The organism is Pseudomonas sp. F01002 (assembly GCF_004402115.1).
Lineage (GTDB): Bacteria > Pseudomonadota > Gammaproteobacteria > Pseudomonadales > Pseudomonadaceae > Aquipseudomonas > Aquipseudomonas frigoris.
Map to the genome: position 1 here is coordinate 136,242 of NZ_SOPU01000011.1, position 42,360 is coordinate 178,601.

The 42,360-nt window shown below is 59.5% G+C and carries 39 protein-coding genes and 1 pseudogene; 18 read left to right on the forward strand and 22 right to left on the reverse strand.

What is annotated here, in order from left to right; genetic code table 11:
• Positions 1–107: 107 nt before the first annotated feature.
• Positions 108–753: pseudogene (locus E3W21_RS06165) on the reverse strand (glutathione S-transferase N-terminal domain-containing protein).
• 146 nt (positions 754–899) lie between these two features.
• Here E3W21_RS06165 and E3W21_RS06170 point away from each other — a divergent pair.
• On the forward strand, positions 900–1,451 hold the full coding sequence (locus tag E3W21_RS06170) for a cysteine hydrolase family protein (protein WP_134418795.1): 552 nt from the start codon (positions 900–902) through the stop codon (positions 1,449–1,451).
• Positions 1,452–1,601: 150 nt separating this feature from the next.
• Here E3W21_RS06170 and E3W21_RS06175 read toward each other — a convergent pair whose 3' ends face one another.
• From E3W21_RS06175 to E3W21_RS06190, 4 genes are all read right to left on the reverse strand, one after another.
• Positions 1,602–1,811: an SEC-C metal-binding domain-containing protein gene (locus E3W21_RS06175; RefSeq protein ID WP_007906737.1), complete on the reverse strand. Its 210-nt coding sequence runs from the start codon at positions 1,809–1,811 to the stop codon at positions 1,602–1,604.
• Positions 1,808–2,302 carry an LEA type 2 family protein gene (locus E3W21_RS06180; RefSeq protein WP_129441748.1) on the reverse strand — a complete coding sequence of 165 codons (495 nt, stop codon included), beginning with the start codon at positions 2,300–2,302 and terminating at the stop codon, positions 1,808–1,810. Before E3W21_RS06180 ends, E3W21_RS06175 begins: the two co-directional genes overlap by 4 nt.
• Before the next feature lie 149 nt (positions 2,303–2,451).
• Complete coding sequence (locus E3W21_RS06185; RefSeq protein ID WP_129441750.1) at positions 2,452–2,928, reverse strand: YchJ family protein; 477 nt, start codon at positions 2,926–2,928, stop codon at positions 2,452–2,454.
• Between the two features lie 4 nt (positions 2,929–2,932).
• Positions 2,933–3,430: a DUF6231 family protein gene (locus E3W21_RS06190; RefSeq protein ID WP_134418796.1), complete on the reverse strand. Its 498-nt coding sequence runs from the start codon at positions 3,428–3,430 to the stop codon at positions 2,933–2,935.
• 191 nt (positions 3,431–3,621) lie between these two features.
• Between E3W21_RS06190 and E3W21_RS06195 the strand changes: the two genes are divergently transcribed.
• The 4 genes from E3W21_RS06195 to E3W21_RS06210 all read left to right on the forward strand — a co-directional run bounded on the left by E3W21_RS06195 (position 3,622) and on the right by E3W21_RS06210 (position 6,309).
• The gene (locus E3W21_RS06195) at positions 3,622–4,317 is read left to right on the forward strand and encodes an OmpA family protein (RefSeq protein ID WP_129441754.1); all 696 of its coding nucleotides are present in this window, start codon (positions 3,622–3,624) and stop codon (positions 4,315–4,317) included.
• 90 nt (positions 4,318–4,407) lie between these two features.
• Positions 4,408–5,124 (forward strand): OmpA family protein, encoded by a 717-nt coding sequence (locus E3W21_RS06200; RefSeq protein ID WP_129441756.1) that lies wholly within the window; start codon positions 4,408–4,410, stop codon positions 5,122–5,124.
• A gap of 146 nt (positions 5,125–5,270) precedes the next feature.
• Positions 5,271–5,549, forward strand: a complete 279-nt coding sequence (locus E3W21_RS06205) for a DUF1145 domain-containing protein (RefSeq protein ID WP_134418797.1) — start codon at positions 5,271–5,273, stop codon at positions 5,547–5,549.
• A complete protein-coding gene (locus E3W21_RS06210) occupies positions 5,542–6,309 on the forward strand; it encodes a collagen-like protein (RefSeq protein WP_134418798.1) in 768 nt (255 codons plus the stop codon). The genes E3W21_RS06205 and E3W21_RS06210 overlap by 8 nt, the downstream gene beginning before the upstream one ends.
• A 158-nt stretch (positions 6,310–6,467) precedes the next feature.
• Here the strand turns inward: E3W21_RS06210 and E3W21_RS06215 are convergent, their stop codons facing one another.
• Positions 6,468–6,932, reverse strand: coding sequence for a CopD family protein (locus E3W21_RS06215; RefSeq protein ID WP_134418799.1), 465 nt, complete (start codon positions 6,930–6,932; stop codon positions 6,468–6,470).
• A gap of 99 nt (positions 6,933–7,031) precedes the next feature.
• On the opposite strand from E3W21_RS06215, the gene dinG reads away from it, so the two are divergent.
• From dinG to pdxH, 5 genes are all read left to right on the forward strand, one after another.
• Positions 7,032–9,176, forward strand: a complete 2,145-nt coding sequence (gene dinG, locus E3W21_RS06220) for an ATP-dependent DNA helicase DinG (protein WP_129441764.1) — start codon at positions 7,032–7,034, stop codon at positions 9,174–9,176.
• A gap of 95 nt (positions 9,177–9,271) precedes the next feature.
• A complete protein-coding gene (locus tag E3W21_RS06225) occupies positions 9,272–11,800 on the forward strand; it encodes a beta-galactosidase (RefSeq protein ID WP_134418800.1) in 2,529 nt (842 codons plus the stop codon).
• Positions 11,801–12,042: 242 nt separating this feature from the next.
• Complete coding sequence (locus E3W21_RS06230) at positions 12,043–13,188, forward strand: serine hydrolase domain-containing protein (protein WP_129441767.1); 1,146 nt, start codon at positions 12,043–12,045, stop codon at positions 13,186–13,188.
• Between the two features lie 113 nt (positions 13,189–13,301).
• On the forward strand, positions 13,302–14,417 hold the full coding sequence (locus E3W21_RS06235; RefSeq protein WP_134418801.1) for an OmpA family protein: 1,116 nt from the start codon (positions 13,302–13,304) through the stop codon (positions 14,415–14,417).
• Between the two features lie 24 nt (positions 14,418–14,441).
• Positions 14,442–15,089, forward strand: a complete 648-nt coding sequence (gene pdxH / locus E3W21_RS06240) for a pyridoxamine 5'-phosphate oxidase (RefSeq protein ID WP_129441771.1) — start codon at positions 14,442–14,444, stop codon at positions 15,087–15,089.
• 5 nt (positions 15,090–15,094) lie between these two features.
• On the opposite strand, the gene E3W21_RS06245 is transcribed toward pdxH, so the two are convergent.
• Entirely contained in the window at positions 15,095–15,331 is a 237-nt protein-coding gene (locus E3W21_RS06245; RefSeq protein ID WP_134418802.1) for a hypothetical protein, read from the reverse strand.
• A gap of 169 nt (positions 15,332–15,500) precedes the next feature.
• On the opposite strand from E3W21_RS06245, the gene E3W21_RS06250 reads away from it, so the two are divergent.
• Positions 15,501–15,965, forward strand: a complete 465-nt coding sequence (locus E3W21_RS06250) for a glycine zipper 2TM domain-containing protein (protein WP_134418803.1) — start codon at positions 15,501–15,503, stop codon at positions 15,963–15,965.
• A gap of 84 nt (positions 15,966–16,049) precedes the next feature.
• Here E3W21_RS06250 and E3W21_RS06255 read toward each other — a convergent pair whose 3' ends face one another.
• The 3 genes from E3W21_RS06255 to nhaA form a co-directional block, all read right to left on the reverse strand.
• Positions 16,050–16,280: a hypothetical protein gene (locus E3W21_RS06255; RefSeq protein ID WP_134418804.1), complete on the reverse strand. Its 231-nt coding sequence runs from the start codon at positions 16,278–16,280 to the stop codon at positions 16,050–16,052.
• Entirely contained in the window at positions 16,277–17,461 is a 1,185-nt protein-coding gene (locus tag E3W21_RS06260) for a colicin E3/pyocin S6 family cytotoxin (protein WP_134418805.1), read from the reverse strand. Before E3W21_RS06260 ends, E3W21_RS06255 begins: the two co-directional genes overlap by 4 nt.
• Before the next feature lie 121 nt (positions 17,462–17,582).
• Positions 17,583–18,770 (reverse strand): Na+/H+ antiporter NhaA, encoded by a 1,188-nt coding sequence (nhaA, locus tag E3W21_RS06265; RefSeq protein WP_134418806.1) that lies wholly within the window; start codon positions 18,768–18,770, stop codon positions 17,583–17,585.
• Between the two features lie 239 nt (positions 18,771–19,009).
• On the opposite strand from nhaA, the gene E3W21_RS06270 reads away from it, so the two are divergent.
• Entirely contained in the window at positions 19,010–20,104 is a 1,095-nt protein-coding gene (locus E3W21_RS06270; RefSeq protein ID WP_129441782.1) for a PLP-dependent cysteine synthase family protein, read from the forward strand.
• Positions 20,105–20,238: 134 nt separating this feature from the next.
• Here the strand turns inward: E3W21_RS06270 and E3W21_RS06275 are convergent, their stop codons facing one another.
• From E3W21_RS06275 to E3W21_RS06285, 3 genes are all read right to left on the reverse strand, one after another.
• The gene (locus tag E3W21_RS06275) at positions 20,239–21,852 is read right to left on the reverse strand and encodes an NAD(P)/FAD-dependent oxidoreductase (RefSeq protein WP_134418807.1); all 1,614 of its coding nucleotides are present in this window, start codon (positions 21,850–21,852) and stop codon (positions 20,239–20,241) included.
• A 94-nt stretch (positions 21,853–21,946) separates the two neighbouring features.
• The gene (locus E3W21_RS06280) at positions 21,947–22,600 is read right to left on the reverse strand and encodes a COG3650 family protein (RefSeq protein WP_129441784.1); all 654 of its coding nucleotides are present in this window, start codon (positions 22,598–22,600) and stop codon (positions 21,947–21,949) included.
• A 180-nt stretch (positions 22,601–22,780) separates the two neighbouring features.
• A complete protein-coding gene (locus E3W21_RS06285) occupies positions 22,781–23,380 on the reverse strand; it encodes a short chain dehydrogenase (protein ID WP_129441786.1) in 600 nt (199 codons plus the stop codon).
• 105 nt (positions 23,381–23,485) lie between these two features.
• Between E3W21_RS06285 and E3W21_RS06290 the strand changes: the two genes are divergently transcribed.
• On the forward strand, positions 23,486–24,406 hold the full coding sequence (locus E3W21_RS06290) for a LysR family transcriptional regulator (protein ID WP_134418808.1): 921 nt from the start codon (positions 23,486–23,488) through the stop codon (positions 24,404–24,406).
• A gap of 109 nt (positions 24,407–24,515) precedes the next feature.
• Here E3W21_RS06290 and E3W21_RS06295 read toward each other — a convergent pair whose 3' ends face one another.
• The 6 genes from E3W21_RS06295 to E3W21_RS06325 all read right to left on the reverse strand — a co-directional run bounded on the left by E3W21_RS06295 (position 24,516) and on the right by E3W21_RS06325 (position 30,314).
• A complete protein-coding gene (locus E3W21_RS06295; protein WP_134418809.1) occupies positions 24,516–24,767 on the reverse strand; it encodes a DUF6124 family protein in 252 nt (83 codons plus the stop codon).
• A 544-nt stretch (positions 24,768–25,311) separates the two neighbouring features.
• Positions 25,312–26,013, reverse strand: coding sequence for an ABC transporter ATP-binding protein (locus tag E3W21_RS06305; protein ID WP_008147292.1), 702 nt, complete (start codon positions 26,011–26,013; stop codon positions 25,312–25,314).
• Complete coding sequence (gene livG / locus E3W21_RS06310; protein WP_129441792.1) at positions 26,014–26,781, reverse strand: high-affinity branched-chain amino acid ABC transporter ATP-binding protein LivG; 768 nt, start codon at positions 26,779–26,781, stop codon at positions 26,014–26,016.
• Positions 26,778–28,034: a high-affinity branched-chain amino acid ABC transporter permease LivM gene (locus E3W21_RS06315; protein ID WP_134418811.1), complete on the reverse strand. Its 1,257-nt coding sequence runs from the start codon at positions 28,032–28,034 to the stop codon at positions 26,778–26,780. The genes livG and E3W21_RS06315 overlap by 4 nt, the downstream gene beginning before the upstream one ends.
• Entirely contained in the window at positions 28,031–28,954 is a 924-nt protein-coding gene (gene livH / locus E3W21_RS06320) for a high-affinity branched-chain amino acid ABC transporter permease LivH (protein WP_046046220.1), read from the reverse strand. Before livH ends, E3W21_RS06315 begins: the two co-directional genes overlap by 4 nt.
• A 232-nt stretch (positions 28,955–29,186) precedes the next feature.
• The gene (locus E3W21_RS06325; RefSeq protein WP_056739311.1) at positions 29,187–30,314 is read right to left on the reverse strand and encodes a branched-chain amino acid ABC transporter substrate-binding protein; all 1,128 of its coding nucleotides are present in this window, start codon (positions 30,312–30,314) and stop codon (positions 29,187–29,189) included.
• 338 nt (positions 30,315–30,652) lie between these two features.
• Between E3W21_RS06325 and E3W21_RS06330 the strand changes: the two genes are divergently transcribed.
• Positions 30,653–30,958: a DUF2288 domain-containing protein gene (locus E3W21_RS06330; RefSeq protein WP_129441798.1), complete on the forward strand. Its 306-nt coding sequence runs from the start codon at positions 30,653–30,655 to the stop codon at positions 30,956–30,958.
• Positions 30,959–31,294: 336 nt separating this feature from the next.
• Here the strand turns inward: E3W21_RS06330 and E3W21_RS06335 are convergent, their stop codons facing one another.
• Entirely contained in the window at positions 31,295–33,496 is a 2,202-nt protein-coding gene (locus tag E3W21_RS06335) for a hypothetical protein (protein WP_134418812.1), read from the reverse strand.
• Between the two features lie 197 nt (positions 33,497–33,693).
• Between E3W21_RS06335 and E3W21_RS06340 the strand changes: the two genes are divergently transcribed.
• The gene (locus E3W21_RS06340) at positions 33,694–34,590 is read left to right on the forward strand and encodes an NAD(P)-dependent oxidoreductase (protein ID WP_134418813.1); all 897 of its coding nucleotides are present in this window, start codon (positions 33,694–33,696) and stop codon (positions 34,588–34,590) included.
• Here the strand turns inward: E3W21_RS06340 and E3W21_RS06345 are convergent.
• The gene (locus E3W21_RS06345; protein WP_134418814.1) at positions 34,481–36,763 is read right to left on the reverse strand and encodes a bifunctional diguanylate cyclase/phosphodiesterase; all 2,283 of its coding nucleotides are present in this window, start codon (positions 36,761–36,763) and stop codon (positions 34,481–34,483) included. The two genes, E3W21_RS06340 and E3W21_RS06345, sit on opposite strands and share 110 nt — an antisense overlap.
• A 288-nt stretch (positions 36,764–37,051) precedes the next feature.
• Between E3W21_RS06345 and E3W21_RS06350 the strand changes: the two genes are divergently transcribed.
• Complete coding sequence (locus tag E3W21_RS06350; protein WP_129441804.1) at positions 37,052–38,401, forward strand: MFS transporter; 1,350 nt, start codon at positions 37,052–37,054, stop codon at positions 38,399–38,401.
• Between the two features lie 181 nt (positions 38,402–38,582).
• Here the strand turns inward: E3W21_RS06350 and rapA are convergent, their stop codons facing one another.
• Positions 38,583–41,429 carry an RNA polymerase-associated protein RapA gene (rapA, locus tag E3W21_RS06360; protein WP_134418816.1) on the reverse strand — a complete coding sequence of 949 codons (2,847 nt, stop codon included), beginning with the start codon at positions 41,427–41,429 and terminating at the stop codon, positions 38,583–38,585.
• Positions 41,430–41,681: 252 nt separating this feature from the next.
• Here rapA and E3W21_RS06365 point away from each other — a divergent pair, with 252 nt between their 5' ends.
• On the forward strand, positions 41,682–42,023 hold the full coding sequence (locus E3W21_RS06365; RefSeq protein ID WP_095128015.1) for an aspartate-semialdehyde dehydrogenase: 342 nt from the start codon (positions 41,682–41,684) through the stop codon (positions 42,021–42,023).
• A 100-nt stretch (positions 42,024–42,123) separates the two neighbouring features.
• Positions 42,124–42,285, forward strand: a complete 162-nt coding sequence (locus tag E3W21_RS31125) for a hypothetical protein (protein ID WP_095128014.1) — start codon at positions 42,124–42,126, stop codon at positions 42,283–42,285.
• Positions 42,286–42,360 lie beyond the last annotated feature (75 nt).

Here is a 42,360-nt window from a genome sequence, read left to right on the forward strand (position 1 = left end):
GAACGGAAAAAGATCGCAGCCTCGTTTCACTCGACAGCTCCTACACGGTTTTGCATTCCCTGTAGGAGCTGTCGAGTGAAACGAGGCTGCGATCTTTTGATCTTCCATCAGGATTTAGGCGGGTTGATCTTGGCCGCGAGGGCATACGCCTTCACCGTCGCCGGACGGCTCTGGATGTGGTTGAACCAGCGCAGCANCGTTGGGGAAGTCTTCCAGGTTCTGGCTCTGCCACTTGTGGGAAACGATCCACGGGTAGATCGCCATGTCGGCAATGCTGTATTCGCTGCCGGCGACGAAGTCTTTATCGGCCAGCTGCTTGTCGAGTACCCCATAGAGGCGGGCGGTTTCGTCGATGTAGCGCTTGATTGCGTAGGGGATCTTCTCCGGCGCGAACTGGCTGAAGTGATGATTCTGCCCCGCCATCGGGCCCAGGCCGCCCATCTGCCAGAACAACCATTGCAGCGCTTGTTGGCGACCGCGCAGGTCTTTGGGCAGGAACTTGCCGGTTTTCTCTGCCAGGTACAGCAAAATCGCCCCGGACTCGAACAGTGCCAACGGCTCACCGCCATCGGCCGGTTCGGGATCGACGATGGCCGGAATTTTGTTGTTCGGGGAGATTTTCAGGAATTCGGGTTTGAACTGGTCGTTCTGGCTGATGTTGATCGGGTGCACGTTGTAGGGCAGGCCGGCTTCTTCAAGGAATATCGAGATTTTGTGGCCGTTGGGGGTGGTCCAGTAATACAGGTCGATCATGGAGTACTCCAAATCTAGAGATGTCGTTACTTGCGGACAGCAAACGCCGGCATCAGGTCGTCCTGTTTGCGTTCGATAGCTTGCCTGTAGGAACAGGTGATGCTGAAGTGCGTGAAATTCAATGACCCCGCATGAGAAAAACCGGCATGGAGCTCAAAACAAACGCGGCACTGATCATCATCGATCAACAAAAAGGCATTCTGCATCCCAAACTCGGTCGCCGAAATAATCTTCAGGCAGAGCAGCGAATCCTCGATTTGCTAGGGCATTGGCGCCGAACCGGGCGACCGGTGATTCATGTGCAGCACTTGTCCCGGTCGCCGGAATCGGTGTTCTGGCCGCAGCAATCGGGTGTGGAATTTCAGGAGCGGTTTCAGCCACAGACCGGTGAGCAGCTTATTCAAAAGCAGGTGCCGGATGCGTTTTGTTCGACGGGGCTTGAGCGGACTTTGCGAGAGGCGGGGATCGATCAGTTGGTCATTGTTGGCGTAGCGACCAACAACTCGGTGGAATCCACGGCGCGAACGGCCGGGAATCTGGGGTTTGAAACGTGGGTCGTGGAGGATGCGTGTTTTACCTTCGACAAGGCTGACTACTTTGGGAAAACCCATACAGCCGAGGAAGTGCATGCGATGTCGCTGGGTAATCTACAGGGCGAATACGCGACGGTCGTGAGCGTTGCGCAGATCCTGAAGTGAGGGTGACTTTGAGGGCCTCTTCGCGGGCAAGCCCGCTCCCACAGGGGATTTGCAGTGGCCGCAAAAATTGGGCCTGGTGCAACTCAAATGTGGGAGCGGGCTTGCTCGCGAAGGCGATTCAACAGGCGAAGAAGTTCTTCGCCCGAAGCATCAAGCGCCGTGGCACTTCTTGAATTTCTTGCCGTTGCCGCATGGGCAAGGGTCGTTGCGGCCGACGTCTTTCAGGGCGTTGCGCACCGGTTCCTGGTGGGCGTGGCCGCAGTTCGGGCCGTGGACATGGCCATGGTCGTGATCATGGTGGTCGTGATGGTCATGATCGTGGTTGCAATCAGGGCCATGGACATGGGGTTGCTGGGTCATCGGTTTTGCTCCGGAATTAAATCGGCGGGGATTATCACGCCATTGCGCGCCAGGTGCACGTAGTGCGCGATGAATAAACCGGTTTCCAGTTCACCTTCCAGACGATAGGGAATGGGCTGCTTGGGTTTTTTCAGCAGTTTCACCAGATCCCGCACCTTGGGCCACAGGTTGGTGCGGATCGGCACTTTGAAGTAGGCACTGCGTTTGGGGCCGACTGTGAACCAGTGTTCGTGCTCACCTTCGGTCAGCAGCATGTCGCCCAAGTGAATGCGGTACTCGATGCCCCGCACTGTCAGGTCACTGTCGTTGGGGTTGTCGACGCGAAAGTGCAGCAGGAATTTTTGCTGCATCAGTTTGGCCTGGACCACTTCGACCTTGACCAGATGCACCTGCGGTTCCGGTTCATCATCGCCGAACCAGGACGCACAGCCGCCAAGCCCCAGAAACAGGAGCAGGGTGAACAGATAAAGTGCGGGTCGCCGGGTGATCATGGTCGGGTTTCTCCCTTGAGCACCAGTCTAGCCCTAAAAGATCGTCCGAACGCGGCCCGAGCCTTCGGCAGCTCTTACACTGGATCGGCGTACACCCGTAGGAGCTGCCGAAGGCTCGGGCCGCGTTCGGACGATCTTTTTACGTCACTTCAACTGGTGAAATAACCCGCACAACACTTTTTGAATTTCTGTCCGCTGGCGCAAGGGCACGCATCATTGCGTCCGGCCTTGAGTTGTACGGTGGGGTCGATGAAGTACCAGTGGCCGGCGTTCTGCACGAACGACGAGCGCTCGCGGTGGCTGTGTTCACCGCTGCCGTCGTGCCAGCGCGCGGTGAAGGTCACGAAGGCATGTTCCGGCTGACCGCCCAAGACCTCGGAGCTTTCCACTTCAAGGCCCAGCCAGGTGCTTTGGGCGCTCCAGTCGCTGATGGACTGTCGATCCAGGCCTGCCTGTTGTGCGGGCAGGGTGGTCGCCACCAGATAATCGATCAGCCCCAGTACGTAGGCGCTATAGCGCGAACGCATCAAGACTTCGGCACACGGCGCCGGATGACCGGCATGGTAATGGCCGCAGCAGGCATCAAGCAGGGTGCCGCTACCGCAGGGGCAAATGGATGTACTCATTGCGTTACCACCAATATTTCCCGAAGTTTTCCGGATTGGCCCAGAACCGTGAGTTGAGCCAGTCGGGGACTTGTTTGTAGTCAAGCAGATCATAGGTGAACAGGGTCAGCACTTGATCGTCGCGCTGGAAGCGTTCGCTGGCTTGCAGGGCCAGGGAGAAAAAGTCGGTCTCCTGCCAGCCGCTGGCCGGCAAGTCCGCCAGCACCGCGATGCGACTGGCGTTGAGGTTACGGATCCCGCCAAGCAGGTTCAGGCCATCGCGTTTGGGCAAATGTTCGAGGCAATCGACCACCAGTGCCAGGTCAAACCGGCGCGCCGCCAGTTCGGCAGGCAATGGTCCAGGTGTCGCATGGGCCACACGAGTGTCCGGGTGCGCCAGCTTGAAGGCCTCAAGCGCGGGGAACTCGCTGGCGCCAATCAGCAACAGGCGCGCGGGGGCATAACGATCAAGCAAAGCGGCCAACGCCTGCTGGGGCGTGCGCGAAGAAATACCTGCAATCATCGAAGATCCTCAATCAGAGCTGCCAAGACTAGCCTGCTCCAAGGACCGGGCCTAGAGCTGGTTCGTCCTAAAAGCGCCGATCTGCCGTGAACACGGGTTAAAACTGCAATGGCCTATTGCTGGCGGAGATTAAAACTCGGGTCTTTACTACCTGAATCGGTTCTCTGCCGATCCCCTCAGGAGAAAACTAGATGAGCATAGTTCGCACAGCATTACCCTTGGTTCTGCTAACCAGTGTGTTGACTGGTTGCGCAGGTTTGCAGAAAACCGACTGGCCGACCTGTGCGGCGGTCGGTGGTGTCGTGGGCGCAGGTCTCGGCGCGACCGAGAGCTCGGCATGGGCGGGGTATGGCGCGCTGCTCGTCGGCGGCACGGCTGCGGCCTATTGCTGGGTTCACGGTGATGGCGACGAAGACGGCGATGGCGTGCCGGATAGCCGCGACAAGTGCCCGGGAACACCTAGAGGCGTGCGGGTCGATGCCGACGGTTGCCCTCCACCGGTGCCTGCGCCAGTGGTCGAAGAAGCGGCCGTGGTTAAAGAAGAAGTCATCGTCATTCGCGATGTTCACTTCCAGTTTGACAAGGCCACACTGACCCCGGCCGACAAATTGGTACTCGATAAAATCGCCACTCGCTTGAAAGGGGAAGCGCCTAACGCCCAACTGACTGTAACCGGTCACACCGACAGCGTTGGCAGCGATACCTATAACCAGAAACTGTCGGACCGTCGAGCGCACTCGGTGGTCGAGTACCTGATTTCCCAAGGCGTACCCCGCAGCGAATTCGTGTCTGTTACCGGTGCCGGTGAAAGCCAGCCGGTTGCCGATAACAAAACCGCTGACGGCCGCTCGATGAACCGTCGCACGGAAATCAAAATCAACCGCTAACCCCCTCGTACTCCGCGGCTTGTGCAGTCGCGGATGCGGGTCTTTACTCCTGTGTGACCGGCATTGGCCGGTAACACAGGAGCTTTCACCATGAGTGTTCTCACACGGACCGTCTTGCCGGTTGTGCTGCTTGGCAGCCTGTTGACCGGTTGCGCTACTCACAGCGATGGCACCGCCCCCCTCAATCAACGAACCTGGCCAATCTGCAGCGTTATCGGCGGCCTGGTCGGTGGCGGCCTGGGCGCTCTCCAAAGTAGCGGTTGGGCGGCCGGTGGGGCGGCGCTTGGTATCTTGACCGGTGGCTTGATCTGTTACGCCCAGGATGGCGACGAAGACGATGATGGAGTCTTCGATCGACGCGATCGCTGCCCTGATACGCCGGCCAATACCCCCGTCGAACATCATGGTTGCCCATTGCCGCAGTACCCGGCCAGCGTGAAACCTGAACCTGCTCAATCGGAGGTCATCACCCTGAGCGACGCGGGCGACGTACTGTTTGCCTTCAACCAATCCGAACTGACCCCAGCCGCGCAGAGCAAGCTGGATTCGCTGATGCCCAAACTGCAAAGCGCCGATGTGGTGAGCATCAAGGTGATCGGTCATACCGACAGCATCGGTTCGGACACCTATAACCAGGCACTCTCGGAACGTCGCGCCAGTAGCGTGGCGGCCTACCTGTTGAGTCAGGGCGTGGCGCCGAACAAGCTCACCAGCGAGGGCAAGGGCCAAAGTCAGCCAGTGGCCGATAACGAAACGGAAGAAGGGCGGGCGAAAAACCGTCGGGTGGAGTTGCACATCAATCGCTGAGCCCCGTGATAGAGCCGTCGGACCACAATTGAAGTCAGTCCGACGGCCATTCGGCGGTCTTATGAAGAATTTTCCGCTGCCCTCTGGCTTATCCCGCGTGGAAGCCGGTACTGTGCGCGCAAAGAATAATTGTCAGCGGGGAGCGTATGAACGTGTTTTGGGGGCTTGGGAAGTTGTTGACCCTGCTGTTCTGGCTGGTGGTGCTGGTCAATCAGCTCATGCCGTTTGTCAATCCTCTGCACCTGCTGGTCGATCTGGCCGGCAGCCTGCTGGCCTGCCTTCATCTTCTTGAGGCGGTGTTCTGTTTTCGCAGCCTCAGAGGTCGCGCCCACCCTTGGCTTGATCGCCTGAAGATCCTCTTTTTCGGCGTTTTCCACCTGCAAACCATCCCGGCTCCGACCGCGCCTAAGGCTTCCCATGCGTAAACTCTGTCTGCTCGCTGCACTCATCAGCCCGTTGGCCTGCGCCCAGGTGGTGAGCGTCGAAACCAACTCGCTGATGCGTTTGCCCAACACCGCCAGCACCTTGCAGCTGGAACGCCTGGAAGTGGCCGACTACGGCACGTTGTTGATTCCCTCGAATGTGACCGAGGTATCCGTCGGTGAATTGCGTCTGGGTCGTGAAGCGCGGATCGCCATCGTACCCGGCGAACAGCCGCTTGAGCTGAAGGTCAGTCGTGCGCAGTTGTCGGAAGGCAGCCAGATCACGGCTCGCGGCGCGCCGGGGACTTACCTCAAGGCCGCCCGCTCCGGGCGTAACCTGAACATGCAGATCAAGGCACTGAGTGCGCCGCAATTGTTGGTGGACGCTCGCGGCGGCGCGGGCGCACCGGGTTTCGTCGGTCTCGATGGGGCCAACGGTCAGGCACCGGGTTGTACCTGGGGCCAGGCCGGCCGTGGTGCCGACGGCAGTGATGGAAGTGACGGTCAGCCGGGCGCGCCGGGTGCACTGGTTCGTCTGGAAGTGCCGCGTGATTACCCGGCGGAACTGATCAAGGTCCAGGTGGCCGGCGGTGACGGTGGTGTGGCCGGGCCTGGCGGTAAACCGGGCGCGGGTGGCAAGGCCAAGGGCTGTTTCGTTTACAAGGCCGATGGCGGCAAGAGCGGCCGCCCTGGGGTTGATGGTCAGCCGGGGTCTGCCGGTGCGGCGGGTTCGGTGACCTTGCAGCGGTGTAAGAATGACTGAGCTCCCCTGTGGCGAGGGGACTTGTCGGAATGCCGCATCACCCCGTTCGGCTGCGAAGCAGTCGTAAAACCTGTGTGTGCGGTGTATCTGTAGGAATGCAGTGGACCGCTGCGCGGTCCAACGGGGACAAGTCCCCTCGCCACAAAAGCTGTGAGGCTTTAGAACATCGGGCGAGCCGCAGCAATCGCCACCAGCACCAACCCGACAATCAGATTAATCCCCACCAACTTGCGAATTTTCCCAAGCGTAGCAGCCCCGGTCGGCCAATCCTGCGCCGCCACCGCCGTGCGCAACTCTGGCAACAACAACGCCTGAATCCGGATAAACAGCGCCGTCATCACCACGTACAACCCCATCATCACCTGCACATACCGCGGCGCCGCTTCAAAACCGCTGTACTGCAAATGAATCATGCCCACACCGCTGACCGGCAACAGCACCACCGCGACCCAGACCCAGCGGAAAAAACCTTGAAACACTTCTACCCACAGCTTCAAACGGGCAGGGCCTTCCAAAGCCTTCATCGCCGCGGGGCGCAAGACCATCCACGCGAAAAACATGCCGCCAACCCACACCAGGGCTGACAGTACATGCAGGGTATAAACAAGGCCAAAAGGTGTCATTGGGGTACTCCGTTCTGCGCGGGATTAATTAGCGGGGTATGATAGCGGCCGATCCGAACCACTGAAAATTTATCCAGCGTTTTTTGCGCCCGACAATCCATGATCAGCACTGAACTCAAAACCACGATCCAGGGCGCCTACTCGCGTTTTCTCGAAGCCAAGAGCCTCAAGCCGCGCTACGGCCAACGCCTGATGATCGCCGAAATTGCCAAGGTCCTCGGTGACATCGACACCGACGACGAAGGCCGGCGCAGTGGCGACCCCGCGATTGTCGCGGTGGAAGCCGGCACTGGTACCGGCAAAACCGTGGCCTACAGCCTGGCCGCCATTCCCACTGCCAAGGCCGCCGGCAAGCGCCTGGTGATTGCCACGGCCACCGTGGCCCTGCAAGAGCAGATCGTCTACAAGGATTTGCCCGACCTGATGCGCAACAGCGGGCTGAATTTCAGCTTTGCCCTGGCCAAGGGGCGCGGGCGCTACATGTGCCTGTCCAAGCTCGACATGTTGCTCCAGGAAGGTCACGCGCAAACCGCCACGGCGCAGCTGTTTGAAGAAGAAGGTTTCAAGATCGAGGTCGACGAGGCCAGTCAGAAGCTGTTCACCAGCATGATCGAGAAACTCGCCGGCAATAAGTGGGACGGCGACCGTGACAGTTGGTCCACCGCCCTGGAAGATGCCGACTGGGCGCGCCTAACCACCGATCACAGCCAATGCACCAACCGCCATTGTCCGAACTTCGGCCAGTGCGCCTTCTACAAGGCCCGCGAAGGCATGGGCAAGGTCGACGTGATCGTCACCAACCACGACATGGTCCTGGCCGACTTGGCGCTGGGCGGCGGCGCCGTGCTGCCGGACCCGCGTGACACCATCTACGTGTTCGACGAAGGCCACCACCTGCCGGACAAGGCCATCGGCCATTTCGCCCATTACACGCGTCTGCGTTCCACCGCCGACTGGCTGGAAACCACCGCCAAGAACCTCACCAAGTTGCTGGCCCAGCACCCGCTGCCGGGCGATCTGGGCAAGTTGATCGAACAAGTGCCGGAACTGGCACGGGAGATCAAAACCCAGCAGCAATTCATGTTCACCGCCTGCGAGCAGGTCGCCGATTTCAAACCCGGCGAAGACGTTGAAGGTCGCGAACGGCCGCGTCATCGCTTTGTCGGTGGGGTCGTTCCCGAGCACATGCGCGAAATGGGCATCGAGCTGAAGAAGGGCTTTGCCCGTCTGACCGATGTCTTTACCCGACTGACCGAACTGCTCAAGGAAGGCATGGACGGCGAGGTCAACATCGGCATCGCCAGCAACCAGGCTGAAGAGTGGTACCCGCTGTTCGGTAGCCTGTTGTCCCGCTCTTCGGGCAACTGGGAATTGTGGGGCGCTTTCACCGCTGAAGACCCGGAAGACAACCCGCCGATGGCCCGCTGGCTGACCCTGGCCGAAAGCGGTTCGCTGTTCGACATCGAGGTCAACGCCAGCCCGATCCTCGCGGCAGAAATGCTCCGTCGCAATTTGTGGAACGTGGCCTACGGCGCTCTGGTGACCTCCGCCACCCTGACCGCGCTCGGTACCTTCGACCGCTTCCGCATGCGCGCCGGCTTGCCGAAAAAAGCCGTGACCGCAGTGGTTCCAAGCCCGTTTCATCATGCTGATGCTGGCGTGCTGCGAGTGCCGGACCTGAAGGCCGATCCGCGTGATGCGCCGGCCCACACCGCGGCGATCATCCGTGACTTGCCAGCCTTGGTGGAAGGTTCGCGGGGCACCCTGGTGCTGTTCTCTTCGCGCAAACAGATGCAGGACGTGTTCGACGGCCTTGACCGCGACTGGCGCAAGCAAGTGTTCATTCAAGGCAACCTGTCGAAACAGGAAACCCTGAACAAGCACAAGGCGCGGGTCGATGGCGGCGATTCCAGCGTGTTGTTCGGCCTGGCGAGTTTTGCCGAAGGGGTCGACTTGCCCGGCGCGTATTGCGAGCACGTGGTGATCGCGAAGATTCCATTCTCGGTGCCCGATGATCCGGTCGAAGCGGCCCTGGCCGAGTGGATCGAGGCTCGGGGTGGCAATCCGTTCATGGAAATCTCCGTGCCGGATGCTTCGCTGAAGCTGGTCCAGGCCTGCGGTCGCTTGCTGCGCACCGAAGAAGACCGCGGCACCATCACCTTGCTCGATCGACGGCTCGTCACCCAGCGTTACGGCAAGGCAATCCTCAATGCGTTGCCACCCTTCCGTCGTGAAATTTCCTGATACACCGGTGGGCAAATTTGTCCACCGCGTTGTCTATCTCTCTGCCATCGCTTTTCCACTGGCCAATGTTGGTCGTTAGGGAGAATTTCGTTCTCATGATTCGCCGTTCGCTGCGCCGTTCGTTACCTGCCGTTTTCGCTCTGATGTTCGCAGCCCCTTTGCTGGCGGCCCCTGCCGGCCAACAGACGCTGTTCAACTTTGTGCGCCCCACCGATGTGGTCCAAGTGGCGACTCAGGACGCCAGCCTGCCGCAATCCAACGCCGAGCAAACGGCCGAAGGCGAAGTGCTGCGTCGGGTGACGTTCAATCCGGTGGCACAACCGACCTTGCGTCTGACCCCGCAGACGGGCGCCTGGGACTGGTCCCAGGCGGGCTTCATGAGTTTGCGGATTCAGAGCGCAATGAACTGGGCCGTGACCCTGTACGTGACAATCCAGAGCAACGACGGCAAGACACTGGTCAGCCGCGTCGACTTGCCGGCCGGCCCTGCGCAAACTTTATGGGTGCCGCTGCAGCCATTTACGCCATTGAACCTTGGCCTGAAAGCCGGCCCGCCGATGCCGATCACTTTTGAGGGGCAGCGCGTATTGCTGGCCAGCAGCGCCGGTGAGCTGGAGCGCAGCCAGGTGGTGTCGGTGACCTTGTCGATGGATCAGCCGAAAGTCGCGCAAAGCATTCTGCTTGAGCGCTTTGGCGTGCAAGACGGCGATGCGGTTACCCAAGCGGCTTTTGGCGGCCTTGTAGACGCTTACGGCCAGTCGACCCGGGCCAAATGGCCAGAGAAAGTCAGCAGCGACGAGCAACTGAAAAGCGCCGCCGCCAAGGAACATCAGCAACTGAAAACCTGGCTGGCCGAGCGCGAAAAGTCGTCCCTGGACAAGTTTGGTGGCTGGAACAAAGGCCCGGCATTCAAGGCCAGCGGGTTTTTCCGCACTGAGAAGCGCGACGGTCGCTGGTACCTGGTGACCCCGGAAGGCCATCCGTTCTATTCCCTCGGGGTCAACACCGTCACCCCGGACGTCGACCAGACCTACGTCGCGGGCCGCGAGTGGATGTTTGAATCCCTGCCCAAACCCGACGAGCCGCTGGCCAGCCACTATGGCGAAGGCGATAACCGTGGCGGCAACGGCGTCGATCAGGGCCGAGGCTACAATGCCGGTCGCTGGTACGACTTCTATGGCGCCAACTTGCAGCGTCTGTATGGTCCGCCGTGTGTGGTGACCAGCGACACTAAGGCCGGTGTCGCCGAAGCGGCCAAGGCTGACGCGGTTGCGGCAACGGCAACGGTAGAAAAGGCTGCTGAGCAACCTGTCGTTCCTTCTGCGGCCGAATCCGGTGTCGCCGAAGCCGCCAAGACCGGCGCCGTTGAAGCGACCGCCGCCATAGCAACTGAGCAAACACCTGCCGAACCCTGCAAAGCGGTGGTTGATGAACAGCGCTGGGCCAGTCACACCCTTGATCGCCTGCAAGCCTGGGGCTTCAACACCCTCGGCAACTGGAGCGCCCCGGCGCTGGCCAACGCTGATCGCGTGCCGTACACCTTGCCGCTGTCGATCGTCGGCGATTACGCCAGCATCAGCACCGGCACCGACTGGTGGGGCGGCATGCCCGACCCGTTCGACCCACGATTCGCCATGGCCACCGAACGTGCCGTGGCCATTGCCGCGCGCGATCATCGCGATGATCCATGGCTGATCGGTTACTTCGCCGATAACGAACTGGCCTGGGCCGGCCCCGGCGACGACCCGAAAGCCCGTTACGCCTTGGCCTACGGCACCTTGAAAATGACCACCGACGTACCGGCCAAGCGCGCATTCCTCAAGCAATTGCGGGACAAATACCGCAATCAGGCGGGCCTATCCAAAGCCTGGGGCATTGATTTGCCGGCCTGGGAATTGATGGAAGACCCGGGCTTCGTGCCGCCGCTGCCAAGCGCCGAACACCCGGAAATCGAAGCCGACTTCAAATACTTCCAGAAGGTTTTCGCCGACACGTACTTCAAGACCCTCTCCGATTCGCTCAAGTGGCACGCGCCGAATCAGCTGTTGCTGGGTGGCCGGTTTGCCATCAGCACACCGGAAGCGGTTGAATCCTGCGCCCAGTATTGCGACGTGCTGAGCTTCAACATGTACACCCTGCAACCGCAGGACGGTTATGACTTCGCCAAGCTGCGCAGCCTGGACAAACCGGTGCTGATCACCGAGTTCAACTTCGGCTCCGCGGATCGCGGTCCGTTCTGGGGCGGCGTGACGCAATTGGCGAAGGAAGAGGACCGTGGGTCGGCTTACGCCAATTTCCTCAAACAGGCGATGAGCGAACCGTCGATCGTCGGCGTGCACTGGTTCCAATACCTTGACCAACCGGTTACCGGTCGTCTGCTGGATGGCGAGAACGGGCACTTCGGGCTGGTGGGCATTACCGATCTGCCGTTCCAGGGGTTCGTCGACAGCGTTCGCAAGAGCAATTTGCAGACCGTCGATCAGCTCGGTAAAGAGGCCGAGAAGGCCAAGGCTGAGGCGGATAAAGCCGGTCAAACAGCGGAGGGCGGCAGAAAAGGCGAGGCTGGCAAAGGCGCAGGGCAGGGCGCTGGCCATGCGGGTGGGCATTCCGGCAATGGCCATTAAATAGCTGAAACCGTGTCATCGTTCTTCGCGAGCAAGCCCGCTCCCACATTCAATCGCATTCTTTCTGAAAGAACTCGGTCGAATGTGGAAGCGGGCTTGCTCGCGAAGGCGTCCGCCAAGGCACCCTAAAGATCTGATCCAATCCATAGGTGGGCGACCGCCCAGCTTGCCACAGTTCCCAAAACCCTCTAGGGCTGGAACAATGCGGCCACTTTGTAGAACATTATCCAGAGGAGTTGCGGGTGCAGATTCAGGGTTTTTACGAGCTGAAGTTCGAAGCGGTGCGTGAGGCTTTCGCGGCGCTGTTCGACGATCCTCAGGAACGTGGCGCAGCGTTGTGCATCCAGATTGGCGGTGAAACCGTGGTCGACCTTTGGGCCGGTAGCGCTGACAAGGATGGCACCGAAGCCTGGCACAGCGACACCATCGCCAACCTGTTCTCCTGCACCAAGACCTTCACCGCTGTCACCGCCCTGCAACTGGTGGCCGAAGGCAAGCTGCAACTGGATGCCCCGGTTGCCCGCTACTGGCCCGAGTTCGCCGCCGCCGGTAAAGAGTCCGTGACCCTGCGTCAATTGCTCTGCCATCAGGCCGGTCTGCCGGCGCTGCGTGAGCTGCTGGCCCCGGAAGCCCTTTACGACTGGCAAACCATGGTTGACGCCCTGGCCGCCGAAGAACCGTGGTGGACGCCGGGCGTCGGTCACGGTTACGCCGCGATCACCTACGGCTGGCTGGTCGGTGAGTTGCTGCGTCGTGCCGACGGTCGTGGGCCGGGTGAGTCCATCGTGGCGCGGGTCGCAAAGCCTTTGGGGCTGGATTTCCACGTCGGCTTGGCGGACCAGGAGTTTCATCGCGTGGCGCACATCGCCCGTGGCAAGGGCAATGTCGGCGACGCCGCCGCCCAGCGCTTGCTGCAAGTGACGATGCGCGAGCCGACGGCCATGACCACGAGGGCGTTCACTAACCCGCCGTCGATCATGACCAGCACCAACAAACCCGAGTGGCGGCGCATGCAGCAACCCGCCGCCAATGGCCATGGCAATGCCCGCAGCCTGGCCGGGTTCTATGCCGGTCTGCTCGATGGCAGCTTGCTGGAAAGCGAAATGCTTGACGAAATGACGCGCGAGCACAGCCTCGGCGAGGACAAGACTTTACTGACCCGGACCCGTTTCGGCCTTGGTTGCATGCTCGATCAACCGGACGTCCCCAACGCCACCTACGGCCTCGGCCCTCGTGCGTTCGGTCATCCGGGTGCGGGCGGTTCCACCGGTTTTGCCGATCCGGAACACGATGTGGCCTTCGGCTTTGTGACAAATACCCTTGGGCCGTACGTCTTGATGGATCCGCGCGCACAAAAACTTGTGCGAGCACTGGCCACTTGTCTGTAAAACGCGCTCAGGGGTTCCAGGGCCGGAACCCCAAGGCCTTTTTGATTTCCAAGCGTCTGTTTATCCGGGTCAATCCGGCCTGATAGTTCATTACTTCATTTTGTGGATATCCAATGTCTTCCAATAAAACCCTCGCTTTGGCCCTGTGCTTCGCTATTACCGGTTGCGCACAAACTCCACAAAATGACTCGGATGGCGGCAGCTGGTGGCCGTTCGGTTCCTCCGACAAAGTCGCTGCTAAAACCCCGGCCCCGGCACCCCTCAAGCCTGCCGCGACCGCTCCGGTGGCCAAGACTGAAAGCGCCAGCCATTGGTACTGGCCGTTCGGTTCCGATGACAGCGCCGACAAGACCCCGGCCAAGCCAGAAGTAAAACCAGAGGTAAAACCTGAAGCCAAACCTGCCGCTGTGGCCAAAGCTGAGGCCGATGCAGGTGGCAAATGGTGGTGGCCGTTCGGCGGCAAGGAGCAAAGCACTGCCAAAGCCGTTCCGATGCCTGATCCTAAAGTTACCCAAGCCTGGCTCGACGACTACGAACCGCGCCTGCGCGAAGCGATCAAGGGCAGCAACCTGCAACTCGAGCGCCGTGAAAACGTATTGGTGGTGACCGCGCCGGTAGAGGGCTCGTTCAACCCTGACCGTCCGGCCATGCTGCTGCCGGTGACCCTCGGCCCGTTCACTCGCGTCGCGAAAATCCTTGAAGTTGATCCGAAAACTGCCGTGCTGGTTCTCGGCCACAGTGATACGTCGGGCTCCGCACCGGCCAACGTGAAACTGAGCCAGGAGCGTGCCCAGGCCGTTGCCGCGATTTTCCGCCTCAGCGGTTTGCAGCGTGATCGCCTGATGCTGCGCGGTATGGGTGGCGAAGCCCCGCGTGCTGCCAACGACAGCAATGAAGGCCGTGCCTTGAACCGTCGCGTCGAACTGCTGGTGACCCCGCAAAACACCATGGTCGCGTTGCTGAGCAAGTACAACATGCCGGCGCCGGCGCCAGTGAGCCAGGTCGCTGCCAAGGACATCAAGCCAGTGGCCACGCCGGTCACCCCTGCGCCAGCCGCGAAAAAAGCGGCTGTACCCGCCGCGAAAAAGGCCCCGACCAAGAAAGCCGCCGCCAAGAAGTCGCCAGCTAAAACCGCGACTCCGGCGAAAAAGACTGCTCCGGCCAAAGCCGCTGCCGACTCGAAAAAAGTCACCGCCGCTGCCCCCGACGCCGACGCCACAAAGAAGTAATTCGTTAACTAAAAGGAATGCGCCATGACCCAGGGCCTGGCTGATATGCGTCGCGACTACACCCGTGATGGCCTGACCGAGGCGCAAGCCCCGGCCGAGCCATTCGCGCTGTTCCATCAGTGGTTCGCCGACGCGGTGAAAACCGAGCAGGCGCCGGTGGAAGCCAACGCCATGACCCTGGCCACCGTCGATCAGGACGGTCGGCCGCATTGCCGCATTCTGCTGCTCAAGGGGCTGGACGAGCAGGGTTTCACCTTCTTCACCAACTACGACAGCGCCAAGGGTCAGCATCTGGCCGCGAACCCGTTCGCGGCCATGACCTTTTTCTGGCCGGCCCTGGAGCGTCAGGTGCGCATCGAAGGGCGGGTGGTGAAGGTTACGCCTGAAGAGTCCGACGCCTACTTCCAGGTCCGGCCGCTGGGTAGTCGCCTCGGTGCCTGGGCTTCGCCCCAGAGCCGGGTGATCGCCGATCGTGCCGAGCTGGAAGCGCTGCTCAAGAACACCGAGCAACGTTTCAGCGACACGCAACCTCATTGCCCTGAGCATTGGGGCGGTTATCGTTTGTTACCGGAGCGCATCGAGTTCTGGCAGGGCCGTTCGAGCCGCCTGCACGATCGCCTCAACTATCGTTTGCAGGGCGCCGACTGGATTCTTGAACGTCTGGCACCTTAAGCCGTCTACCGATCGGAATAACCTGCCGCCGCGGCTTCAAGCCACTGCGGCAGGTCTCGGCGCTTGACCTTCTGCGCTTGAGCGTTCGCCAGTTGCTGGAGCATGAACGCCTTTTTCTGCTCGTCTTTACCCGCCAGCGCTAGCGCCAGATCGCGGTCCATCCAGCGTTTGATCCGCACGTATAACCACCCGTGGAAGTACAGACCGGCGACGGTGGTGATGACAATGATGAAGTAATCCATGAAAATCCTTGGTTCAGTGGCGCAGATTACGGAATTTGCCGCTACTGTGTGTCAAGTTCGTGGCAGCGCCCTGTACCGGGCCTGAATCAAACCAATTTTATCCGGGCAGGGCCGTGACAGGCGTCAAGCTGCGGAGTTTAATGAATACCTGTCCTTTGGAGTTGATGCTATGCGTAAGTCTGTTCTGCTGGTTGCTTCTTTTTCCACGATGGCGATGTTGCTCACTGGTTGCCAATCCAGTCTGACCGGTGACTCCTACTCCCGTGACGAAGCGCGTCGCGTGCAGACCGTTCGTATGGGCACTATCGAGTCCCTGCGACCGGTCAAAATCGAAGGCACCAAAACCCCGATCGGCGGCCTTGCCGGTGCGGCGGTGGGCGGTGTTGGCGGCAGCGCTATCGGTGGCGGTCGTGGCAGCATCGTTGCTGCGGTTATCGGCGCCGTCGCTGGCGGCCTGATCGGCTCGGCCACTGAAGAAGGTCTGACCCGCGCCCAAGGCGTCGAAATCACCGTTCGCGAAGACGACGGCAGCATGCGCGCCTACGTGCAACAGGTTCAGGAGAATGAAGTGTTCCGTGTTGGCGAGCGGGTGCGGATTGCTACTGTTAATGGGACTAGCCGCGTTTCGCATTAAGCGGGAACGGGTAATAAAGCAAAACCCCGATCAGGTGACTGGTCGGGGTTTTTTGTTTGGGATGAGAAGCAGGCGCTGCAATTTCTAAACGTTGCAGGTCAGTTGAAAAAGATAGGCCGGGTCGTATATTTTCTTCCCCAGTATTTCTTCCAAGGCATCAAGCTGCTCCGTCGTGAGGTTGTATCCTTCCCAGCCCTGTTGGTCCACCGTCCATCCCATAATTGCTTTCAGTTTTTCATCGTAGCCATTCGGTAATTCTTCTTCGAATACGAGCAGTTCGGTTTTTTTATCAAATGCCTCGATGAGGTAAATCATGGTTCCACTTTCCTAGTGTTGTCTGCGAGTTTTGTCTGCTCGCCAGTAATCGGATCATATTCACCGAGATGACGGCCACGTTTGTCGTACATCTCGACAGTTCCGTGCTGTGAGTCCCATTCAAAAATTGTCCCTTTTGGGGTTTTCCAGCGTTTTCTAAGATTTCCGCCTCCTTTAACCGCAGTCTTACGATTTGCTTTCGTAGCGTCAGGAAACGCGCTTAAGCCTGTCGGTGCTGGATGGTATTTATGGTCAGAAACACTGACCACAATATAAACCGGCTTCACCAACGACCCCGCCGGAAACACAAGAATGAAATCCTTGTACTCAGGCGGGTAAACCGGATTCACGATGATGCTATCCGCCGCTTTCGTCGGCGGATAAACCCAAATGTGCGGTGCTTGCGGAGCTGCTTCCAGCGCGGGAATACCGAGGATGTCGGAACCATCCACGGCCGGTGTCCAGATCAGTTCAACGCCATCCCCTAGATCCGCCACCTGCTGGCTGCCGCGCAAACTGAACTGCGCGACGTCAACCATTTCCCAATCGCGGTTCTTGCCGGTGTAGAAACCGTATCCCTTGAGACTGCCGTCAGCCTGTTGCTCGACTCTCAGCCGAACGCGGGTGCGGGCCTGTTCCAGGGTGCGTAATTGTTCTTCGGTGTAGAGGGCGCTGTCGTCCAGGCCGGGTACCCAGAAAATTGCGGCCAGACCGGCCAATACGGTAGCTCCAGTAGCGCCGAGTGCTGCGGCCGGAATGACGAGAGTCGGTTTACGGAGTGCAAGTCGGCCAATACTGAGCGAGACGGTACTGCCACTGATGGTTTCGAGATTCAGCAGCCCGGCGTCGTCTACCTCACGAGCACCGAGCCAGGCGACTTCTCCGTAGTCCTTGAGGTTGTCGGTGGGCACCATTCCCGAAGGATTCGAGTAATCGATGATGGCGTCCGGCAGCTTGCAGGACTTGGCGAATACGCATCCTGCGCGAACGGCTTCGTGTTTTTTCGCGACAACTTCACGACTCCGTTCGAAGGCGTCTTGCCTCGCGAGCATGGCGTCGTAAGCGTTTTGTCTGGTATCCCGCGCGGCCAGTTCGGTGGCCGTCATGAAGCGGTGAGTGACGTGATGCCCGTCGCCTGACGGTGGGTTCTGAACCCGGGGAATGTCCTTATTGCCAGCCACTGATCTTCCTTGCGTTCGTACGTCGACAGCCCCCAAAAAAGGGGCTGTGCGACGTTAACGAACGAGGCTGATCGTGGCTGTAGGACGAGTCTTCAATGACTCTAAGAGTTGTCTCTGATTATCAGGATGGCAACGCAGTGCTCTTGCGACTCGCTGCCGCCGTCACCGCATAACCCATCAATGCCGCCAATATCGAACCGGTCAAAATCCCCATCCGATCCATCCCGGCGTATTCACTGACACCCGGCTCAAACGCCAGGGAGCCGACAAACAGACTCATGGTGAAACCGATCCCGCAGAGGATTGCCACGCCCAGCACCTGGCCCCAGTTGGCGCCTTGGGGCAGGGCGGCGATGCCGATTTTCACGGCCAGCCAGGTCAGGCCGAACACGCCGAGGGTCTTGCCCAGCAGCAGGCCAACCGCGATGCCCATCGGCACGTGGTGGGTGAAGCTTTCGACGGTCACACCGCTCAGGGACAGGCCGGCGTTGGCGAAGGCGAACAGCGGCAGGATGCCGTAGGCCACCCATGGATGCAGAGCGTGTTCCAGGGTAAGCAACGGCGAGGGTTCGGCGTTTTTTGTGCGCAGGGGAATGCAGAAGGCCAGGGTCACACCGGCCAGTGTCGCGTGGACACCGCTCTTGAGCACACAGACCCAGAGGATCAAACCGATGATCATGTACGGCCCGAGCTTGACCACGCCGAGCCGGTTCATCGCGATCAACGCCACGATGCACGTCGCGGCCAGAGACAGCGAAAGGGTCGAGAGCGTACCCGAGTAGAAGATCGCAATGACGATGATTGCGCCGAGGTCGTCAATAATTGCCAAAGTCATCAGGAAAAGCTTCAGCGACACCGGTACCCGCTTACCCAGCAGGGCCAGTACGCCGAGGGCGAAGGCGATGTCGGTGGCCATCGGGATGGCCCAGCCACCCAGGGCTGCCGGGTCATCGCGGTTCAGAAACCAGTAGCTCAGCGCCGGCACCACCATGCCGCCAATCGCCGCCGCGCCGGGCAGGACGATTTGCGACGGTTTCGACAGTTGGCCGTCGAGGACTTCGCGCTTCACTTCCAAGCCGATCAGCAGGAAGAACAGGGCCATCAGGCCGTCGTTGATCCACAGCAGCGCCGGTTTGGCGATTTGCAACGCGCCGACCTGCGCCACTACCGGAGTGTCCAGAAAACTGCTGTAAAGCCACGACAGCGGGGAATTGTTGATGATCAAAGCCAGAGCAGCAGCGGCGATCAATAACAGTCCGCTGGCAGCTTCCAACTGGAAGAAACGCGTGAAAGTGCTACGCAGAGGCAAGGTCGCTCTCCATCGATGAATTCAAAAGGTGGCACACACTAACCCGTACCGTTAGTTGTTAAAACAAAAGTTATATTCTTTTTTGTTATATACCGTTACAACGTGAACGACCGGCAGGGACCTGAGCCTAGCAGTTGCCGGGCGTATTGAACCTCAGCTGTACCTGTGCGTGATGTAGGTTTTTTCCTAAGCTTGTTATCTGAGCCTTGCAACAAGGCCGACTCAACGAGAAAAACACCATGAGCGACAATCGACAGTGGGCCCGCGAAGCCATCCGGATCATCGAAGCCGACTTCCAGCGCAGCGCCGACACCCACCTGATTCCCTTACCGCTGCCGGGTTTTCCGGGCATCGAGTTGTATTTCAAGGATGAGTCCAGTCATCCCACCGGCAGTCTGAAGCACCGTTTGGCGCGCTCGCTGTTTCTGTATGCGCTGTGTAACGGCTGGCTCAAACCCGGTGCGCCGGTGATTGAAGCGTCCAGCGGTTCGACGGCGATTTCCGAGGCGTACTTCGCCAGCTTGCTGGGCTTGCCGTTCATTGCGGTGATGCCGGCGACCACCTCCAAAGAGAAGATCGCGCAGATCGCTTTCTACGGCGGCAAGAGTCACTTGGTCGACGATCCGACGCAGATCTACGCCGAATCCGAGCGCCTGGCCCGCGAACACGATGGGCATTTCATCGACCAGTTCACCTATGCTGAGCGCGCTACCGATTGGCGGGCGAACAACAACATCGCTGAGTCGATCTTCCAGCAAATGCGCTTCGAACTGCACCCCGAGCCGAGCTGGCTGATCTCCAGCCCCGGCACCGGCGGCACCACCGCGACGCTGGGCCGTTACGTGCGTTACCGCCAACATTGCACACGCGTGCTCTGCGCCGATGCCGAGCGCTCGGTGTTCTTCGATTACTACCAGACCGGCGACGCCAGTCTGCGCCTGGATTGCGGTTCGCGGATTGAAGGCATTGGCCGGCCTCGGGTGGAAGCGTCGTTCCTGCCCAAAGTGATCGATGCGATGGTCAAGGTGCCGGACGCATTGTCTCTAGCAGCCATGCATTACCTGGCGCAGCGTTTGGGACGTCGGGTCGGCGGGTCGAGCGGGACCAACCTGATCGGCGCCTTGATGGCTGCCCAGCAGATGGCGGCGGCGGGGGAGTCGGGGTCGATCGTGGCGATTCTGTGTGATGGCGGCGAGCGTTATGCCACGACCTATTACGATCAGGCTTGGCTCAAGGTCCAGGGGTATGAGTTGAGTGGTTTGATGGATGCCGTGGCGGGGAGTGTCGAGCGCGGCGAGCCGCTGCCGGCCAGCGTGTTGCGCGCCAATATCTGATCCACCGCAGAGCAAATGTGGGAGCGGGCTTGCTCGCGAATACGGTTTAACATTCAACGAAGATGTTGACTGATCCACCACTTTCGCGAGCAAGCCCGCTCCCACAGGTTCTGCTTTGTTTCATTGATTGCGTATCAGGCTTCGAGGCCGAGGATGTCGCGGGCCACAGCTTCTGCAATCCGAATCCCATCGACACCCGCCGACAGAATCCCGCCCGCATAACCCGCGCCTTCACCCGCCGGGAACAAGCCTTTCACGTTCAGGCTTTGCATCGACTCGTCACGGGTAATCCGCAGCGGCGATGACGTACGTGTCTCGATCCCGGTCAACACCGCGTCGTGCAGCGAGTAACCGCGTATCTGCTTCTCGAACGCTGGCAAGGCTTCGCGAATGGCTTCGATGGCAAACGCCGGCAAGGCCAGCGCCAAGTCACCCAAGGCAACCCCCGGTTTGTAAGACGGTTCTACGCTGCCCAACTCGGTGGACGGCTTGCCGGCAATGAAGTCGCCGACCAGTTGCGCCGGCGCTTCATAGTTGCTGCCGCCCAGCACAAAGGCGTGGGATTCCAGGCGTTCCTGCAGCTCGATACCCGCCAGCGGGCCGCCCGGATAATCGACTTCCGGGGTGATCCCGACGACGATCCCGGAGTTGGCGTTGCGTTCGTTACGCGAGTATTGGCTCATGCCGTTGGTGACCACGCGGCCTGGCTCGGACGTCGCCGCCACCACGGTGCCGCCCGGGCACATGCAGAAGCTGTAGACCGAACGTCCGTTGCTGGCGTGGTGCACCAGTTTGTAGTCGGCAGCCCCGAGTTTCGGGTGGCCGGCGTACTTGCCCAAGCGTGCGCGGTCGATCAGCGACTGCGGGTGTTCGATGCGGAAACCCACCGAGAACGGCTTGGCTTCCATGAACACGCCACGGCCATGCAGCATACGGAAGGTGTCCCGGGCGCTGTGACCGAGGGCCAGAATCACGTGTTTCGAATGGATCTGCTCGCCGCCATTGAGCTCGACGCCGACCAGTTGGCCATCCTCGATCAACACATCGGTCACCCGCTGCTGGAAGCGCACTTCGCCACCCAGCGCACGAATCTGCTCACGCATGTTTTCCACAACACCGGTCAGACGGAACGTACCGATGTGCGGTTTGCTGACGTAGAGAATTTCTTCCGGCGCACCCGCTTTGACGAACTCGTGCAGGACTTTGCGACCGATGAATTTCGGGTCCTTGATCTGGCTGTAGAGCTTGCCGTCAGAGAACGTCCCCGCGCCACCTTCGCCGAACTGCACGTTGGATTCCGGGTTAAGCACGCTTTTACGCCACAGGCCCCAGGTGTCCTTGGTGCGCTGGCGCACTTCGGTGCCGCGCTCGAGGATGATCGGCTTGAAGCCCATTTGCGCGAGCAGCAGCCCGGCGAAAATCCCGCACGGACCGAAACCCACGACGACAGGACGTTGCTCAAGATCAGTCGGCGCCTGGCCGACCACTTTGTAGCTGACATCCGGCGCCACGTTGACGTTACGGTCATCGGCGAACGTGTGCAGCACCGCCGCCTCATCGCGAACGTTGAGGTCGATGGTGTAGATGAAGCACAGTTCGGAGGACTTTTTGCGCGCATCGTAGCTGCGCTTGAACAAGGTGAAATCGAGCAGGTCATCACTGGTGATGCCCAGGCGCTGCACGATGGCAGGGCGCAGGTCTTCTTCGGGATGGTCGATCGGCAGCTTGAGTTCGGTGATTCGTAACATGACAGGATCCGGTTCGCGGGGCGCACAACTGCGCCAAGGCGTTGAAGCCCGCGATTATAAGCCTCAAAGAATGATTCCCGTGAGGCTAAAACGATCAGTCGTTACGCGATCCGCCGAAATACCCGCAACCACGCTGAACCTGGCCGTCGACGCGCAGTTCGGCGCTCATGTGCTGGACACTGCCGGTGGTGCTGTCGACGCAACGTTGCGGTGCAACCCACAATTCGATGTGCTGGTTATTGGCTTCGGTGCTGAGGTTGAAGCGGCCATCGCCCAGTTGCTCTTCAACGTAGGGAACGGCCAATGGCGGCTGACCGGCGCGTTCGATGACCATGCCTTTGCCGCTGACTTTCACGTTCCACTCAGGCCCATGGCCGGCGGCGCGCAGAATCAGCAGTTTGAAATTCGGATCGTTGCATGCGGTGCCTGAACGCTCGACGCGGTACAGCTGCGCAAGATCGAGGCGGCTGTCGACGATTCGCCCGCGCACGTCGGCGAACAGCTTGCCCTGGGCGTCGGCGAGGGTTGCGGCCTCTTGCAGGACACTGGTGCCGCCGGTGTCGTTGACCACGTAACTGCGTTGTTCATTGCAGGGTTGGAACTGCAACTTGCCGTCCGCCGCCGTCAACTGGCCCTGCATGCGGGTCTGGCCCACGTGGGAGGCACTTTCACGCGGGCCGTCGAGCAACTGGCAAGCGGCGAACAACGGAAGCAGGGCAACAAGGACTAAGGAACGGGCAACACGCATCTTTGAGTCTCCAGACAAGTGCCGCCACGTTACTCAGCCTGACCGTTCATCACAACCCTGCATGTCCTCGCTTTCCTGAAATCAAGATCAAAAGATCGCAGCCTGCGGCAGCTCCTACGGGGCGTACGCCGAGCCTTTTGTAGGAGCTGGCGAAGCCTGCGATCTTTTGATTCTGGCTGTTTAGCCGACGTGGAAGGTCTGACCTGTTTGCAGGCCTTCCACACTTTTGGCGTAGGCCAGAGCCACATCCGCTGCCGGAACCGGTTTGTAGCCGCGGAAATACGGCGCGTATTTGCCCATGGCCTCGACCAGTACGTTAGGGCTCACCGAATTGACGCGCAGACCGCGAGGCAGTTCGATCGCTGCGGCACGGACAAAGCTGTCGAGGGCGCCATTGACCAGCGCTGCGGAGGCACCGCTGCGAATCGGGTCGTGGCTGAGCACGCCGGTGGTGAAGGTGAACGAGGCGCCGTCATTGGCGAATTCGCGACCGATCAGCAGCAGGTTGACCTGGCCCATCAGCTTGTCTTTCAGGCCCAGGGCGAAGCTTTCTTCGGTCATTTCACCGAGGGGTGCGAAGGTCACGTTGCCGGCAGCGCAGACCAGTGCATCGAACTTGCCGGTTTGCTCGAACAGCTTGCGAATCGAAGCGCTGTCGCTGATATCCACATGGAAATCACCGCTGTTGCGGCCGATGCGGATGATCTCGTGACGCTCGGACAGCTCCTTGTCGACCGCCGAACCAATGGTGCCGCCTGCGCCTATCAAAAGAATTTTCATCGTGTTGTTCCTCGAAGTGGTTAAACGAGGTTGAAGTCTAGAGTGGTTTTTTTCATGGATAAGCGCGCTAATAGGCAACCTTTGGTTTTCAAATGGAAACAATCCATGAGCGAAATGGATGATCTGGCAGCGTTTGCGGTGTTGATCGAAGCGGGGAGTTTTACCTTGGCGGCGCAGCAATTGGGGTGCAGCAAGGGGCAGCTATCCAAGCGCATCAGCCAACTGGAATCGCGTTTTTCAGTGGTGCTGCTGCAACGCACCACTCGCCGTTTGAGCCTGACCGCTGCGGGTGCGGCGCTGTTGCCTCAGGCTCAAGCGCTTGTGGTCCAGGTCGAGAGAGCGCGGCAGGCATTGGCGCGGCTGAAGGACGACATGGCCGGGCCGGTGCGTATGACGGTTCCGGTATCGCTGGGGGAAACCTTCTTCGATGGCTTGTTGCTGGAGTTTTCCGGCAAGTACCCCGAGGTGCAGATCGAGCTAGACCTGAGCAACAGCTACCGTGATTTGTCCCGCGACAGGTTTGATCTCGCGGTTCGCTCCGAGGTGGGCAATGACGAGCGCCTGGTGGCCCGGCCGCTATTAGCCTGGCACGAAATGACCTGCGCCAGCCCGGCTTACCTTGAGCAATACGGCGAACCGTTGACGCCTCAAGCACTCGCTGATCATCGCTGTCTGCTCAACAGTCATTACAGCGGCCGCGAAGAGTGGCTCTATCACCAGCAACACGAGTTGTTGCGGGTTCGCGTATCGGGACCGTTCGCCAGCAACCATTACAGCCTGCTGAAGAAAGCGGCACTGGCCGGCGCCGGCATTGCGCGGTTGCCGTCCTACCTGCTGCAATCGGAATTGGCTGACGGACGTTTGCGCTGGCTCCTGCGTGACTATCAGACCCGCCGCATGCCAATGTATCTGGTTCATCCCTATCAGGGAGGGTTACCGAAACGTACCCAAGTGCTGGCGGATTACCTGATCGGATGGTTCAAGCGCAGCGGTGAGGCGCTGGATAGACTCCAGCACACCACATAGATCCCTGTGGGAGCGAGCTTGCTCGCGATAGCGGTGAGTCAGTCAACATCACTGTTGAATGTGAAATAGTCATCGCGAGCAAGCTCGCTCCCACATTGGATCTTCGTTGTCAGGATTCTTGTGGGTCGATTTGATCCAGCGCCCGATTCACCGCCAGTTCGCCCAGCATGATGCTTTGCTGGATACCGAGCAGCATGTTGCGGTGCGAACCTTCCAGGGAAGCGGCGAAATTGCTGGCCATCACACTTGCCGACGCTAGTGATTCGCAGGCATGGCCCAACAGGGTTTGCACATCGATACCGGGCGCGACGACAAACATCGGGCTGGGATTGTGTGGGGGGTTGGGTGAGTTCTTGAACATAGGTTTGTGCTCGCTGTAAGGGCTACGCCCGGTTCGCGACTAAACGAATGGGTGGCAGCTGTATGCAGGTTAGTCGACCGATGAGCACAGAAACTCGGCGCGCCCGAAGGCGCCCTGCACACAGCCGCCATCAAGTGCAGGAAAGGGATACCTGACTTTTTGGCGCTTATGCGTTTCTGTGCAAAACAACCGAGCGACTAAACCCGACCACTGATGGGCAGTGGCAGGGAAACGATAGAGGCCGGTCCCCAGGCGCACAAGCCGGCGGATTCTGGCGTAGCTGTAGGCAACGACGCAAGGCGTTGTAGCTTGCAGGAAGTAACACGGACACTGATTAAACACGCTCTCCCAAACACTAAAAAAACCTGGTAGGAGCTGCCGAAGGCTGCGATCTTTTGATCTTGATTTTCACCAGAACCACCGAAGATCAAGATCAAAAGATCGCAGCCTTCGGCAGCTCCTACGGGGAGATCTTCATTGTTATGAGGTGTGTGACAGACATAAAAAAACGGCCCGAAGGCCGTTTTTTGTTTACCGCAAAGACTCAACCACCCAAGTACGCTTCACGCACTTTCGGGTCGGTCAGCAGCGCTTCACCGGTGCCTGTCATCACCACCCGGCCGTTCTCCAGAACGTACGCACGGTCAGCAATTTTCAGCGCCTGGTTGGCGTTCTGCTCCACCAAAAACACCGTCACGCCATCTTTGCGCAGCTGTTCGATGATGTCGAAGATCTGCTGGATGATGATCGGTGCCAGGCCCAACGAAGGTTCGTCGAGCAGCAACAGTTTGGGTTTGCTCATCAGCGCACGGCCGATGGCGAGCATTTGCTGTTCGCCGCCGGACATGGTGCCGCCGCGTTGGGCGAAGCGTTCTTTCAGGCGTGGGAAAAGTCCGAGAACCTTGTCCATCTGTTCCTGATAATCGCCCTTGTCGGTGAAGAACCCGCCCATGGCGAGGTTTTCTTCCACGGTCAGACGGGCAAACACCCGACGGCCTTCCGGCACGACTGCGATGCTTTTGCGCATGATCTGCGAGGAGCTCTGACCGACCAATTCCTCACCCATGTAGCGGATGCTGCCGCTGTGGGCTTGCGGCGAACCGCAGAGCGTCATCAGCAGGGTCGACTTGCCGGCACCGTTGGCGCCGATCAGGGTCACGATCTCGCCCTGGCGGACTTCGACGTTGACGCTGTGCAGGGCCTGGATCTTGCCGTAGAAGGTGGAAACGTTTTCGAATTGCAGCATTTACGCTTCCCCCAGGTAGGCTTTGATCACTTCGGGATTATCGCGGATCTGTTCCGGCGTGCCGTTGGCCAGAGGCGTGCCCTGGTTGATCACGACGATGTGGTCGGAAATGCTCATGACCAGTTTCATGTCGTGTTCGATCAGCAGCACGGTGACGTTGTGCTCTTCACGCAACATGCTGATCAGCGCCTTGAGGTCTTCGGTTTCCTTCGGGTTCAGGCCGGCGGCCGGTTCGTCGAGCATGAGGATCCGCGGGCGGGTCATCATGCAGCGAGCGATTTCCAGACGACGTTGCTGACCGTAGGCCAGGGTGCCGGCCGGACGGTTGGCGAAGGCCTTGAGGTTGACCTTGTCCAGCCAGAACTCGGCGAATTCCATGGCCTCGCGCTCGCTCTTGCGGAACGCCGGGGTCTTGAACAGACCGGCCAGGAAGTTGGTGTTCAGGTGACGGTGCTGGGCGATCAAGAGGTTCTCGACCGCCGTCATGTCCTTGAACAACCGCACGTTCTGAAAGGTGCGCACCACGCCTTTGAGGGCGATTTTGTGGCCGGGCAGGCCCTGGATCGGCTCGCCGTCCAGCAGGATGCTGCCGCCACTCGGCTGGTAGAAACCGGTCAGGCAGTTGAACACGGTGGTCTTGCCGGCGCCGTTGGGGCCGATCAGTGCCACGACCTGTTTTTCCTTCACGCTCAGGGCTACGCCGTTGACCGCCAGCAAGCCGCCGAAGCGCATGCTCAGATTTTCGACTTTAAGGATCTCGCGGCTCATTTGCGCAGCTCCATGTGGGGGCGTTGCATAGGCAGCAGACCTTGAGGACGCCAGATCATCATCAGCACCATCAAGGCGCCGAACATCAACATGCGGTATTCACTGAACTCACGCATCATTTCCGGCAACAGGATCATCACCGTGGCAGCGAGTACGACGCCCAGTTGCGAGCCCATGCCACCCAGCACCACGATGGCGAGGATGGTCGCCGACTCGATGAAGGTGAACGACTCCGGTGTCACCAGGCCCTGACGCGCGGCGAAGAAGCTGCCGGCGAAACCGGCGAAGCACGCACCGAGGGTGAAGGCCGAGAGCTTGATGACTGTAGGATTGAGACCCAACGCACGGCAGGCGATTTCGTCTTCACGCAGCGCTTCCCAGGCACGGCCCAGCGGCATGCGCAGCAAGCGATTGATGACGAACAGGGCAAACAGCGCCAGCAACAGCGCAACGAGGTAAAGGAAGATCACCTTGTTGATCGAGTTGTATTCCAGGCCGAAGTACTCGTGGAACGTCTGCAGGCCTTCAGCGGCTTTACGTTCGAAGGTCAGGCCGAAGAACGTCGGTTTCTCGATGTTGCTGATGCCGTTCGGACCACCCGTGAGGCCGGTCAGGTTACGCAGGAACAGACGGATGATTTCACCGAAGCCCAGCGTCACGATCGCCAGATAGTCACCGCGCAGACGCAGGACCGGGAAACCGAGCAGGAAGCCGAAGGTGGCCGCCATCATCCCGGCGATAGGCAGGCAGATCCAGAAGCTCAGACCGTAGTAGTGCGACAGCAGCGCATAGCTGTAGGCGCCGACGGCATAGAAGCCGACGTAACCGAGGTCGAGCAGACCGGCCAGACCGACCACGATGTTCAGGCCGAGGCCGAGCATCACGTAGATCAGCACCAGGGTGGCGATATCCACCGCACCGCGGGAGCCGAAGAACGGCCAGACCAGCGCACCGATGATCAACGCGATGATGATCCAGCGCTGAGTGCTCGGCAGGGTCAGGAAAGTACTGGCCTTGGCCGGCATCACCGGCAGGTTGGGCGAGGACTTCCAGGCCGAGCTGATCTGCTGATCGAACAACACTCGCAGGAACATCAGCACCGAGCACACGGCGATGGTGATCAGCGTTGTAGTGCTGGTGCCATGGACTTCGAGGTTGATGCCGACAATGGTCAGTTTCAGACCGAGTACCGGGTAGGCAACAGCCCACACCAGCAAGGCGCTGAACAACGCCTGTTTAAGATTCCTAGTCATACTTTTTCAACCTCCGGACGGCCCAACAGGCCGGTTGGCCGGAACAACAACACCAGAACCAATAAGCCGAACGCCACGACGTCCTTGTACTGGTCGCCGAAGATATCGGCACCAAAGGCTTCCGCCACCCCAAGCACGATCCCGCCGAGCATGGCTCCGGGGATGCTGCCGATGCCGCCCAGTACCGCTGCGGTGAAGGCCTTGAGGCCGACCAGGAAACCGGCGTTCGGGTTGATCACGCCGTATTGCATGCTCAGCAACACAGCCGCGATGGCTGCCAGTGCGGCACCGATGACGAAGGTCAGGGCGATGATGTTGTTGGTGTTGATACCCAAGAGGTTGGCCATCTTGATGTCTTCGGCACAGGCGCGGCAGGCGCGACCCAGGCGAGAGCGGGAGATGAACAGCGTCAGGCCGAGCATGGCGACAAAGGTCACCACGAACACCACGATTTGCATGTAGGAAATCAGCACTTCTTGTGCGCCACCTGGCCCGATGGAGAAGTTACCGGGGATCAGGTTGGGGATGGATTTGTCCTTGGAGTCTTGCGCCAGCAGAACCGTGTTCTGCAGGAAGATCGACATGCCGATGGCGGAAATCAGCGGGATCAGACGGTTGCTGCCGCGCAAAGGGCGGTAGGCGATCCGTTCGATGCTGTAACCGTAGGCACTGGTCACGACGATGGTCGCGAGAAAAGCGGCGGTCATCAACAGCGGAACACTGTCGAGTCCCATCATGGACAGGCCCGCAATGGCGATGAACGCCACGTAGGAACCAATCATGTACACCTCGCCGTGGGCGAAGTTGATCATTCCAATGATGCCGTAAACCATCGTATAGCCGATGGCGATCAGGGCATACGTGCTGCCAATGGTCAGACCATTAACCAGCTGTTGGAAAAAGTGATAGATGTCAGGCATTACAGCGCTCCTAAAAACCTGATACGCATTTCACTGGTGGAGTCATTTTCCCGCTCGAGCCCCGTGGATCTGCATCCACTTCGAACGCGAGGTTTGCCAGCGAACCGCTGATGACGGTTTTGAGATTTTCAGGTGGGGAGACTGGCGGATCACGCCAGCGCGGCCCAATACGTTCGTAAAACAAAGCCCACGGCACGCCGTGGGCTTTATTGGCAGTCAGTCAGGCAACGCCTTACTGAGGCTTGGCTTCAGTTTTAGGTTTGCCGAAGTGCCACTCGTAAACCACAAATTTGAAGTCTTTCAGGTCGCCCTTGGCGTCGAAGCTCAGGTCGCCAGTCGGGGTTTTGAATGTGCCGGCGTGGATAGCTTCAGCCACTTTGGCAGCGTCTTCGCTCTTGGCAGCCTTGATGCCGTCGGCAATCACGGTCACAGCCGAGTAGGCCGGGAACACGAACGGACCGCTCGGATCTTCTTTCTTGGCTTTGAACGCATCAGCCAGGGCGATGTTGGCCGGATCCTGGTCGAAGGATTTCGGCAGGGTTACCAGCAGACCTTCGGAAGCGTCTTTGGCAATCTGCGAAATGGAGTCGTTACCCACGCCTTCCGGACCCATGAACTTGGCTTTCAGGCCTTTTTCCTGTGCTTGACGCAGGATCAGACCCAGCTCCGGGTGGTAGCCGCCGTAGTAGACGAAGTCGACGTTGGCTTGCTTGAGCTTGGAGATCATCGAAGAGAAGTCTTTGTCGCCGGCGTTGATGCCTTCGAACACGGCAACCTTGACGTTTTTGCCTTCCAGGGTTTTCTTCACGGCGGTGGCGATGCCTTCACCGTATTGCTGTTTGTCGTGCAGAACAGCAACGATCTTCGGTTTTACGAAGTCGGCAATGTAGTTACCGGCGGCAGGGCCCTGGGCGCTGTCCAGACCGATGGTGCGGAACACCATTTTGTAACCACGGGAAGTGATGTCCGGGCTGGTGGCCGCCGGGGTGATCATGATCACGCCTTCGTCTTCGTAGATGTCCGAAGCCGGTTGGGTGGAGCTGGAGCACAGGTGACCGACCACGAACTTGACGCCGTCGTTGACGACTTTGTTCGCGACCGCTACCGCTTGTTTTGGATCACAGGCGTCATCGTATTCAACGGCTTCGAGTTTCTTGCCGTCTACGCCGCCTTTGGCGTTGATCTGTTCGATGGCCATTTTGGCGCCACTGAACTGCATGTCGCCGTATTGGGCTACAGGGCCGGTTTTAGGGCCGGCGATGCCGATCTTGATGGTGTCAGCTGCGAACGAATGGCTGGCAACCCCGGCCAGAACCATAGCGGCAAACAGTTTGGAAATCTGCTTAGTAGCCTTAGTCATAGTGCTCCACTCTTACTGTTGTAGTTTTTATAGTCCTGGCGCCGTAGCAGCAGAACCGGGTCAGATATCTTCGATATCCTCCGGAAAATGCCCCCGGCAACTGTACCGGTACAGTGTAGAGCGCCAATTGTTAGCCTGGGAAGCTGGCGCCAAGGGGCAAAACCTGAGGGTGTCGCTTTTTTGAAAGAAAAAGACAGAATGGCGGCGGGGGTTATAGCTGAAATATCAGCAATCCTTGGCTTTCCTGCTGTTTTCAATCAGTAACTCAATTGCATCCGGGTTTTTCTGCCAGACCACCAACGTTATGATGACGTCGATTTCTTTTCCGGACAGGACCCATGACTCAAGAACCTAGCACCCTCTATGCCAAGCTGCTTGGTGAAACCGCATCTATTACCTGGAAGGAGCTGGAGCCGTTCTTCGCCAAGGGTGCCCTATTGTGGGTCGACCCCGGTCTGGATTTGATTGCTGCAGCGCAGGCAGTGGCGACCGACGAAGGCGAGAAAGTGGCTGCCTGGCTGGCCGCCGACAAGGTCGCCAAGCTGTCTGAAACGCGGGCGCTGGATCTTTTCGAACGTGATCCGGAGCTGTGGGCAGTGGTCGTTTCGCCGTGGATTCTGATCCAGGAAAGGGCGACGAGCTGAAGGCTTGCACTCTATTGGTGCGCGGCTTTTTCGGGCAAAAGTGTGTAGCCGAGTAGCGTGATGGCATGTTGCCGTAGAGAAAGGCCACAGAAGGGTCTTGGCGAGGGTGACGTAAACGTAACGGGAACAGTTTATCGAGCAGCCTGATGGCTGCTTAATTGTTTCTGAATGTTGGGATTGGTGTCGGATGTGTAGACCGCTTTCGCGAGCAAGTCGAATCGTCGCACCGCCGCTCCCACATTTGATCGCATTCCTTCTGAAAAAATACGGTCAAAATGTGGGAGCGGCGGTGCGACGATTCGACTTGCTCGCGAATGGCCGCGACGCGGTTTTGTGTCAGACCGAGAACGTCTTGCCAGTATGGTTATTCAGCGAAATAACCTTGGTCTTGCCAATCCGGTGACGATAAATCTCGCGCAAGTACTTGATCGCCTTCTTCACGCAATCCCGGGACAGGCGAATGTCATTGATCGAGACGAACTTGTCTTTGTCATTGATCAACTCGCGGTACTTCTTCTCGTACATCGGTTTGATTGCGTACCAGTTGGTGTCGAGGATCTTCGCCGGGTTCTCGAACTCATTCAGCAGCTCGTCGATCCGGTCTTCGTCGAACTCTTCATTAATGATGAAGTCCAGGATCGAGTTATCCAGAGTCTCGTCGAAGCGGTACGGGTTTTTCGCGAAGCAACGCTTGATGAAGGCCACGATCAGCGTCAGGAAATCGTCCGACAGGCACGGGCTCTTGGCGATCAGGGTGGTCAACGACAGGTTGGCCGAGGCGCCGATGACCAGCGCATAACGCTTGAGCGTGGTGTTCGGGAACAGGCTGTTGAGGTGGGTCTTCAACCGGTTCAGGTCCATGTAGGACAGCTTGTAGTCCTTCGGCAACGAAACAATCGAGACCACCGACGAGCAGTTCTTGAAGAAGTGCAGGTCGTGCAAGGCGGCTGCGTCATACCCCGAATTCTTGTACTGCTCCAGCGAGGCGCGATAGCGCTTGGATTCGATCGGCAACAGGCTGATGCCTTCGATCGCCTGGGTCACTTTGTTGAAGTGCGGCAAGTCGATGGAGCGGAAGAACAGATCGTCGATGTTCAGGCGCTGCGGCTCTTTCTCGAACACCTTGAATTTGTCGCTGCTCGGCGGCGGGGTTTCCGGCACCACGGACTCGGCGTAGGCAATCGCTACGGGGCCTGCCAGGCTCATGAACAGGTCGTTGGCGTCGAGGCGAATGGTTTCGCCAATGTCGATGCCGGCGCGACGGAAATAGTTCTGGTCGTAGTCGGTGGTGACCGCTTGCGCCGTCAGAATGTTGAAGATCTGCTGTGAGATGTATTGGTTAGCGTGCTTTTCCATCGCATTGACGTCGATGTTCTGGATGTTGCCGTCATCGCTTTCTTCGGCGTAACGCATGATGTCGTTGGAGATCAGCATCATGGCGTTCCATGGGCGGATACGGCCCATGACACTGGCTTCGCTGCTGTCTTCGTTGGCGAAGTTGTAAGAGAAGTCCCACTCTTCCGACAGGTATTTGCACAGCAGGCGACCGGCGTTGATGTGCAGCGCCTCGGACATTTCGCTGCGGTGATCGGAAATGTTCGGCAACACGCAAATGCCGCTGGTGAAGATCGGCTCGAAGACGAAGGAATGACCGCTCTTGCCGTCGTGCTCGTCCATCGGCTTGGTGTCGAACGTCTTGTTCATGTACGAGTGCTGCTGGGCCAGGCCGAATTCCGAGGCCATGCCCGAACCGGTACCGCCGCCGGCACTGAAGATCGAGAAATACAGGCGCGACTGGTTGGCCTTGATCCCGCAGCTGTCGATCAGGTACGAGTGAATCATCTTCCAGTCAGGGCTGGAGAAACGCTGGGTGTCCTTGTTCAGGATGATCTTGGCCAGGTACTGACCGAGGATCGGCGCGTTACCGGCGCCACCGGCGTGGACTTCCGACAAGTCCATGATTTTCATTTTGCTGTAGTCGCGCAGGAAACCGCTTTTTTCGCCTTTGCGCGAGAAACGGATGCGGCCGGCGATGTCTTTGTCCAGGTCGCCGAGCATGACCAGCGGTTCTACCAGGAACACCGGTTTGGTGGCCTTGTTCGGCCCCAGACGCAGGTTGTTGCGAATCCACTGTGCCGGGCTGTAGCCCTTTTCGGCGAAGCGCTTGTCCGGCGACAGGCGATCTTCGTTGTTGAATTCGTTGAGGTAGAACTTGCGGGCGTTGTACACCAGCTCGGCGACGTCCAGCGCGATGTTCGAGCCGCAGCGGCCCAGGCCGATCAGGCACACCGACGGGAATTCCTGATCGCTGTGCTGTTCGCTGTCACCGTCCAGATGCGGTGGGCGCGGGAACACCATGTCGCGCAGGCCGTCGAGGTTATCGAGGATGCGGTCGGTATTGGTTTCGGTGAAGTACAGGTATTGCTGAGTCGATAACGGGCGCGATGGCGTCAATGGCTTCGACGGTGCAGGGCTGTTCGCCGCGGGGCTCAACGTCAGATCGGATATCGCAGTGGCCGGATTGTTTTTAGAAGTCATTGTGCGCCATGTACCTGGGCTGGTTGGTTGAGCGACACGATGTCGTCGAACCATCACGGATGGGATCTTGCGTCTTTTTTCAGCGCGTATTTGGCCCAAGCGTCAGGGCCTTGGCCTGAGCATCGCTCGGGGGAATCCTTTCCTAAGTCATGATGAATCGGCCAATATTCGATGATCTTTAATCAAAAGGAGGCCAAATGATGGCAGCGTTACCTTCACTCGGGTTTGCCGGGGTCGGCCTGATGGGCTTGCCGATGTGCCGTCGACTGCTGGCAGCGGGTTATCCGCTGACGGTGTGGAACCGCAATCCAGCCAAGTGCGCGCCGCTGGTCGAGGCCGGTGCACGACAGGTCGCCACGCCGGCTGAGCTGTGTCAGCACGCTGACGTGGTGATGCTGTGCCTGGCGGACACCTCGGTGGTTCGCGAGGTGGTGTTTGGCCCGGCCGGGGTTGCGGAGGGTGAGAAAAGCGGTCAACTGCTGGTGGATTTTTCCAGCCTGGAACCTACCGCGACGCGGGAAATGGCGACAGCGCTGGTCAGCCAAACCGGCATGAGCTGGCTGGATGCACCCGTGTCCGGCGGAGTGGTCGGTGCCGAGGCCGGCAGCCTGGCGATCATGGTGGGCGGTGAAACGGCGGATCTTGAGCGCGTCAGGCCTGTGCTGTTGAGCCTCGGCCAGCGCGTGACCCACATGGGCGCCGTCGGAGCGGGGCAGGTGACCAAGGCTTGTAATCAGATGATCGTCGCCTGCAACGCGCTGGTGATCGCCGAAGTGGTGGCGTTGGCCGAGCGTTCCGGGGTCGACGCCCGTCTGATCGCCGAGGCGCTGGCCGGTGGCTTCGCCGATTCAAAGCCGTTGCAGATCCTGGGTCCGCAAATGGCCGACAGCCGTTTCGAACCGGTGAAATGGCATGTGCGCACGTTGCTCAAGGACCTCGATACCGCGGTGAAGTTTTCCCGTGAGCAAGGCTCGGCCACGCCGATCAGTGGACTGGCCGCACAATTGATGCGCCTGCATGGGAGCCAGGGATTCCTGGAAAAAGATCCGTCGACGCTAGTGCAGTTGTACCGCGAGCCAGACTCAAAGGGCTGACAGTGTGCGAGTGCTTGCGCTGGTTGATTTCGCTCAGCACGGGACGCAATTGCGCGAGCGGTACCGGACGACTGAGCAAGTAGCCCTGCACGAAGTCGCAGCCGTTACGCTCCAGAAACTCGTATTGCTCAAGGGTTTCGACGCCTTCGGTCACCACCTGCAAATGCAGCGTGTGGGCCATGACGATGATCGCTTGAACGATTTCCATGTCCTGGGTGGCCTTGGGAATGTCCTGAATGAACGAGCGGTCGATCTTCAGCGTATTGAGTGGTAGGCGCTTGAGGTAGGCCAGAGAGGAATAACCGGTGCCGAAGTCGTCAATCGACAGCGAAACGCCGAGGGCGCGAATCTGGCGCAGCAACACCGCCGTGTTGGCGATGTTGCCCATCAAGGCGTTCTCGGTCACTTCCAGTTCCAGCCGCTGCGGCGCCACTCCGGCGCGCCGCAGTGCCTGTTCGATTTCATCGGCCAATTCTTCGCGCGCCAGGTTCAGGGGCGAGCAGTTCACGGCGATGTGGAGTTCTTCGCAACCCTGACGCGACAACTCGCCCAGATCCTCACAGGCTTTGCGCAGGACCCAGTGGTCCAGTTCGGCGATCAGGCCGTTGGCCTCGGCGATGGCAATGAACCGGTCCGGTGCCAGCAGTCCGTGAACCGGATGTTGCCAGCGGATCAGCGCTTCAAGCTTGCTGACTTGGCCGGTTTTCAGGTCGTAGATCGGTTGGTAATAGAGCATCAGCCCGGTGTTTTCGCGCAGGGCGTGGCGCAGTTCTTCTTCGAGTTGCAGTTCCAGCGTTGCGCGGGTTTTCAGGTCTTCGCTGAAGAAATTCAGGCCATTGCGTCCGCTGTCCTTGGACTGATACAGCGCCAGGTCAGCGTTTTTCAGCAACTCTTCACAGGTCTTGCCATCTTGCGGAAACAAGCTGATGCCGATACTGGTGGTCATGACCATGCGCCGCCCGGACAGCTCGATGGGCTCCTTCATTTTCGCCATGATGCGCTGGGCCATGTGCCGCGCTTCCTCACGATCATGCAGGCCGATGAGGATGCAAAACTCGTCGCCTCCGAAGCGCGCAACCACATCGTCGTGGCTGCGCACCGAACACTTTATGTGGTTGGCCAGGACTTTGAGCAATTCGTCGCCGGCATCATGGCCGAGGCTGTCGTTGATTCGCTTGAAATGGTCGATGTCCAGGAACAGCACCGCCAGCATGCCGCCTTCGTTGGTTTTCTCGATTAGTTTCTCGGCAAAAATCTGGTTGAAGCCACGGCGGTTGATCAGGTTGGTCAGGGGGTCGTAATGCGCCACCTGTTGTAATGACATCCTCGCCTGGTCCAGTTGACTGAGCAGGGCGTTGACCCGCTGCAAGTCGCACTCCTTGTTTTGCAGCTTCTTGTCGGCCAGTGCTGCGCTGATGCTGCTGCCGATGATCAGCAGCGTCATGATCGCCACCGTCAGACCCAGTTGCAGATGATTGTTTACGCCGGGCAGCGGCTGGAGGCTGTCGGCGGGCAGCACCAGATGGAAGGCGGCCATGCCGGTGAAGTGCATGCTGATGATGCCCGCCCCGAGCACCAGACTGGCGCTGTATTTGAGCAGTTGGTGGAACAGCCCGGTGCCGTCGCGCAGATGACTTGATATCAGCAGGGCTGCAAGGCTGGCACCGATGGCGATCACAATGGAGAGGGCGAATAGCGCTGGTTGGTAATAGGCCATCGCACTCGAACGCATGGCGGTCATGCCCACGTAATGCATGGTGGCAATGCCCAGGCCAATGCAGATCGAAGCCTGGAGATATTGCCAAAAACTCAGGCGGGGATGACTGAGAGCATGCATGGCCAGCCACGAGGCGAGCAGGGCGATCAACAGAGAAAGAAGGGTGATGGGCAATTCATATTGAATGTCGATCGGAGCCTGAAACGCTAGCATGCCAATGAAGTGCATGGCCCAGATCCCGCCCGCCAGGCAACCGGCGCCGACCCAGCGCCAGAGCCGCTGCGAGGCGGGTTTTTCCACGTGACCGACCCGTTCGGCCATGTCCAATGTGGCAAAGCTGCCGACACAGGCGACCAAATACGCCAGCAGTACCAGAAAAGGGTCATGTGTGCAGTTGAGTATTACCTGGCCGTTCGCCGTCAGCTCGGTAATGAAATGCAAACCAAGCCACTCCATAGCATGCCCCATTGTCATCCTGGCTGGCGCCATGAACGCTGGCGAATGCTTTGGAGTATAGAAGGCATGTTTAGAGTGCAAACGATAGTGGCACATCGGCCCTAACCATTTTGGAATCAGCGTTAGAGCGTTTGGAAATAAAAGTTGTATCAGCTGCGACATCCTCCATGGGCGGATATCAGCTTTACAAATAATGACAGACAGCTCTGGCGGGCCTGACTAGATTGCAGGTTCCGGGCTCGGATGCGTTGGCAGTGAAGCCCCAATAACAATAAAAGAGACGGACCCATGCAGAACTCGACCCAAGCGGCGAATGCCTGGCGCATTCTGTTCCTGCTGTTCCTGGCGAACCTGTTCAACTTCTTCGATCGCACCATTCCGGCCATCATCATCGAACCGATACGCATGGAATGGCACCTCAGCGACTTTCAGCTGGGGATCATCGGTACTGCATTCACCCTCGTTTATGCCATTGCCGGCCTGCCTCTCGGACGGATGGCCGATACCGGTTCACGCAGTAAATTGATGGGCTGGGGCCTGGCGGCGTGGAGCGGGCTGACAGCGGTCAACGGACTGGTGGGGAGTTTCTGGGCTTTCCTGATCGTGCGCATGGGCATCGGCATCGGTGAAGCCAGTTACGCACCGGCCGCCAACTCGCTGATCGGCGACCTGTTCCCGGCCCACCGTCGGGCGCGGGCGATGGGTATCTTCATGCTGGGGCTGCCGTTGGGGTTGCTGTTGGCGTTCTTCACCATCGGCGCGATGGTCAAGGCGTTCGACAGCTGGCGCGCGCCGTTCTTTATCGCGGCAGTGCCGGGGCTGATCCTGGCGGTCTTCATGTTCTTTATCAAGGAACCGAAACGCGGCGCCGCAGAGAGTGTGCAAGTCTCGCAGGAGCGCGTAGACCGGCCGATCCGTCGGGTGCTGGCGGTGCCGACTTTCCTGTGGCTGGTGATGGCGGGGCTGTGCTTCAACTTCGCCACGTATGCCTGCAACTCGTTTCTGGTGCCGATGCTGCAGCGCTATTTCCTGATGCCGCTGCAGGAAGCGGCAGTGGCGACCGGGGTGATCGTCGGCGTGACCGGGTTGTTCGGCCTGACACTGGGCGGTTGGGTGGCTGACAAGATTCACCAGCGGGTGGCCAATGGGCGACTGCTGTTTGCCGCGTTCAGCTTGATCATCTCGACCTTGTGCACCGCTTGGGCGCTGCATTCCGGGCGGATCGAGATCGGGGTATTTGTGGCGGTGTTCAGTGTGGGCTGGTTGTTTGCCTACAACTTCTACACCTGCGTTTATACCGCCATTCAGGACGTAGTCGAGCCGCGCTTGCGGGCCACGGCCATGGCGCTGTTCTTTGCCGGATTGTATTTGCTGGGTGGCGGTTTGGGGCCGGTGGTGGTGGGCGCATTGTCCGACCACTTTGCGCATACGGCGATGCTCTCGGCCGGTGCTGAACAGATGACCGAGGCGTTCAAGGCTGTCGGCTTGCATGACGCGATGTATTTGATCCCGGTGGCGCTATTTTTCACCATGGTGTTTCTGTTCCTGGCTTCACGGTGTTTTGTGCGTGATGCCAAGCGGATGAAGGAAGGGTTGGTGGCGGTGGTTGAGCCTGTGGGGGCTGCGGTGACTGCATGATAGCCTTCGCGAGCAAGCCCGCTCCCACAGTTGACCGAGTTCATTCAGGAGAAATGCGGTCGAATGTGGGAGCTAGCTTGCTCGCGAAGAGGCCATCAGCAGCACAGCAACAATCAAGCAGACAAAAAAAGGCCCGCATCACTGCGGGCCTTCTTTGTTTTAGCGGGGCAGAGCAGGGGACTTAACCCGCCACCAACACCCGAATCGCTTCCAGTCGCAGCGCAGCCTTGTCGAGCATGGCCAGGCCTTGCTCGCGTTGTTTGCGCAAGGCAACCAGTTCGCTGTCACGCACGGTCGGGTTGACCGCTTGCAACGCGGTCAGGCGCGCCAGTTCTTCGTCGGTGTCGGCGGCCAGACGACGCTGCGCCTCAGCCACGCGCTCGGCGTGACGCGGGAAGATCTTCTCTTCGCCGGCGTTGATCCGTGGCGTCAGTTGATCACGCTGGGCCTGGATGAACTTGTTAGCGCTGGCACGCGGCACGCTTTCCAGCTGATCGTTAAGAGTTTCGAACGACACACGGGCCGACAGGTCGTTGCCATTGGCATCGAGCAGGCAGCGCAGGGCGGCCGGTGGCAGGTAACGGCCCAGTTGCAGCGAGCGCGGGGCAACCACTTCACTGACGTAGAGCAGTTCCAGCAACACGGTGCCAGGTTTCAGCGCCTTGTTCTTGATCAGCGCCACGGCGGTGTTGCCCATGGAACCGGACAAGACCAGATCCATGCCGCCCTGAACCATCGGGTGTTCCCAGGTGATGAACTGCATGTCTTCGCGAGACAGCGCCTGGTTGCGGTCGTAAGTGATGGTCACGCCTTCGTCGTCGCCCAGCGGGAAGCTGGCGTCGAGCATTTTTTCGCTCGGCTTGAGGATCAGCGCGTTTTCCGAGTGGTCTTCGCTGTCGATGCCGAAGGCGTCGAACAGGGTTTCCATATAGATCGGCAGGGCGAACTGATCGTCTTGCTCGAGGATGTCCTCGACCAGCGCATCACCTTCGCCAGCGCCGCCGGAGTTGAGTTCCAGCAAGCGGTCGCGGCCGGTGTGCAGCTCGGCTTCCAGACGCTCGCGCTCGGCGCGGGCTTCGTCGATCAGTGCTTGCCACTCGCCGTCATCGGCGTTTTCCAGCAGCGGCAGCAGGCGCGGGCCGAACTGATGCTGCAAGGCATTGCCGGTTGGGCAGGTGTTGAGGAACGCGTTCAGCGCTTCGTGGTACCACTGGAACAGACGCTCTTGCGGGCTGGTTTCCAGGTACGGCACGTGCAGTTCGATGATGTGCTTCTGGCCGATCCGGTCCAGACGACCGATACGCTGCTCGAGCAGGTCCGGGTGCGAGGGCAGATCGAACAGCACCAGGTGGTGCGAGAACTGGAAGTTACGACCTTCACTGCCGATTTCCGAGCAGATCAGCACTTGCGCGCCAAATTCTTCGTCGGCGAAGTAGGCGGCGGCGCGGTCACGCTCGAGGATGTTCATGCCTTCGTGGAAAACCGTGGCTGGAATGCCGGAACGCACGCGCAGGGCGTCTTCCAGGTCCATGGCGGTTTCAGCGTGGGCGCAGATCACCAGCACTTTGGTGCGCTTGAGCATCTTCAGCGTGTCGATCAGCCACTCGACGCGCGGGTCGAATTTCCACCAGCGTTCTTCTTCGTTGGCGTCCGGCTGGGCCTGGAAGCTGACTTCCGGGTACAGCTCGGCGTGATCGCCCAACGGCAGTTCGAGGTATTCGTCGGGGCATGGCAGCGGGTACGGATGCAGCTTGCGCTCCGGGAAACCCTGCACGGCGGCGCGGGTGTTGCGGAACAGCACGCGGCCGGTGCCGTGGCGGTCGAGCAGTTCGCGGACCAGGCGGGCGCTGGCTTCGGTGTCGCCATCGTTGACCGCAGTCAGCAAGGCTTCGCCTTCGTTACCGAGGAACCCGTGGATGGTTTTGTGCGCTTCAGGCGACAGGCGCCCCTTGTCCAGCAACTCCTGGACGGCTTCGGCCACCGGGCGATAGTTTTCGCTCTCGGCGCGGAAGGCGTGCAGGTCATGGAAACGGTTCGGGTCAAGCAGGCGCAGACGCGCAAAGTGGCTGTCCTGGCCCAGTTGTTCCGGGGTTGCAGTCAGCAGCAAAACGCCGGGAATGACTTCGGCCAGTTGCTCAACCAGCGAGTATTCCGGGCTGGCCTTGTCTTCGTGCCACACCAGGTGGTGGGCTTCGTCGACGACCATCATGTCCCAACCGGCGGCGAACAGCGCGTCCTGGGCCTTCTCGTCTTCTACCAGCCACTCGAGTGCAACCAGCGCGAGCTGGGTGTCTTCGAACGGGTTGGCGGCATCGCTTTCGATGAAGCGTTCTTCGTCGAACAGTGCGACTTGCAGGTTGAAGCGACGGCGCATCTCCACCAGCCACTGGTGCTGCAGGTTCTCCGGAACCAGGATCAGCACGCGGTTGGCGCGGCCCGAGAGCAGTTGGCGATGGATCACCAGACCGGCTTCGATGGTTTTACCCAGACCCACTTCGTCTGCCAGCAAAACCCGCGGCGCAATGCGGTCGGCGACTTCACGGGCGATGTGCAGCTGGTGCGCTATCGGTTGCGCACGCACGCCACCGAGGCCCCAAAGCGCGGACTGCAATTGGCGGCTGGTGTGTTCCAGGGTGTTGTATCGCAGGGAGAACCAGGCCAGCGGGTCGATCTGCCCGGCGAACAAACGATCGCTGGCCAGACGGAACTGAATGAAGTTCGACAGTTGGGTTTCCGGCAGGGTAACCACTTCGTTATGCCCGTTGAGGCCGTGGTAAACCAGCAGGCCGTCGACGTCGTCGACTTCTTGTACGGTCAGTTTCCAGCCTTCGAAGTGAGTGATCGAGTCACCCGGCGAAAACCGCACGCGGGTGAGGGGCGCATTCCGTAGCGCGTACTGGCGAGTCTCGCCAGTGGCCGGGTAGAGCACGGTCAACAAGCGGCCGTCCTGTGCCAGAACGGTGCCTAAACCCAGCTCGGCTTCGCTGTCACTGATCCAGCGTTGCCCCGGTTGATACTGCTGCGCCATGCTGCCTGACTCCCACCTTGAAAAAGCGGGCTATCTTAACGGAATCGGCCCTCCAGACCAAAAGGTTTACGGCATAGAAGCTGCCGAAGGCTGCGATCTTTTGATCTTGGGGAACGCTTGAGTTCTATGTTGTCCGATAAAGATCGCAGCCTGCGGTAGCTCCTACAAGTGCCAAACGGGTCACAGTTTGCGACCGATGGCTCAAGTCGGCATCCCCGCAGCCGACAGACTGCTGACAGGAGACTAATAATTATGCTTCCACCGATGCTCCCCTTGAGTGCCGTGCCAATCACCTCACAGCAGGATCCGATTCGCCAGCGGCCGGATATTCCCCCCGTGGTGCCGGTGCAGGAAAGCTCCAACGAAAGCACCATCGACCTGCAACAGCGCGATCCGGAAGAGGCGGCGTTTCAGCTGCGCGAGGAACAGCGCCGCAAGCAGGAACAGCAAAGGCGCCGCCGCGAAGCGGATGAAGATCCCGAAGAGCACCTGGCGATTCCCGGTGACGAGCTCAATGCCGACAATACTGTACCAGTGGCGCCATTGATGGAAGATCAGCCACGGCAGGGTTTGTGGGTCGATATCCAGATTTGAGGTCACGGCTGGTCAGCGCTGCCATCAGACCGCATTATTGGCACATCCTTGCCTGCAAATGCGGCAACTGAATTTCATTCCAAGCGATGCACTGAGCACCATGAGCCAAGACGACAAGCTGATCGACCTCAACGCCGAACGCGCCAAGCGGGTTCATGACCTTAATGAAAAGCGCCTGAACGAAGTGCGCCAGGCGTTCGAGCACGCCATGCCGTTGGGTAAAGCGAAGAAGAAGCCGAAGAACAAACCGAAAAAGCGTTGAAACACCCTGCATCGGTTGATGCTGGTCAGTTATTTCTCCTCCTTTACGCCCAGTCTCGGGCGACATTGATCCCGG

Bases quoted from the DNA above. Each gene is read 5' to 3' on its own strand.
- E3W21_RS06170 (WP_134418795.1), top strand. From the start codon at position 900: ATGGAGCTCAAAACAAACGCGGCACTGATCATCATCGATCAACAAAAA.
- E3W21_RS06175 (WP_007906737.1), bottom strand. From the start codon at position 1,811: ATGACCCAGCAACCCCATGTCCATGGCCCTGATTGCAACCACGATCAT.
- E3W21_RS06180 (WP_129441748.1), bottom strand. From the start codon at position 2,302: ATGATCACCCGGCGACCCGCACTTTATCTGTTCACCCTGCTCCTGTTT.
- E3W21_RS06185 (WP_129441750.1), bottom strand. From the start codon at position 2,928: ATGAGTACATCCATTTGCCCCTGCGGTAGCGGCACCCTGCTTGATGCC.
- E3W21_RS06190 (WP_134418796.1), bottom strand. From the start codon at position 3,430: ATGATTGCAGGTATTTCTTCGCGCACGCCCCAGCAGGCGTTGGCCGCT.
- E3W21_RS06195 (WP_129441754.1), top strand. From the start codon at position 3,622: ATGAGCATAGTTCGCACAGCATTACCCTTGGTTCTGCTAACCAGTGTG.
- E3W21_RS06200 (WP_129441756.1), top strand. From the start codon at position 4,408: ATGAGTGTTCTCACACGGACCGTCTTGCCGGTTGTGCTGCTTGGCAGC.
- E3W21_RS06205 (WP_134418797.1), top strand. From the start codon at position 5,271: ATGAACGTGTTTTGGGGGCTTGGGAAGTTGTTGACCCTGCTGTTCTGG.
- E3W21_RS06210 (WP_134418798.1), top strand. From the start codon at position 5,542: ATGCGTAAACTCTGTCTGCTCGCTGCACTCATCAGCCCGTTGGCCTGC.
- E3W21_RS06215 (WP_134418799.1), bottom strand. From the start codon at position 6,932: ATGACACCTTTTGGCCTTGTTTATACCCTGCATGTACTGTCAGCCCTG.
- dinG (WP_129441764.1), top strand. From the start codon at position 7,032: ATGATCAGCACTGAACTCAAAACCACGATCCAGGGCGCCTACTCGCGT.
- E3W21_RS06225 (WP_134418800.1), top strand. From the start codon at position 9,272: ATGATTCGCCGTTCGCTGCGCCGTTCGTTACCTGCCGTTTTCGCTCTG.
- E3W21_RS06235 (WP_134418801.1), top strand. From the start codon at position 13,302: ATGTCTTCCAATAAAACCCTCGCTTTGGCCCTGTGCTTCGCTATTACC.
- pdxH (WP_129441771.1), top strand. From the start codon at position 14,442: ATGACCCAGGGCCTGGCTGATATGCGTCGCGACTACACCCGTGATGGC.
- E3W21_RS06245 (WP_134418802.1), bottom strand. From the start codon at position 15,331: ATGGATTACTTCATCATTGTCATCACCACCGTCGCCGGTCTGTACTTC.
- E3W21_RS06250 (WP_134418803.1), top strand. From the start codon at position 15,501: ATGCGTAAGTCTGTTCTGCTGGTTGCTTCTTTTTCCACGATGGCGATG.
- E3W21_RS06255 (WP_134418804.1), bottom strand. From the start codon at position 16,280: ATGATTTACCTCATCGAGGCATTTGATAAAAAAACCGAACTGCTCGTA.
- E3W21_RS06270 (WP_129441782.1), top strand. From the start codon at position 19,010: ATGAGCGACAATCGACAGTGGGCCCGCGAAGCCATCCGGATCATCGAA.
- E3W21_RS06275 (WP_134418807.1), bottom strand. From the start codon at position 21,852: ATGTTACGAATCACCGAACTCAAGCTGCCGATCGACCATCCCGAAGAA.
- E3W21_RS06280 (WP_129441784.1), bottom strand. From the start codon at position 22,600: ATGCGTGTTGCCCGTTCCTTAGTCCTTGTTGCCCTGCTTCCGTTGTTC.
- E3W21_RS06285 (WP_129441786.1), bottom strand. From the start codon at position 23,380: ATGAAAATTCTTTTGATAGGCGCAGGCGGCACCATTGGTTCGGCGGTC.
- E3W21_RS06290 (WP_134418808.1), top strand. From the start codon at position 23,486: ATGAGCGAAATGGATGATCTGGCAGCGTTTGCGGTGTTGATCGAAGCG.
- E3W21_RS06295 (WP_134418809.1), bottom strand. From the start codon at position 24,767: ATGTTCAAGAACTCACCCAACCCCCCACACAATCCCAGCCCGATGTTT.
- E3W21_RS06305 (WP_008147292.1), bottom strand. From the start codon at position 26,013: ATGCTGCAATTCGAAAACGTTTCCACCTTCTACGGCAAGATCCAGGCC.
- livG (WP_129441792.1), bottom strand. From the start codon at position 26,781: ATGAGCCGCGAGATCCTTAAAGTCGAAAATCTGAGCATGCGCTTCGGC.
- E3W21_RS06315 (WP_134418811.1), bottom strand. From the start codon at position 28,034: ATGACTAGGAATCTTAAACAGGCGTTGTTCAGCGCCTTGCTGGTGTGG.
- livH (WP_046046220.1), bottom strand. From the start codon at position 28,954: ATGCCTGACATCTATCACTTTTTCCAACAGCTGGTTAATGGTCTGACC.
- E3W21_RS06325 (WP_056739311.1), bottom strand. From the start codon at position 30,314: ATGACTAAGGCTACTAAGCAGATTTCCAAACTGTTTGCCGCTATGGTT.
- E3W21_RS06330 (WP_129441798.1), top strand. From the start codon at position 30,653: ATGACTCAAGAACCTAGCACCCTCTATGCCAAGCTGCTTGGTGAAACC.
- E3W21_RS06335 (WP_134418812.1), bottom strand. From the start codon at position 33,496: ATGACTTCTAAAAACAATCCGGCCACTGCGATATCCGATCTGACGTTG.
- E3W21_RS06340 (WP_134418813.1), top strand. From the start codon at position 33,694: ATGATGGCAGCGTTACCTTCACTCGGGTTTGCCGGGGTCGGCCTGATG.
- E3W21_RS06345 (WP_134418814.1), bottom strand. From the start codon at position 36,763: ATGGAGTGGCTTGGTTTGCATTTCATTACCGAGCTGACGGCGAACGGC.
- E3W21_RS06350 (WP_129441804.1), top strand. From the start codon at position 37,052: ATGCAGAACTCGACCCAAGCGGCGAATGCCTGGCGCATTCTGTTCCTG.
- rapA (WP_134418816.1), bottom strand. From the start codon at position 41,429: ATGGCGCAGCAGTATCAACCGGGGCAACGCTGGATCAGTGACAGCGAA.
- E3W21_RS06365 (WP_095128015.1), top strand. From the start codon at position 41,682: ATGCTTCCACCGATGCTCCCCTTGAGTGCCGTGCCAATCACCTCACAG.
- E3W21_RS31125 (WP_095128014.1), top strand. From the start codon at position 42,124: ATGAGCCAAGACGACAAGCTGATCGACCTCAACGCCGAACGCGCCAAG.